A 57,671-nucleotide genomic window follows, 5' to 3' on the forward strand; every position below is an offset into this window, starting at 1 on the left:
CACAGAGGAATCAACCCCACCGGACAGGCCGAGGATAACTTTGTCGTTACCCACTTGCTCACGCAGGCGCTCTACTGCATCGTCAATAATCTTAGCTGGCGTCCACAGGGCTTCACACTCGCAGATATCGCGCACGAAACGCTCAAGCAGTTGCTGTCCTTGACGGGTATGAGTCACTTCTGGGTGGAACTGTACACCGTAGAAACGTTTCTCTTCGTTCGCCATAATCGCAAACGGGCAAGTTTCGGTGCTTGCCACGGTAGTGAAGTCAGCTGGGATTGCCGTGACTTTGTCGCCATGGCTCATCCAGACATCGAGAATAGGGGCACCCTGCTCGGTTAAGGTGTCTTGGATATCACGGACCAATGCACTGTTAGCCACCACTTCGACTTGCGCATAACCGAATTCACGCTCGTTGGAGCCTTGAACCTGGCCACCCAGTTGCATCGCCATGGTTTGCATGCCATAACAGACACCTAACACCGGGACTCCCGCGGTAAACACATATTCTGGTGCGCGTGGGCTGTTGTTTTCCGTCGTACTCTCCGGACCACCCGATAAAATAATACCGTTCGGGTTAAATTCGCGGATCTGCGCTTCGGTAACATCCCAAGCCCATAATTCACAGTACACGCCCAGCTCACGCACGCGACGTGCGACCAGCTGCGTATACTGGGAACCAAAGTCGAGGATCAGAATACGGTGTTTATGAATATTTTCTGTCGTCATTAAAATTTTCCAGGCGATAGCGTTATAAAATGACGCGCCCGGCAATCGCCGGGCGCTAAATCAGTCGGGATTATGACCCCATACGATAATTTGGTGCTTCTTTGGTAATAGTAACATCGTGGACGTGACTTTCCGAGATACCTGCACCACTAATGCGGACGAATTCTGCTTTAGTCCGTAAATCATCAATGGTCGCGCAGCCGGTTAATCCCATGCATGAACGCAGGCCACCCATCTGCTGATGGATAATCTCTTTTAAGTGACCTTTGTACGCGACACGACCTTCAATCCCTTCAGGCACTAATTTGTCTGCAGCATTATCGGTTTGGAAGTAACGGTCAGAAGAGCCTTTAGACATCGCGCCTAAAGACCCCATACCACGGTAAGATTTGTAAGAGCGGCCTTGATAGAGCTCGATCTCGCCTGGCGATTCATCAGTACCCGCTAGCATTGAACCGACCATAACGGCTGCTGCACCCGCTGCGATCGCTTTAGCAATATCGCCCGAGAAACGGATCCCGCCATCGGCAACCACTGGAATACCTGTCCCTTCCAACGCCGCTACGGCATCTGACACCGCGGTGATTTGTGGAACACCTACGCCAGTAACGATACGAGTCGTACAGATAGAGCCAGGGCCAATCCCCACTTTAACCGCGCTGACGCCAGCGTCGGCAAGAGCTTTAGCGCCTGCCGCGGTCGCGACATTGCCGCCGATGATTTCTAAGTCAGGGTATTTTGCACGGGTTTCACGAATACGCTGTAAAACGCCTTCTGAATGGCCATGTGAGGAGTCGATCAGTAATACATCAACGCCTGCTGCCACTAATGCATCAACACGCTCTTCGTTGCCTGCGCCTGCACCGACCGCCGCGCCAACACGTAAACGGCCTTGTGAGTCTTTACACGCGTTAGGTTTACGTTCCGCTTTCTGGAAGTCTTTCACGGTGATCATGCCAAGCAGATGAAATGCATCATCCACCACCAGCGCTTTCTCAACACGGTTTTCATGCATTTTTTGCAGAACGATTTCGCGGGCGTCGCCTTCTTTGACGGTGACTAAACGCTCTTTCGGCGTCATAAAGGTACTGATCGCTTGGTTAAGGTCGGTCACAAAACGCATATCACGACCAGTAATGATTCCCACCAGCTCATTTTGTGCGTTAACGACCGGGTAACCGGCAAAACCATTAATTTCGGTTAACTCTTTTACTTCACGTAGCGTGGTGGTTGGCAATACGGTTTGAGGATCGGTGACGATACCACTCTCGTATTTTTTAACCTTACGGACTTCTTCCGCTTGGCGCTCAATGGTCATATTTTTGTGAATAAAACCTAAACCACCTTCTTGAGCCAGCGCGATTGCTAGACGGGCTTCGGTCACGGTATCCATCGCTGCGGACAGCATTGGGATATTCAGGCGAATATTTTTGGTTAATTGAGTCGTTAGCGTTGCCGTGTTAGGCAGAACGGTAGAGTGGGCAGGAACCAGTAAAACATCGTCGAACGTGAGGGCTTCTTTGGCAATTCGTAGCATGGCAATATCCCAACCTAAGGTGTATGAGAACGGATAAAATATTGCCGATGCATTATACAGGCGCATTGCCCTTCGCTCCAGCTTTATTTATAGAAAAAACTTGATAGTTGTAAGGAGAAGGTTAGTATCACTGCTTAACCCTCTGATTTAAAGTTTGATCTTGATCACATGTTACCGACTGAAAACAGCACAATTTATTCCGTCGCCCAGCTCAACGGTAGCGTGCGACAGCTTCTGGAAAAACAGCTCGGCCGGATCTGGTTAAGTGCCGAAGTCTCGAACTTTAGCCGCCCCGCATCCGGGCATTGGTACTTCACCTTAAAGGACGATGCCGCCCAAGTTCGCTGCGCGATGTTCCGTGGTAATAATCAACGCGTAACTTTTCAGCCGCAAAACGGTATGCAAATCCTGGTCCGTGCCTCGGTGACGCTCTATGATCCGCGAGGCGACTATCAGCTCGTTGTGGAGTCGATGCATCCGGCTGGCGAAGGATTGTTACAGCAACAATTCCAAGCCTTGAAGCTCAAACTCGATAATGAAGGACTGTTCGCCCACTCCCGTAAGCGTCCTCTGCCCATTCCAGCCACCCGCGTGGGGGTGATCACCTCGCCCTCAGGCGCCGCGCTGCACGATATTCTGCATGTCTTACGTCGACGTGATCCCGCGCTGCCAGTCGTCATCTATCCTACGGCAGTACAAGGACGTGAGGCCACTGCCGCTATCGTCAATGCCATTAGCTTAGCCAATCAACGCAAAGAGTGCGACGTACTAATTGTGGGGCGTGGCGGCGGTTCGCTGGAAGACCTCTGGTGTTTTAACGAAGAGAGTGTAGCCCGCGCCATTGCCAACAGCGAACTTCCTATTGTGAGCGCTGTGGGGCACGAAACTGATATCACTATTGCTGATTTTGTCGCCGACTTACGCGCCCCCACCCCTTCTGCTGCCGCGGAGATGGTGAGTCGTAATCAAGTAGAACTCTTACGGCAATTGCAGGGACAGCAGCAACGGTTAGAAATGGCCTTCGATTATTATCATACCGGCCAACAACGCCGTTTAACGGCGCTGACGTATCGCCTGACACAGCAGCATCCACAATTACGGCTCGTGCGCCAACAGTCCCAGCTGCAACAGCAACAGCGTCGTATGCAAGATGCCTTGCAACGTCAATTGCACACTGCACAGCAACGTTATGATGGCTTAACGCGTCGCTTAAATCGCCACTTACCTTCAGCAAACATTGCTCACCATCAGCAATATATTGCTCAACAGCGCTACCGTTTACAGATCGCCTTGCAGCAGCAAGTTGAACAGCGTAAGCAGCGCTTTGGTAATCTTGCGGTGCAGTTGGAAGCGGTAAGTCCACTCGGCACACTGGCGCGAGGCTACAGTGTCACCACCAGCGCACAGGGTGAGGTGGTGCGTAAGACTAAAGATATACGTGTCGGAGATAAGCTTCGTACGCGCTTGGAAGACGGCTGGGCGGAGAGTGAAGTGCTTAACCTAGAGAAAGCCCGTAAACGTGGCCCTAAAAAGCCCTCATCATCGCAATAAAAAAGGACCACTTTCTGTGGCCCTTATTGTTAACGCTTATTCTTCTTCATGTGTGCCATTAAACGTTTACGTTTACGCTGTTGCGTTGGCGTAAGTAGGTTACGTTTTCCGGCAAACGGGTTTTCACCCTCTTTGAATTGTATACGGATTGGGGTACCCATCACATTTAACGTTCGACGATAATAGTTCATCAAATAACGTTTGTAGGAATCTGGTAAATCCTTAACTTGGTTACCATGGATCACCACGATAGGTGGGTTATATCCCCCAGCGTGTGCAAACTTCAGTTTAACGCGACGGCCACGCACGAGAGGCGGTTGGTGATCGTCTTGCGCCATATGCATAATCCGTGTCAGCATCGCCGTGTTAACCCGCTTCGTCGAGCTATCGTAAGCCTCAGTAATGGATTCAAACAAGTTGCCGACACCACTGCCGTGTAACGCAGAAATAAAGTGAACACGGGCGAAATCGATAAAGCCTAAACGGTAATCCAGCGCTTCTTTGATTTCATCTCTGACGTCTTGAGATAAACCATCCCATTTGTTAACAACGATAACTAACGAACGCCCACTATTGAGGATAAAGCCGAGTAACGACAAGTCTTGATCCGAAATTCCTTCGCGAGCATCGATGACTAACATCACTACATTGGCATCTTCGATAGCTTGCAGCGTCTTAATAACCGAGAATTTCTCTACAGCATCATGGATTTTTCCGCGCTTACGCACACCTGCGGTATCAATAAGCACATACTCACGCTCATCACGTTCCATCGGGATATAGATACTATCGCGCGTTGTACCAGGCATGTCATACACGACGACGCGGTCTTCACCTAGAATCCGGTTGGTCAGCGTTGATTTTCCGACATTTGGACGCCCGACAATAGCCAATTTAATGGGTAGGGTCGTTGGGTCAAACTCTTCTTCTTCCTCAAGCTGCTGTAACTCTTCAGCCTCAAGCTCAGCCCAATAAGCCGCGTTCTCTTCTTCTTCAGTGAGCGGAACCTCTTCTTCCTTCTTGTCCATCCACGGGAACAATGCGGTTTCAAGTAGCGAGGTCACGCCACGTCCATGAGACGCCGCGATGGCATGGATATCACCCATACCTAAAGACCAGAAATCGCTAATCGCTGCGTCGGCATCGAGGCCATCGGTCTTGTTGGCGACTAAAAATGTCGCTTTTTCACGCGAACGCAAATGTTGAGCGATCTGCTCATCCGCTGGCATCACTCCTGCACGCGCATCGACCATAAATAACACGACATCCGCTTCTTCGATCGCTAATAGCGATTGCGCAGCCATCCGCGTTTCGACGCCTTCTTCGGTGCCATCAATACCACCCGTATCGATACAGATGAATTCACGACCTTCAATTTCGGCTTTCCCATACTTGCGATCGCGTGTCAGACCGGGGAAGTCCGCAACCAGCGCATCACGTGTGCGAGTTAACCGATTGAATAATGTTGACTTTCCAACATTCGGGCGCCCAACCAGCGCGACCACAGGTACCATAATAAAGCCTCATGACAAAAATAAATCTGCTAACCCAACTTTTATTCGCAACCACGCTTAATCAAATAAAAGTGGCTTACCATAAAAAATAAACGGCTCCTGTAGAACAGGAGCCGTGCAATATAACACACCCAAGCGAAATTGCTGAGGATGTTTAACGCGAGATGGAGTATACCTCGCCACCTTTCGCCTGAATCAGCAATTTACTGCCCGCCACAACCGGGTCAGTCTGGAAGCCTGAGCTGTCCACTTTTTGTTGCGAGACAAAGCGTCCATCAGCGGTATTGATCCAGTGCAGGTAGCCTTCGCTATCACCTACGACCAAGTAGCCATCAAACAGAACGGGTGAAGTGAGGTTACGGTGAAGCAACTCACTTTGACGCCAGATTTCGACACCACCATCAGTGTTCAGGGCAATCACACGATCATTTTGATCGACGACGTAGAGATTACCGCCTTCGACGATAAGGTTTTTTACGCCGCCAACATCACGTTTCCAGATAACTTGTCCAGAACGTAAGTCCATCGCCGTTAAGCTGCCGTTATACGCTAAGGCATAAACTACGTTATTGACGATAATTGGCGTGGTGTCGACGTCACTTAACCGGTCAATTTCCGTCGCACCGCTCGGTTGCGAAATACGTTGCTGCCAGATGATTTGACCTTGGTTCAGGATCACGGCGCTCACACGTCCGTTATCTCCACCAACGATCGCTCCGCCGTAGGCCACTGCCGGTGCAGATTCGCCACGCAGTGACAGCGAAGGAATATCAAGGTTGACTGACCATTTGATGGCACCCGTTTGTTGATCAAGCGCCTGCAAAATCCCGTTGCTTTGGTGGATCAGGACTAGACCATCGCTGACCACAGGACGCGACATCGCTTCACCGGTAACTTGAGTCTTCCACAGCGTCTTACCGTCTGCAGCGTTCAGTGCGTAGACTGCGCCGCGCTCGCTACCGATATATAAGGTTGAACCGTCAACCGTAATCCCACCAGATAGCAATGCTGACAGATTACTGGAGAAGAAGCCTTGTTTTTCAGAAAGATCGATCGACCATTTCTCTTTACCGCTCGCGGCATCCAGCGCTTTAACCGTACCACGACGGTCAGCTGCATAGACGGTTCCGTCTTGCCAAGCTGGGTGCAGATTAGAGTAGAAATTGCCTATACCGTTACCGACTGAAGTACTCCAGGTGGTCGACGGGGTAAATTGATTTTGTACTTTCGGTAGAGGGGCCATTTTCACGACATCCTCTTCACCACTGAACAGCGAACAACCACTTAATAGGGTGGCCGAAATTAATGCCGGCAGCAGGTATTTACGTAATTCCATGCGCTCTCTCACTGGCTTAGCTAAAATTATTCAACTTAGTTTGCATCATCTGCTTCACTGCAGGCGATACCTCTGATTTTATCCCTTGACGCCAGGCAGCGGCTGCGCCCTGCTTATCGCCCTTATTTAATAGGATGTCGCCACGAATATCTGCGGCAAGGCCAGTCCAGTTATCCCCTTTCACCGCATCAAGCGTTTTTAATGCCGCGTCAGGATTTTTAAGCTCAGACTGGACTCGAGCAAGACGTAAACGAATCACCGCTTGCAAGCTTTGGTCTGAGGAGTCTTGCAGGCCTTGCTCTAAGATTTTCGCGGCATTTTGCAGATCGCTCTTATCAACATAGGTTTTAGCCAACGTGAGTGACGCTAAAGCACCATAACTGGTTTTGTCATGGTCGACAAAACTGGCGAGGGCCTGAATTGATGCGGGATTATCAGCCTTCAACGTTGACGTTAGCTGCTGATAGCGATCTGACGACGCCAGAGCATTGTTTTGTTGATGATTGACCCAAAAACGCCAACCCACTAGTGCGGCAATTCCAATCACTGCTCCGACCGCAAGGGCCTTACCATTGTTTGCAAAAAACTGTTTAACTGCTTCAGTTTGATCACGTTGATTGTCGTTGTTGTAAACTTCCACCCGTCCTACTCCTGTATTACTCTCTACCTGCCACACGCTTACTCAGCGAGAAGCGCCGCCTGTAATTCGGCCAGTACGTCCTGAGAACTGACTAACTTCTGTTCGCCACGCGCCAAGTTTTTAATCACAACTTGTCCGTTACTGACTTCATCTTCGCCCAGCACTAATGCCACTTTCGCACCATTTTTATCCGCACGAGCGAATTGCTTCTTGAAGTTACCGCCACCAAAGTTAGTCATAATTTTCAAGCTAGGCGCTTGATCACGGAGCGTTTCAGCAAGTTGCATCGCTGCAGATTGCACACCTTGTCCCGATGATATGACGTAGACATCGACTTTGTTAACTGGTTCAAAGTCTGGCACGACAGATTGTACGAGGAGTACCAAACGCTCAAGGCCCATCGCAAAACCGACGGCTGGTGTAGCGCGTCCACCTAGTTGCTCGACGAGTCCATCGTAACGTCCACCTGCACAGACGGTACCTTGCGCGCCAAGGCTGCTGGTTACCCATTCGAAAACGGTACGGTTGTAGTAGTCTAATCCACGAACTAAGCGTTGATTAATACGGTATCTAATGCCAGCATCGTCTAGGAATTGGCAGACGCCCGCGAAGTGTTCGCGGGAATCCTCATCCAGATAGTCGTGCAGTTTAGGCGCATCGTTGAGTAGCGCTTGAACATCTGGGTTCTTACTGTCCAGCACTCGCAACGGGTTACTGTACATGCGGCGTAAGCAGTCTTCGTCCAAGACGTCTTTATGCTGTTCTAAAAAGGCAACGAGTGCTTCACGGTATGCGGCGCGAGCTTCTAATGAGCCGATGGAATTGAGCTCAAGCTCTACATGTTCTGCGATGCCTAACTCTTTCCACCAGCGTGCAGTCATCATAATCAGTTCTGCATCGATATCTGGGCCTGTTAGTCCAAAGACTTCAGCCCCAAGCTGGAAGAATTGACGATAACGACCTTTTTGTGGTCGCTCGTAACGGAACATCGGCCCCATATACCAAAGGCGTTGCTCTTGGTTATAAAGCAGACCATGTTCAATTCCCGCGCGGACACAACCTGCGGTCCCTTCAGGGCGTAAAGTTAAGCTTTCACCGTTGCGGTCATCGAAGGTATACATCTCTTTTTCGACCACATCGGTGACTTCTCCAATGGCGCGTTTGAACAATGGCGTCTGTTCAACGATTGGCAGACGAATTTCGCTAAAGCCATAGCCTGCCAGGACTTGTTTCAGACTCTGTTCGATGCGCTGCCATACCGCAGTGTCTGCTGGCAGGTAATCGTTCATTCCACGTATCGCTTGAATATTTTTCGCCACGTTACAATCTCTTTATTTCAAATGCTAAAAAACAGGGCATTGCTGCCCAGTTAAAGGATTAATTATCAAGGTGCTGGATCGCGATCCGCGCATTTTCATCAAGCATCGAAGCTTTTGCACGAATACGCGCTTCGAGTTGGTCAATCATATCGTTATTATCTAAACGATCACGTTGACGGACCCCATCTTCATAGAAGCCGCTCTTTTTATTCCCCCCGGTGACACCGAGGGTCGAGACGGTCGCCTCACCGGGACCATTGACTACACAGCCAATAATCGAGATATCCATTGGCGTAATGATATCTTCTAAACGCTGTTCTAAGGCATTGACCGTACCAATAACATCAAATTCTTGACGTGAACAGGTTGGGCAAGCAATGAAGTTAATCCCGCGTGAACGGATACGCAGCGATTTTAAAATATCAAAACCCACTTTAATTTCTTCAAGGGGATCCGCGGCTAATGAGATACGTATTGTATCGCCGATCCCTTCAGAAAGGAGAAGTCCTAATCCAATTGCCGATTTAACCGCCCCGGCACGCGCGCCTCCCGCTTCAGTAATCCCTAGGTGCAGCGGTTGTTTAATCTGTTGTGCCAGGAGACGATAAGATTCGACCGCCAAGAATACGTCAGACGCTTTTACGCTGACTTTGAACTGGTCGAAGTTCAAGCGATCGAGGTGTTCGACGTGGCGTAAAGCGGATTCAACCAATGCCTGTGGCGTCGGTTCACCGTATTTTTCCTGCAGATCTTTTTCTAAGGATCCGGCGTTCACCCCAATACGGATCGGAATGTTATGATCTCGTGCGCAGTCCACCACTTGACGAATACGTTCGTTATTCCCGATATTTCCTGGGTTGATCCGTAAGCAATCGACACCATATTCAGCAACTTTTAAGGCAATACGGTAATCGAAATGGATATCAGCCACCAGTGGCACATTCACTTGTTGCTTAATGAGCTTAAAGGCTTCTGCCGCATCCATGGTTGGCACAGAAACACGTACAATATCCGCACCGACACGCTCTAACGCTCTGATCTGATTGACCGTCGCTTCAACGTCGGTAGTACGGGTATTGGTCATTGATTGTACAGCGATGGGTGCCCCATCGCCGATTGGCACCTTACCGACATAAATACGAGTAGATTTACGACGGTTAATGGGAGCCTCGTTATGCATAGCTTTTCTCCACTTGCCTCAATATTGACGCTTACGCGCCAACATTCAGACGTGCTACCTGATTACGATGAACAAAACGGCTTAAATCAACTGGCTGTCCACGGAACTGGGCCGAGACGGAAGCAGGAGCACCGATTTTTAAATGATAAGGGAGCTTACCAGTGAGATTTAATGCGCCACCACTGTGTTGTAAGCCACTGAAAAGTTTTTTGCCGCTAGCATCACTCACTTCTAACCAGCAGTCGCCGGTAAATTGCAGTGTTAGCGCATCGGGGCTAGACGGAGCCTGTTGTGCATTATCAGCCGTTGGGGTGGCGGGTTGAGCAGGTAGCGAGGTTGATACCGCTGGCGTATTCGTGGTTGACGAGGTTTGTGCCGGAGTCGTCGAGGAGGTTGCTGGCGCTGTTACGCTTGTATCGTTAGCCGGCGCGGTTGACGCTTGAGCGGTCGCCTCGGGTTGCGCGGCCGGTTCTGGCTGCGCATCGTTAGCAGCAGGTTGTGACTCGCTCTGAGTGGCTTGCTGCGACGAAGGGTCGGTAGATAACGGGATAGACTGGCTAGTACCGGTTCCTTCGTTATCTTGTGTCGACACGCTATTGGTTAATTCACTTTGTGCGGCTTTATGATTTTGCCACCACCACGCTACAGTAAGTCCCACCACCACAAAAATAATTAACCAGGTGAAAGTTGTTAGCAGTCCATCACGTTTTTTTCTGCTACGGCGACTATTAAGCGAGTAATTCTGCATTGGCGTAATATTCGCGGGACGAATCGGCGCGTGTTGAATAGCTTCAGGCAGTAACTCGGCTTCAGGGATCTGTACTAAGCGAGCATAGGAGCGGATGTATCCACGTAAAAAGGTCGCGGCAAGTTCGGCAGGCGCTTTATCATCTTCGATATCTCGCACTGTAGAGAGCTTTAGGCAGAGTCTAGCGGCAACATTCTGTTGCGTCATACCTTTTGCTTCACGGGCTTGACGTAAACGCTCACCCGTGGATTTTTTGATAGTGTCTTGATTGGCTTCAGTATTCATTCGCAATATAACGTCAGTACTGTATCGAGGGTGAAAAGTTCGCGCTAACGGTAGTTGGTCTGTGACGCTAGCGACCAAGTACGGCGTTGCACGGCGATAAATTCATGGTTCAAATCAATCTGTTCAGTGGATTCAGTGTAATGATAGTGTGTTTTTTCAATAGCATCGCAAAACTGCGTTAGCTTATTCCGACACGACTCATACACTTATTCCCTCAACAGTTATCATTCTGACGACTGTATTGCTGGCTTTAACACCGCCGCTAACGTGCTGACTTCGGTAAACAAGGATCCCAAGAGCGGTTTTCTTGTCCGCCATTCTGATTACCTATTGTTTTTTTATCACGTTTAACAATACGTCGAGCTTCATCATACTGCCCTAAAGTACAAAGAAAAGCACCGTAATTATCACTTAGCCGGGTATTTTCTGGAGCCATCTGAAAAGCACGCTGATAATACAAAAGAGCCGTTGAGGTGTCACCTTGATGGGCTGCTATCTGTGCCAAGCCCCACCATCCTTGAACATTATTCGGCTGTAAAGCAACCACTTTTCGAAAATTGCGCTCGGCGTGGGTAAGTTGCTGCATCTGGAGATATTGCTCCCCGAGATAGAGTCGCATCGCCACACTCTGTTCCACCGCTGAATAGTGCTGGCAACCAGCAAGTATACTTACCCCCAGCACTGCCCTTTTCCATTTAGCCATTTTCTAGCCCTTATCATCCTTGATGGGGGGCTAGCATGACAGAATCAGTACAACGATGGTTATCCCTTTGACTAAAGGCTAGAGGGCTTTCACAGAAATTTGTTCGCCTGCCATTTTTTTGCGTAAGGTACGTTTAGTCCGATCGATAACATCACCGGCCAACTGCCCACAAGCCGCATCGATATCGTCACCACGGGTCTTACGCACTATGGTCGTAAAACCGTAATCCATTAACACTTTTGAAAAACGGTCGATACGGCTATTAGAACTCCGCCCATAAGGTGCGCCTGGGAAGGGGTTCCACGGGATCAGGTTAATTTTGCACGGCGTATCTTTTAATAATGCCGCTAATTCATGGGCATCATCGGTACTGTCGTTGACATGGTCTAGCATCACGTATTCAATGGTAACACGGCCTTGGTTAGCATTAGACTTACCAATATAGCGTTTCACCGCGGCTAAGAATGCTTCGATGTTATACTTCTTATTAATTGGCACGATCTCATCACGCACTTTGTCATTCGAGGCATGCAGTGAGATGGCTAGCGCCACGTCAATCATATCGCCAAGTTTGTCTAGCGCGGGGACAACACCTGATGTCGACAAGGTGACGCGACGTTTCGATAAGCCAAAGCCGAAATCGTCGAGCATGATCTCCATCGCCGGGACGACGTTAGTGAGGTTAAGTAAGGGTTCACCCATTCCCATCATCACAACGTTGGTGATCGGGCGCTGACCGGTCACTTTCGCCGCGCCGATAATTTTCGCTGCGCGCCATACCTGTCCGATTATTTCTGAAACTTTTAGATTACGGTTAAATCCCTGTTGTGCGGTCGAGCAGAACTTACACTCTAAGGCACAGCCGACTTGTGAGGATACACACAACGTCGCCCGATCTTTTTCTGGAATATAAACGGTTTCGACTAACTGGTCGCCGACTCGTATCGCCCACTTGATGGTACCGTCTGAAGAACGCATCTCTTCTGCGACTTCCGGTGCGCGGATCTCCGCCATGTCACTAAGCTTTTGACGAAATTTTTTATTGATGTCCGTCATTTGCTCGAAATCGTCACAGCAGTAGTGGTAAATCCACTTCATAATCTGATCTGCACGGAAGGGCTTTTCGCCTAAGGACGCGACAAACTTGCGCATTTCTGTGCGATTCAGGTCGAGTAAATTAATCTTTGTGGATTTAACAGGCGAAATCGCTGGCGCGAAAATTTCTGGGGTGGTGATAGAGTCTGACATAGTAATCTCTGGCCTCGTTGTTACACGTTATGGCACGTAAAAGGAATTGAAAATTTAAAAAAACGCACCCCCTCACAAGGTAAGGGGGTGCGTAGTGTACATCCATCTGCTATCAGATGCGAATGTACTGTGTTCGACACGTTAAAATTAACGAGTGCGTGCACACACTTCTTCAGCAGAGAAGAAGTAAGCAATTTCACGTGCTGCAGACTCAGCAGAGTCAGAACCGTGAGTTGCATTTTCAGTGAAGCTGTCAGCGTAATCCGCACGCAGAGTTCCTGCTAATGCGTTGTCTGGGTTAGTTGCGCCCATCAGGTCACGGTGACGCTGGATAGCGTTTTCACCTTCTAATACAGAAACAACAACTGGACCAGAAGTCATGAACTCAACCAGACCATCAAAGAATGGACGGCCTTTATGCTCAGCGTAGAAGCCTTCTGCTTGCTCTTTAGTCAGTTGCAGCATTTTAGCGCCCACGATTTTGAAGCCAGCGCTTTCAAAACGGTTGTAAATTGCACCAATTACATTTTTAGCAACGGCGTTTGGCTTAATGATAGAAAAAGTACGTTCGATTGTCATAGTGACCTCAGTCTGAGCTTGCAAAATACCCTAGCGTCGTTCAATCACTCTGGACGGACGACGATAGTGAGAAACGGCGCCGATTATAGGTGGCAAACGCGTCGTTGCCTAGGTTAATCCATTATTTTTTATCATTTTGCATTGATTTTATTCTTCCTTCGCGCCTGATCACAGTGTTCAGGCGTTAACCCTAAGCAGACTAAAAAGCTCCGTGACAAATTGAGCAAGCTTTGTCACTCTGTTCATCTTGACGTTTTAGGAGTGGAGAGACAATGAGTCAAACTGTTTTCGTGACGCCACGGTGGCTGGCTGACCACCTCAACGATACCGGGATACAGGTATTGGATGCGCGATTGTTACCCCCGGGACAAGAGCGAGTTCGTGACGTTGAGCGTGAATACCGTGCGGGGCATCTCCCTGAGGCAGTCTTCTTTAATATCGAACAACTCTCTGATAGCCAAAGTCCCTATCCTCATATGTTACCTCGTCCCGATCACTTTGCCGTGGCGATGCGAGAACTTGGTGTCGATCATGAAAAGCATCTTATCGTTTACGATGAGGGGAATCTCTTTTCTGCGCCCCGGGCATGGTGGATGTTACGTCACTTCGGTGTTGAAAAGGTCTCGATATTGGCGGGCGGCTTACAAGCCTGGCAACAGAAAAACTTGCCTCTCGCGACCAGTGAAGTCTCCCTTGCTCCGACGCAATTTGAAGCCTACGTAGCAGAAGATAACGTAATCCCCCTAACCAAAATGTTAGTCCTAAGCCATGAAGGTGGCACGCAAATTATTGATGCGCGCTCTGCTCCACGCTTTAACGCCGAGGCTGATGAACCTCGTCCTGGATTACGTCGCGGCCATATTCCCAACAGCCTTAATTTACCTTGGGATCACTTAGTCAGTGAAGGACGCCTAAAAGATAATGACACGTTACAGGCACTGTTCAAGCAGGCGGGCGTCGATACCACTCAGCCTGCCGTCGTCACCTGCGGTTCAGGGGTTACCGCTGTGGTACTGTTACTCGCCTTACATCAACTAGGACAGCAGCAGGTCAGCCTTTATGATGGTTCTTGGGGGGAATGGGGAAGTCGCGATGATTTACCGGTAAGGCCTTAGTGGAGCAATATCGAGCAAGACAAGCGGTTAACATATACTGAAAGTGTCCTTAACGGGTCAAAATCCTCTCTTGTCTCGAGACCAGTAGGTTTTGCTCTGTACCTAAACCGCTACAGTAGTAGAAGAGTGACCTGACTCACCAAAAGTAAGCACGGCCCCAAGCGGGATTGTTGTGAGAGAATGTCCGGTTTGATAGCGACAGGCACGGTGAGGACTTCACCGCGCCTAATCCTTCTTACGACGACTTCCTATAGTCTTTACCCAGCCATTAGGCGTTCGCCCGTTTCGACGGCAATACCCTTAGCTTTAATGAGTTGCAATACTTTATCCGCTCATCGAGACCGGTACTGTTTACCGGTAGGTATAATCGTTGAGGACGAGTCTGCCATATTCACCTCGGTCAAATGGGTATTTACTCATCACGTTAGTGGATATGAACACCCTGATTCAGCAGAGCCTATCAGCAATCAATCCCGCATATCCGAGTGACATACCTCAAAAATTTGATTTTTTTGATTAAAATACAAACAACACTTGTTCCTTGGCACGGAACAGTATAAGTTATTCCCTATCAAGGAAGAGGGGCCTTGCATGATTAAGTCTTTTAAGCACAAAGGATTGAATAAGTTTTTCGAGACAGGTCAGATAGGAGGAATTCAGGCGAATCACGTCTCAAAACTCAGATTGAGGCTTGCCATACTCCACGCCGCCATCGAAATATCAGACGTTACTATACAAGGTTATGATCTTCACGAACTCAAGGGTGACAGAAAAGGAATTTGGTCAATATCGGTAAATGGTAACTGGCGCATAACTTTCGAATTTAAAGATGGCGATGCCTACATCATCAACTATGAGGACTACCACTAATGAGTGAAATGTTTAATCCCCCCCACGTTGGAGAAGTTATTGCAGAGATAATTGAAAGTATCGACATAGGTACTCGTGAATTCTCTAGGGCGATGGATATCTCTCCATCATCCGCACACCGCTTACTTAACGGCCAAACTGTAGTGACGCCTGATATGGCGGTTAAATTGTCTGCAGTATTAGGTAATAATCCTAAGTTTTGGCTTAACCTACAAGCTAACTACAGCCTATATCATGCACAATCGTCGGTTGATACTTCTCACTTACGCAGACTGGTGGCAGATGCCCCCTCTCCTGTCATGGCACAATCCAAACCTTAGAGAGCATTAACTCAGATGGGTAATCCCTCAATGCTTCGGCAGATAATGGGGACAGGAGCATTGTATGATTGACATAGTGGTCTCCAAAAGAAGATACACGTTAAGTCAAGACGAAATATTTTTTAGCCTGCTCATCGAAAGATAAACGCCTGAAAGTTAGTTATCCAACTTTCAGGGTTCTTTTAACAAGCACTGCTTTTAAATTATCCGCTGGCTACCCTTAAAATCTCGCAGGAAACTGCCCCAACGTCGTTCATAGAATGGGGTGATGTGCGCAGTGAAAAAATGACTAATGCCAGAGGGCTGCTCAGTCACTTCACACAGGTCGATTAAGGCATCATCCGGTAAGGTATCGACCGCGACTTGGCCCGCTTGCTGAATAATCTCGTCAATTTCTTCATCCGCTTCAATCCCTACGAGTAAATTAGCCGGTAACCCCTGGCCTTCACGAATTTCGGCCAGAAAAGCACGACGCACCGTCTTAAGCCCGGCAAAGAGTGTAGTAAGCGAGCTGACGAGCTGCGCAGGCGGTTCATCGATCGCCGAGACCAGCAATGTTTCTCCACCTTCAATGACTCGCTGTTCAGAAAGCACATCGCCGCGATTATCTAGTAAGGCTGCAATCTCGCTGGCTGAAAATTCTTTACCTGCGCTCCGTTTAGGATTGAGAAAGAGATTTTCTCCCCGCGTCAATTCAAAGAGCGTTTTGACAGGAAGTTTGACCCAAGGCTCTCCGGACTCGCATACCTCATTAAGGACCTGTTCTGAGGTAAAAAAAGGAATGACGCTTTCGCCATCTGCCTTCTCCCAATGCGTCAATTCGACGCCCGACTCGGCAGTCAATTGTTGTTCAACGCTGCGGCCTAAAACCCAGACATCAGCGTCCAACAATGCCTGAAAAAAAGCAGGTCGATACGCTGGCTCAGTTGCCGCCTGCTCCAACAGTTTTTCCAATTCAACGGACATAATAGGCTCTCGAAATCGGCAGGCTAACCGCCTGCCCCGCAGATTATTTTAATAGCAGATTTGCTAAGGTACGCACACCAATCCCCGTGGCACCCGCTGACCACTGATCGACGCCAGCCTTACGATAAGTTGCTGAACAGTCAATGTGTAACCACCCTTTTTTATACTCGGTCACGAACCATGATAAAAAGGCAGCGGCACTGCTGGCTCCGGCAGTATGTGCTGGGCTAGCAATATTATTCAGATCAGCAAAATTGGAAGGAAGGTGCTGACGGTGGAACTCCGCAAGGGGTAAACGCCAGAAGCTTTCCCCTTCTATGTCCGCACTGTGCAGCAGCGATTGTGCCGCGATGTCATCAAAGCTAAATAACGCATGATAATCATTACCGAGTGCCATCTTCGCCGCACCGGTGAGGGTTGCCGCATCGATTAATAATTCAGGTTGTTGTGCGCTAGCATCGATTAACCCATCCGCTAACACTAAGCGGCCCTCGGCATCGGTGTTCATCACTTCAACCGACTTACCGTTACGATAATGGATAATATCGCCCAGGCGCATCGCATTACCGCTCACCATATTATCTGCACAGCAAAGGATCAGTTTTACGCGCTTAGTCAAACCGCGAGCAATCGCCAAGGCTAACGCTCCGGTTAGGGTGGCTGCACCGCCCATATCTGACTTCATCGAGTCCATCGGTGCACTCGGTTTAAGGCTATAGCCCCCCGTATCAAAGGTAATCCCTTTACCGACTAGGCAAGCGAAAACAGGCGCTGCATCGTCACCGCTCGGGTTATAGTCGAGAGTTAATAATGCCGGGGCACGAGTGGAGGCACGGCCTACGGTATGCAGACCGAGGTAGCCTTGTTCGCGTAGCTCGTCGCCTTTTAGGATACGATAAGTCACCGCATCAGGGGCAACATTATTCAGCAAATCTACCGCGGCACGGGCGAGTTCTTGAGGGCCCAGATCTTCCGCCGGTTTATTGATGGTATCGCGTACCCAATCGATGATCGTCAAGCGATGATCAAGTTCAGTGAGATCCGCTTCAGACAGCGTCGGCCAAGTAACCTGCCGCTGCCCTTTCGGTGAGCGAAAACCTTGCCAGAACGCCCAACAGGCTTCAAGATCCCATCCCTCACCGGTTAACACAACGTGGCGAATACCTTGTTGGTCGAGTTTACGTGCGGCGCGCTGTATAGCACCATTCTTCTCTGCCTCTGCAAGGTGGATCGTCATCCCTTCGGCATGAGGACTCATCAGAGCTTTGGCCCCCCAGCACTCCGCTGCGGGGTGCTGACTTAACTGTAATTGCATGGCTGTGGTCATCACTGACTCCTAAACTTATTCGTATTCGTCGATCCAGACTAACAAAATCGCTTCTAAGATTTTCTCGTTTGATGCGTCAGGATTGTCATCGAAGCCCTCTAGTGCACAGATCCAGGTATGTAGATCAGTAAACCTTACGGTTTTAGGATCGGTGTCTGGATAGAGATCGTACAAGGCTTCACCGATCTCACGACTATCTGTCCATTTTATTGACATACGTATTTTCTCCATAGCAATCGGGCCAGAGGTTAAGTCTGGCCCGATGAGGAATCAATTAGTGTTCCCGTGCGTGGTTCACGGTATAGCGTGGGAATTCGACGGTGAGGTCTTCGTCGGTCACCCGTGCTTGGCAGCTTAACCGGCTTTCTGGCTCAAGCCCCCAAGCCTTATCCAGCATGTCGTCTTCCAGCTCCGAGCTTTCGGCTAAAGAGTCAAAACCTTCGCGCACCACACAGTGACACGTGGTACAAGCACAGGATTTTTCGCAAGCGTGCTCGACATCAATTCCATTACGTAACGCGACATTCAGAATTGTTTCTCCAGGGGTCGCATCATAAACACCGCCATCCGGTAATAAATCGGCGTGGGGTAAAATCACTACTTTTGGCATAATTAAACCTCATCCACAGAATGTCCGGTCAACGCTTGACGAATAGATTTATCCATCCGTTGCGCGGCGAAATTCTGGGTTACTTGATCGAGTTGTTTTATTGCTTCTGCAATGGGTTGCGCTTCAGACCCTGCGAGTGCTTCGCGTAGGACCGCTTGCGCTGACGCAATTGCTTGCTGTTCTTCTTCACTGAGCAGTGCCGCATCTTCTGCTAATGCACCCTCTAAACTTTCTAACACGCGTAAGCCATCGACTTTCTGTTCCGCCACTTTACGGGCCGAAATATCGTCCCGTGCATGGGTCATCGAGTCGGTAAGCATCGTCGCGATCTCATTTTCGGTCAGGCCATAAGAGGGCTTAACTTGGATTGACGCTTCCACTCCGGTGGATTTCTCCATCGCGCTAACACTCAGCAATCCATCGGCGTCGACTTGGAAGGTCACACGGATATGTGCGCCCCCCGCGGGCATTGCCGGGATCCCCCGTAAGGCAAAGCGCGCTAGTGAACGGCAATCTTCGACCAGTTCACGTTCGCCTTGTAATACGTGGATGCTCATGGCTGTTTGACCATCTTTGAAGGTGGTGAACTCTTGCGCACGTGCTACAGGAATGGTGGTATTACGCGGGATCACTTTCTCCGCTAAGCCACCCATGGTTTCTAAGCCAAGAGAAAGCGGTATCACATCCAATAGCAGCATTTCGCTATCCGGTTTGTTACCGGCAAGAATGTCAGCTTGGATCGCCGCCCCTAACGCGACGACTTTATCGGGGTCGATAGAGGTGAGTGGCTCGCGAGAAAAGAACTCACCCACACGCTCGCGGACAGCTGGAACGCGAGTTGATCCACCGACCATGACCACTTGCGCGATCTCATCTTCCTCGATACCCGCATCTTTGACCGTACGGCGGCACGCCATCAAGGTACGTTTGATCAATGGCGCAATCAGCTGCTCGAACTGCTCGCGGGTTAATTCACCTGTCCAGTCGCCGACCGTGATCGTCGTTTCTGATACGTCACTTAACGCTATTTTTGCTTGGGTCGCAGCATCTAATACTGCGCGCAGTAAATGGCGGTCAGAGAGATCCGTAATACCGGCTTGTTGTTGAATCCATTGCGCCACCAGTTGATCGAAGTCATCGCCGCCTAGTGCAGAATCGCCACCTGTGGCCAGCACTTCAAATACACCACGGCTTAAGCGCAGAATAGAGATATCAAAGGTGCCACCGCCTAAATCATAGACGGCGATAACGCCTTCTTGACCAGAATCTAAACCGTATGCCACGGCAGCAGCGGTCGGTTCATTCAACAGACGTAATACCTTCAGACCGGCTAAGCGAGCCGCATCTTTAGTCCCCTGACGTTGTGCATCGTCAAAATAAGCCGGAACCGTGATCACTACGCCTTCCAACTCGCCGCCCAAGGTCTCTTCCGCTCGCTTAGCAAGTGTCGATAGGATCTCTGAAGAAACGGAAATAGGGTTAACCTGGCCGACCGGCGTGGACATCAGCGGTAAACCGTTTTCGCTAGCATGGAAGTGGTAAGGCAGTTGCGGATAACGCTGTTGGACATCCGCCAGCGAGCGGCCGAGCAGACGTTTAACCGAACTGAAGGTGTGAGCCGGATCAGTCACCGCTTGTTCACGGGCCGGCCAACCAACGATAGTCTCATCCGAGGTATAACGCACGACGGACGGCAGCAGATCACGCCCTTGTGCATCGGCCAAGGTCGTCGTTTCGCCACTCCTTACGGTAGCAACCAGTGAGTGAGTGGTCCCTAAGTCGATACCCGCCGCCAGACGACGCTGGTGCGGAACTGAACTTAGGCCAGGTTCGCTGATTTGAAGTAACGCCATCGTTTATCCTTAAAAATCGAGCCATTTCTCTTCCAGTGCCTCGGCATGCTCGGCAAGTCTGGTAAAGAAACGGAGTTTACGGACTGTATCGGCGGCTTGCGGCCACTGTTGATCGGCAAGTTGCTGCGCGACAACACTCATTAACGATTTATGCTGCTGTTTGATGTCGCCTAAAAAACGCGTTAATGCCTCGCCATCCTGTTGCTGTTCAATCGTTTCCAGGGTTTCTCTGAGCGTCAGTTGCGCCATCAGAAACTCGGTATCGTGCATAGTATGTTGTTCGTTATTAATATCGAAACCATGCAGCGAGAGAATATATTCAGCACGAGGTAACGGTTTACGTAAGGCTTGGTACCCTTGATTGATATTTGCCGCAGTGGTGAGAGCCTGTAAGCGTTCCGCTTCCGGCTGAGTGGCAAAGTTATCAGGGTGATAACGGCGTTGCAAAGCTTGATACCGCTCGGCGAGTGACGAAGTGTCGAGCGTGAAGCTTTCTGGCAGGTCAAACAGCGTAAAAAAGTTCATAAGCTATCAGTTCGCGTAAGACAAACTCATCGCCCCAGCGAGCTGGGGCGATGAGTTAAATCAGTGTATGACATCAAAGTTATACGTTAAAGCTCTCGCCACAACCGCATTCATCTTTGACATTAGGATTATTGAATTTAAAGCCTTCATTAAGCCCTTCTTTAACGAAATCCAATTCCGTCCCGTCGAGGTAAACTAAGCTTTTGCCATCAACAATCACTTTAACGCCTTTGTCTTCGAAGACAAGATCGTCAGGCTGTAATTCATCGACAAACTCTAGAACGTAAGCCATGCCTGAGCACCCTGAGGTGCGTACCGCAAGGCGTAGGCCAACGCCTTGCCCGCGGTGAGTTAAGAAGGCGCTGACACGATCTGCCGCTGAATCACTCAGGGAAATTGACATGTTAACTCCCTAACTTACTTAGCGGTTTTCTTGCTCTTATAGTCATCGATAGCCGCTTTGATAGCATCTTCCGCAAGGATCGAACAGTGGATCTTCACCGGTGGAAGCTCCAGTTCTTCAGCGATTTGCATGTTAGAGATGCTTTGCGCTTCGTCTAGCGATTTGCCTTTTACCCACTCGGTAATCAGCGAACTTGAGGCAATCGCTGAGCCGCAGCCATAAGTTTTGAAGCGAGCATCTTCAATGATGCCGGTATCGCTGACTTTGATCTGTAGCTTCATCACGTCACCACAAGCCGGTGCGCCCACCATGCCGCTGCCCACAGTTGGATCGGCGTTATCAAAAGAGCCCACGTTACGTGGATTTTCGTAGTGATCGATTACTTTTTCGCTGTAAGCCATGATATTTTCTCCAAAATCTAAAAATTAGTGGTGCGCCCATTCGATGCTATTTAAATCTACGCCGGCCTTAAACATCTCCCATAATGGAGATAAGTCACGGAGGCGACCGATAGATTTGTGGCATAAATCAATCGCATAATCGACTTCTTCTTCAGTGGTAAAGCGCCCTAAAGAGAAACGAATCGAGCTGTGTGCCAGTTCATCATTCATCCCTAATGCGCGTAGCACATAGGAAGGTTCCAAGCTCGCAGAAGTACAGGCTGAACCGGATGATACGGCTAAATCTTTCAGCGCCATAATTAATGACTCACCTTCAACATAGTTAAAGCTGACATTAAGAATGTTTGGGGCACCATTTTCTAGATCACCGTTCAGATAGACTTCTTCCATATCCTTCAGGCCATCCCATAGACGAGTGCGCAGTTTGCTGAGGCGAGCCATTTCGGTGCTCATCTCTTCTTTAGCAATGCGGTACGCTTCGCCCATGCCGACAATTTGGTGAACAGGCAATGTACCTGAACGCATACCACGCTCGTGACCACCACCATGGATCTGGGCTTCTAGTCGGATACGCGGTTTACGACGTACGTATAAACCACCGATCCCCTTAGGACCATAGATCTTGTGAGCAGAGAAAGACATTAAATCAACTTTTAGCGTCGACAGGTCAATCGGTAATTTACCGACGCTTTGCGTGGCATCGACGTGGAAGATAATGCCTTTTGCACGGCAAATCTCACCGAGCCCAGCGATATCTTGTACAACACCAATTTCGTTGTTAACGTGCATCACAGAAGCCAGTACTGTGTCGTCGCGTAAAGCGGCGGTGAACTGCTCTAATGTGATCAGGCCATTAGCTTGTGGGGAAAGGTAAGTGATTTCAAACCCTTCACGCTCTAGCTGACGGCAAGTATCCAGTACGGCTTTGTGCTCGGTTTTAACCGTCACAACGTGCTTACCTTTTTTCTGGTAAAAGGTTGCCGCGCCTTTGATCGCTAAGTTATCAGATTCGGTTGCGCCAGAGGTGAAAACAATCTCACGCGGATCCGCACCAATCAGTTCAGCAACTTGGTTACGAGCGATATCCACCACCTCTTCCGCCTGCCAACCGAAACGGTGTGAACGTGATGCGGGGTTACCAAAATTGCCATCTTGGGTCATACATTGCATCATTTTTTCAGCAACGCGAGCGTCAACAGGTGTCGTCGCTGAGTAGTCGAGATAAATCGGTAATTTCATTGCGCTTAAGCTCCGTACATCACTTCATTGCATGTTATATTTTATAAAAATTGACAGTCGATAAAGAGTCAATTATTACGAGCCTACTGCGCGCAATTTGACATCGATTTTCTCGGCCATACGGCCAGATTGCTGAAATCGACGATTATCGACAGTCGCTTGACGTCCAGCAACATCCAAGATTTCTTGATTGTTAACCAACTCCGCCAGCGAAATATTATTTAAGAAGTCACTAATTCTGTCGCTCAGGTCGCGCCATAATGCGTGCGTCAAACAACGCTCGCCCCCTTGGCACCCTTCTTTACCTTGGCATTTGGTCGCGTCAACCGACTCATCAACTGCCATGATCACCGTACCGACCGAGATATTAGCGGCTTGTTGACCAAGAAGATAGCCACCACCCGGTCCACGCACGCTGGACACTAACTCATGTTTTCTCAGACGCGAAAACAACTGCTCTAGGTACGAGAGCGAGATCCCTTGGCGTTCAGAAATATCCGCCAGCGGTACCGGCCCTTCATGCGAGTGTAACGCAACGTCTAACATAGCGGTGACGGCGTAACGACCTTTGGATGTCAGTCTCATTGTGATACGACCTCGGTTTTCACAGTTGTCGGAATGTTAAATAATTGATGCTCACAGTCTGACATTCCCGAGTGATTTGGTCAACTATTTACCTGACTAAATTACTCAGGTATTTAACCGAAAGTGCGTATCATTGTGCCTTAACTTTTAGGCTTTTCACCCTTTTGAAAGGACGAGAGCATGCCACGTAAAATATTCAATTCATCGCGCTCAGGCCGTGCACGCGTAAAGAGACGGCGAAGTTTGCTCATCACTTGGCTTGGGTTGCCCTGACGTATAAACCCACTTTCAAGCATCATGCCTTCCATATGGTGATAGAAGCGCTCTAAATCATCTACTAATGGGTAAGGCGACTCTTCAGTTTGCGGCGCTACCGGGGATTGCTCACTCGCCAACCATGCCATGCGAACTTCATACGCGATAATTTGTACGGCCATGGCAAGATTTAATGAGCTGTAATCTGGGTTCGCAGGGATGGCGACATGGTAGTGGCATTTTTGCAGCTCATCGTTGGTTAAGCCTACCCGCTCGCGACCAAAGACTAACGCAACCGGCGCTTGCTGCCCTTCTTCCACGCTTTTAGTCCCGCACTCGCGTGCATCCAACATCGGCCACGGCAGTGAACGAGAGCGTGCGCTAGTCCCGACCACTAAACTACAGCCCGAGATCGCTTCATCAAGCGTGTCAACAATGGTGGCATTGCCGATAAGATCGCTCGCGCCGGCGGCGAGTGAGATGGCTTGCGAGTCAGGTTTGAGTAATGGATTTACCAGATAAAGATTAGAAAGGCCCATGGTTTTCATGGCACGGGCGACTGAGCCCATATTCCCGGTGTGAGACGTTTCAACCAAGACAATTCGTATATTCTGTAACATAAGCAGGATTCATGTCGCCAAGAGAAATGATGAAAGGATTCTAACATAATCTGAGACTTTTATTTAACCTTCTGCTATACTGCCCGCGATTTTTCGTTCTTTAACATCCAGTGGGAATAACCGATGCATCCGATGCTGAACATCGCCGTGCGCGCAGCGCGCAAGGCCGGCAATCTTATCGCCAAAAATTATGAAACGCCTGACGCAGTAGAAACAAATCAAAAAGGCACCAACGATTTTGTCACCAACGTTGACCGTGACGCCGAGCGTTTAATTATCGAAGTTATCCGCAAATCCTATCCGCAACACAGCATTGTGACGGAAGAGAGCGGAGATTTAGGTGGTGAAGATAAGGATATACAATGGGTTATTGATCCCCTGGATGGCACCAGCAACTTCATTAAACGTTTCCCACACTTCTCCGTTTCTATCGCCGTACGTATCAAAGGTCGTACTGAAGTGGCGGTTGTCTACGATCCAATGCGTAATGAACTCTTTACCGCAGTACGTGGCCAAGGCGCACAGCTCAATGGTTACCGTTTACGTGGCAGCACTGCACGCGATTTAGACGGTACAATCATCGCCACAGGATTCCCATTCAAAGCAAAACAGCACTCAGCGAGTTATCTGAATGTGGTAACGGCCCTGTTTACCAAATGTGCAGACTTCCGTCGTACCGGGTCAGCGGCATTGGATTTAGCCTATGTCGCCGCCGGCCGTACCGATGGTTATTTTGAAATTGGCTTAAAACCTTGGGATTTCGCGGCAGGTGAACTGTTAGTGCGCGAAGCCGGTAGCTTAGTGACTGATTTCACTGGCGGTCATGGTTACCTGCAATCAGGTAACATCGTGGCAGGTAACTCTCGTGTTGTGCGTGAGATGTTAGCGGTAATGCGCGATCAACTTAGCGATGCGCTAAAACGCTAAGTTCTTTTGATAAAGAAAAGCCGCGATAGGTCACTATCGCGGCTTTTTTATTGCGGTAATGTTTATGCGTAAACTGGGAAACGCGCACAAAGTGCCAACACTTGGCCCTTCACACGCTCGAGGGTTGCCGCGTCGTTGACGTTATCTAACACGTCGGCAATCCACCCAGCTAATTCACGAACTTCGGCTTCTTTGAAGCCGCGACGCGTTACCGCAGGCGTTCCGATACGAATACCCGAGGTAACGAACGGACTTTTCGGGTCGTTCGGGACGCTGTTTTTGTTCACGGTAATATTCGCGCTGCCCAGGGCGGCATCAGCTTCTTTACCGGTTAGGTTCTTCTCAACCAAGTCTAACAAAAAGAGGTGGTTGTGAGTCCCGCCAGAGACGATGTTATAACCGCGCTCAAGTAAAACCTCTACCATGGCTTTAGCGTTCTTCGCTACTTGTTGCTGGTAAGTTTTGAACTCTGGCTCCATCGCTTCTTTAAAGGCTACCGCTTTACCGGCGATAACATGCATCAATGGACCGCCCTGACCGCCTGGGAATACGGCAGAGTTCAATTTCTTGTAAAGATCTTCGTCACCACCTTGAGCCAGAATCAGGCCACCGCGTGGACCGGCTAAGGTTTTGTGGGTCGTTGTGGTGACCACGTGGGCATGCGGTAATGGGTTAGGATAAACCTCTGCAGCAACTAAGCCTGCGACGTGTGCCATATCGACGAATAACCATGCGCCGATGCTATCCGCGATTTCACGCATTTTTGCCCAGTCACAGACACCGGAATAGGCAGAGAATCCGCCAATGATCATCTTAGGCTTGTGTTGCTGAGCAAGCGCCGCCAATTCGTCGTAATCAATCTTACCGCTTTCATCGATGCCGTAAGGGATGACGTTATAGAGTTTACCGGACAGGTTAACCGGAGATCCGTGAGTGAGGTGGCCGCCGTGAGCCAAGTTCATACCAAGGATAGTATCGCCTGGGGTTAACAGAGCGGTAAATACACCAAAGTTAGCTTGAGAGCCTGAGTGAGGTTGGACGTTCGCGTAATCTGCACCAAATAACGCTTTTGCACGATCAATCGCCAGTTGCTCGACGATATCAACGTATTCGCAACCGCCGTAATAACGTTTGCCTGGGTAACCTTCGGCATACTTATTGGTCAGTTGGGATCCTTGCGCTTCCATTACACGTGGACTGGTGTAGTTTTCAGAGGCGATAAGTTCGATATGCTCTTCCTGACGCACTTTCTCTTGCTCCATCGCCTGCCATAATGCCGCATCGTAATCGGCTATGTTCATTTCTCGCTTTAACATTCCCATCTCCACTCAGCTTGCTTTTAACATCAAAATTCCCCCACAACGGGTATGCCGGTTAGTGTAAACTCTTTTCAAGCTGGGTGGTAGAGAGAAGCCTGTCTTTTTACGCAAACGTTTGGCTTTTCACTCTAGGCGATTATATTGCAGCCAGGTACGCCGTGTAGCGGTGATATAATGGGTAGAATTTCAAAGCATGAAAGCATAAAAAGGATGGCGATAAGCATCAATGGATGCAGATTATGCCTAGAAATGTTAGGGGGATAAAGCAAAGCAGCACGGACAAAAATTAATTATGCTTAATCGCACTGCTAAGCGAGTTGTCAGGATTAAATAGCGTCTTCGTCTTCTTCACCGGTACGGATCCGTACCACTCGCGCCACATCCACCACAAAGATTTTACCGTCACCGATTTTACCCGTTTGCGCGGTCTTCATGATGGTCTCTAAGCAAGTATCCACCATATCATCGGCAATCACGATTTCAATTTTTACTTTCGGTAGAAAGTCGACCATATACTCAGCGCCACGGTACAGTTCCGTATGCCCCTTCTGGCGTCCAAAACCTTTAACCTCAGTGACGGTCATGCCAGTGATCCCGACTTCGGCAAGAGATTCACGGACATCATCCAATTTGAACGGTTTAATGATCGCTTCTATTTTCTTCATGACAAAACCTTATTATCCGTTGCGTCGCCACACAAGAGCACTTCACAGGGTGAATGCGTTATGCGGGTAAGAGACGAGTATTATTGCTGAATTGCTCTGGGAAGTCACTGGACAAGAGAATAAGGTGCCCCACTAATGTGATGTCCAGATCAGATAACACGTTATCAACTCTAGGACAGAAGGCACCTTAAAGGCATCATTTTTATTTATGAAGCACAAGGTCATCATAACAGTAAATGAATTCAGCGAATCATAACAACAAAGCCTTGCAGGGCGAATAGCCCCACAACGCTTTAGGAGTTTTCCAGAATCAACTTAACCTAATTGTTTACGTGCATTTCTAAACAGACGCATCCATGGGCTATCCTCACCCCAATTCTCTGGATGCCATGAGTTGCTGACAGTCCGGAAGACACGTTCTGGGTGCGGCATCATAATGGTGACACGCCCTGAGGTATTCGTCACCGCCGTAATACCGTTCGGCGAGCCATTCGGGTTAGCCGGATATTGTTCGGTCACTTGGCCATGGTGGTTCACAAAGCGTAACGCGGCGAGTTTGCTGTTTTCAAGCTGCTGCAAATGATCGCTATCACGAACTTCCACAAAACCTTCGCCATGGGAAACCGCAATTGGCATCCGTGAACCGACCATCCCCTCTAACACGAGTGAAGGACTATCGACCACTTCGACCAAACTGAAACGCGCTTCAAAGCGCTCAGACTGGTTGCGGACGAAACGAGGCCACAATTCACTGCCCGGGATAATTTCACGTAGATTAGATACCATCTGACAACCATTACATACGCCAAGCGCTAGGGTTTGGTCACGGTTAAAGAATTCCGCAAAGGTATCACGCACGCGAGGGTTGAACAGAATAGACTTCGCCCAGCCCTCACCCGCCCCAAGCACATCCCCATAGGAGAAGCCACCACACGCCGCGAGCATATGGAATCCGTCAAGGGTCGTGCGTCCTGCTAGCAAATCACTCATATGTACGTCACGCGTATCAAACCCTGCACGGTGGAAAGCGGCAGCCATTTCTACATGTGAGTTAACGCCTTGCTCACGCAGCACCGCTAGCACCGGTCGAGCACCAGTAGCAATCATTGGTGCCGCGATGTCGTCGCTTGGGTCGAAGCTAAGCGAGACATTCAGTCCAGGATCGCGCTCTGCCAATTTTGCCTGATGTTCTTCATCTGCACAGGCTGGGTTATCACGCAGACGTTGCATTTGCCAGGTCGTTTCCGCCCACCATTCACGCAGTTGTGAACGTTGTTCTGAATAGACCGTTTGCCCCTCGGCAACCAGCGTAAAGTGATTACCTGGACAAGCTGAGCCGATCACACTCAGTTCTTGATCCACCCCATGCTCCGCGAACACCGCTTCAACGGCATGGAGATCGTCCCGAGCAATTTGTATCACTGCACCCAGCTCTTCATTAAACAATGTGGCAACCGGTTCAGATCCCAGCCCACTAATATCCGCATCGATGGCACAATGGCCCGCAAAGGCCATCTCTGCAAGCGTCACCAACAGTCCGCCGTCGGAACGGTCGTGATAGGCCAGTAGTTTCCGCTCACTGACTAATTGCTGAATGGCGTTGAAGAAACCACGCAGTTTCTCGGTATCGCGGACATCGGCAGGGTGTTGTCCCAGCTTACGATAGACTTGTGCCAGCGCTGTCGCGCCAAGGGCTTGCTGCCCCTGACCGAGATCAACCAGTAACAGCAGGTTGTCGCGATCAGCTTTTAATTCTGGCGTAACGGTCAAACGCACATCATCGACGCGCGCAAAGGCTGTGATCGTTAACGACATCGGAGAGATCACCTCACGGTCTTCCCCCTGCTCCTGCCAGCGCGTTTTCATCGACATGGAGTCTTTACCCACTGGGATAGTTAAGCCCAGTGCTGGGCAAAGCTCTTCACCAACCGCTTTTACCGCATCATATAAGCCGGCATCCTCACCTGGGTGACCCGCTGCGGCCATCCAGTTTGCGGAGAGCTTGATTTGCTTTAAATCGCCAATCGCGGTGGCGGCTAAGTTGGTTAACGCTTCGCCTACGGCTAAACGTGCCGAGGCAGCATAGTCAAGTAACGCCACCGGTGCGCGCTCACCCATAGCAAACGCCTCACCGGTATAACTATCTAAGCTGCTAGTGGTCACCGCGCAGTTCGCAACAGGGATCTGCCACGGTCCCACCATCTGGTCGCGAGCCACCATTCCTGTCACCGTCCGGTCACCAATGGTGATCAGGAAGGTTTTTTCTGCTACTGCGGGTAGGTGAAGGACTCGTTTAACGGCTTCGGCTATATCAATATCTTGGGCGCTAAAGGTATCGCCCTTCGCCTGCTGACGGCGCACGTCACGGGTCATTTTCGGGGTTTTACCCAACAACACATCCAATGGCATATCGATAGGTTGGTTAGCAAAGTGCGGGTCCTCAAGCGTGAGGTGCTGTTGCTCGGTCGCTTCACCGATGACTGCGTACGGTGCACGTTCGCGCCGACAAATCGCATCAAACTCCGCTAATTTATCGGTATCGATCGCTAAGACATAACGCTCTTGAGATTCATTACACCAGATCTCTAACGGCGTCATACCGGGTTCATCATTCAGAATTTTACGAAGATCGAAGCGTCCACCGCGTCCACCGTCCGAAACCAGCTCTGGCATAGCATTGGATAACCCTCCTGCTCCGACGTCATGGATAAACAGAATAGGGTTCTGTTCACCACGCTGCCAGCAGCGGTCGATAACTTCTTGGCAACGACGCTCCATTTCAGGGTTGTCACGCTGCACTGAGGCAAAATCGAGGTCCGCATCAGATTGGCCGGAATCCATCGATGAAGCCGCCCCGCCGCCCAGACCGATATTCATGGATGGGCCGCCGAGGACAATCAGTTTTGCACCAACGGTGATTTCACCCTTTTGCACATGGTCATCACGGATATTACCGATACCGCCTGCCAACATAATAGGTTTATGGTAGCCACGGATCTCATCACCATTATGGCTGCTGACCTTCTCTTCATAGGTCCGGAAGTAACCGTTAAGTGCCGGTCGACCGAATTCATTGTTAAACGCAGCACCGCCTAACGGGCCGTCTAGCATAATATCTAACGCGGTAACAATACGTTCCGGTTTACCAAAATCCTCTTCCCAAGGCTGCTCGAAACCGGGAATACGTAGGTTCGATACCGAAAACCCGGTAAGACCCGCCTTAGGTTTCGCCCCACGTCCGGTTGCCCCTTCGTCGCGGATTTCGCCACCCGAGCCGGTTGCTGCCCCCGGCCATGGGGAGATCGCCGTTGGGTGGTTGTGTGTCTCAACCTTCATTAAAATATGAATAGGTTGTTGATGAAAATCGTACTGCCCCGTTTCGGCTTCTGCGTAGAAACGCCCCGCTACGGAACCCTCCATCACCGCCGCATTATCTTTATAGGCGGAAAGCACATGCTCTGGCGTGGTTTCGAAAGTGTTTTTGATCATTTTAAACAGCGACTTGGGTTGCGCTACGCCATCAATAACCCAATCCGCATTAAAAATCTTGTGGCGACAGTGCTCAGAGTTAGCTTGAGCGAACATATACAGTTCAACATCGTTTGGGTTTCTTCCCAGCTGTGTGAAGGCGTCGAGTAGATAATCAATTTCATCTTCCGCTAACGCGAGACCAAGACGAACATTCGCCTCGGATAGCGCTTGGCGACCACCTTGTTGAATATCAATGGTCATCAGTGGGTGTGGCGTATGTTGAGTAAAAAGCTGTGCTGCGTCAGCAAGATCGGTAAAGACGGTTTCCATCATCCGATCGTGAAGTAAGGCTGCGACCTGCTCAAACTGGGTTTTATTTAACTCAGGAGCATCGAGATAGAAAGCTAATCCACGTTCTAAGCGCTTCACTATCGGTAGTTCACAGTTATGAGCAATGTCAGTAGCTTTCGATGACCATGGAGAGATGGTGCCTGGACGTGGGGTGACTAACAGGAGTTGCCCGTGCGGCGTATGCTCGGCCAATGAAGGGCCATAGCGTAATAATTTTTCTAATCGCGTTGTTTGCTCATCAGTTAACGGTTGCGTCACCTCAGCAAAGTGCACATATTCGGCATAGAGTGAACGGATAGGCAACTTAAGTTCTTGAAAGGTGGTGACTAGCTTGTTAATTCGAAAGGCAGACAGGGCAGGCGAACCACGCAAAATTTCCATCATTAATCATCTCTCGTCGTCGGTATGTCTGGCTGACATACACTGGCGCTACAGTGGGAAAACGGCGCTAGTATAATGAATCTCGTCGAATTACGAAACCGTTTGCGCGGAATTTCTCGCATAAGTCCTCCTCCGATTTGATGAACATTTATTGCTTAAAAAGTTGCTCTCTGGCGTTAAATTGCTCAGAATACACTCCGTCTTGCGCTAAGAAATCATAAGATTCACTCTCTATTACCAAGAGAAGCGCGAGCAGAACCGAGAGATAACTATTTGAAATACTTAAAATTTAATTATTTCTTTATCGGTCTTGTCACCTTACTATTAGCATCAGCTTTATGGCCAGCAATACCTTGGCACACTGGGAAACAAGATTCTCTAGCGCAGATCCAATCGCGCGGAGTGTTGCGTATCAGCACCCTAAATTCGGCGCTGACCTACCAACAGGTTAAAGATCAATCGCAGGGAATGGACTACGAACTCGCTAAGCGCTTTGCCGATTACTTAGGCGTTAAGTTAGAAGTCACGGTTCGTCCCACTATCAAGAGTTTGTTCAACGACCTCTCTGAGCAACATTCAGACCTGTTAGCCGCTGGCTTGAACTGGGATGAACAACGCGCACAGGAATATGTCGCAGGACCAGCTTATTACAGCACCTCGCAGCAACTGGTTTATCGCGTCGATAAACCACGGCCGAAGAGCTTAAATGACTTACAGGGGACCTTGAGTATTCTTGATGGGTCAACTTCCGCAAGTATACTTGAGGCGGAAAAGGCCAATCGCTATCCCCAGCTGAACTGGGTAACCGAAAGGCATCTTGGCCCTCAGCAAATTTTACGTGAGGTAGTAGAAGGTAAAATTGATTACACCATCGCGGACTCAGCGACGGTAGAAATGATGCAACGAATTTACCCTAAACTTGCTGTCGCCTTTACCGTGACGCAAGAACGGCCGGTAAATTGGTATATCGCAGGCAATAAGAGTGACAGTCTGCATGCCGCCATGTTGGATTTTTTCAGTGAACTGAACGAGCAAGGGACATTAGCGCGTTTAGAAGAAAAATATTTAGGGCATTCAGGAAATTTCGACTACGTCGATACACGGAGTTTCTTGCAAGCCGTAGATAGACGATTACCGACCCTCAAGCCGGTTTTCGAGAAATATGCCCAGAACTTTGATTGGCAGTTGTTAGCCGCGATGGCTTGGCAGGAGTCGCATTGGGATCCTCACGCAACGTCCCCAACTGGGGTGCGAGGGATCATGATGCTAACCAAGACCACAGCGAGTAGCTTGGACGTGAGCAATCGCCTCGATACCGAAGAGAGTATTCGAGGGGGTAGCGAATATCTACAGCGACTAATCCAGCGATTACCGTCTGATATTCCAAAAGATGAGCGCGTATGGTTTGCGCTAGCCGCTTATAATATCGGCTTAGCCCATCTGATGGATGCGCGGCAATTGACGGTTAATCAAGGGGCCGATCCGAATAGCTGGAGCGATGTAAAAGTACGCTTGCCGTTACTTAGCAAAAAACGCTACTACTCGCAAACCACTTACGGCTATGCACGTGGGCAAGAAGCTTACGACTATGTTGAAAAAGTACGTAAATACAATTTGAGTTTAGTGGGCTATTTACAAGAGATGGAACAACTACCTCTTGACCCGCCTCATACACCTAGTGGTATTACCACCACCCCGGTGGAACCACAATTAGTGATGAATTAACTCTCTTGAGCCCGCGCCGCAAGGCGCGCGGCTTTTTTTTCGGCCCGCCGTTGCCTAAAAAAATCACTGAGCAACGTGCCACACTCTTCTGCCAACACTCCTCCACTGATGATCGGCTGATGGTTCATCCCTGGATGGCGTAATATGTCGATCAACGATCCCGCTGCGCCTGTTTTCGCATCACTTGCTCCATAGACGATACGACCAATACGTCCATGAATCATAGCCCCTGCGCACATCACACAAGGTTCTAAAGTGACATAGAGCGTCGTCTCGAGCAGACGATAATTTTCTAATGTCTGTCCACCTTGACGGATTGCCATAATTTCCGCATGTGCGGTCGGGTCGTGGTCGTTGATTGGCAGATTCCATCCTTCGCCGATGACCTGATCTTGATGGACCAATACCGCACCGACGGGGACTTCACCCAATGTGTAAGCGCGTTGAGCGAGTTGTATCGCATGGCGCATCCATTTCTCGTCATCGTTAGGGGGAGTAGTATTCACCACAGTAGGGATCCTCAAAGCAGTAATTAACGAGGTATTATACGCATTGCTTACTATTTTAGGGGGAGATTATTAAGGGTGATAACAGGGAGTTAATTCTCAACCGGACAAATTAACACCCCTAGGCTTACTCATAGTGACGTCAATCGGGGGGTAGCACTCCGCCCCATTCAGCGATTGTTTCATCGGTATTCTATTACTTTACTACTTCCGTGAGAGCAGGTTGTAATGTGCTATAGCGAAACTGATAGCCCGCATCAATAAGTCGCTGAGGAACAGCCTGCTGCCCGCCTAAGACCAATACCGCAGACTCGCCCATCAGACAGCGAACTAGAGCGGCAGGCACACGCATAAAGCACGGACGATGTAACACCTTAGCCAGCTGAATGCTGAATTGTTCATTACGTACTGGCGTCGGTGCCACCATATTGAAAGGCCCCTTTAACGAAGGCTGGTTCAGAAGGAATTGAATCGCATTGAGCATATCCTCAATATGTATCCACGGCATGTATTGCTGACCATCACCAAAAGGCCCCCCTACACAAGCACGAAACGGCATCACCATTTTCGCGAGCGCCCCACCCTCACTCGACAGGACGACACCGGTACGTAGCAAACATACCCGCGTTTTTTCGCTTTGCGCCGCTAGCGCCAATGTCTCCCAGCGCGAACAGAGTTGACAGGTAAACTCTTGGTGTGGAGAGCTTTCTTCGGTGACTAACGCCTGCCCTTGATCACCGTAATAGCCTACCGCCGATCCCGAAATCAATACTGATGGCGGATAGGTACTGGCTTTAATTAACTCTGCGATTTTTTCCGTTAATTGCCAACGGCTCTCACAGAGAATTTGTTTTTGAGAGGTCGTCCAGCGCTTATCTGCAATAGGCTCCCCAGCAAGATTAATCACTGCCTCGAAACCGTCTAATGATGACAAACCTGCGAGTGAACTCCACAGCTCTACGTTGGGACCCAAAAGCTTGGCTGCCCGCTCAGGGGAACGGGTCAAAGCAGTGATATGATGAGATTGACTTAACAATGTCTGCGAGAGACGTTGCCCTATCAATCCAGTCGCACCAGTAATCAGAATTTTCATGGCCTGCCTCTCCGTCGTTTACCGTTATTGAGTTCTTTATTCTGCTATTCAGCATAGTCTATGTTAGTTGAAGAGTGCGGACTTTGATGCTGTTGGCTCGATAGATTATAGGGTCGGAAATGACCGGACTTAGCCCGAATTGGACGAGGCTATTTAATTATCTTTTTTTCGAACAGGCTAACCACAACGTGATAACCGATTATCGTATTAAAGCTATAGACGACAAGCAGCGGTAATTTTTAACCTCTACCGATTTCCCTCATAATCGACAAGATCTTTGCACCAATAATCATCCATTTTTATTCTTTTTATTTGTAGCCCCTTAAATCCATGATTACGTACAAAGCTGAAATTCACTAATAAAAATTATTCGAAAAAAAATAACAATTTGAGAAAATAGTCTATACGTTCTAAATTTTCTTTCGAAAAAATCACGAGATAAGTAATATCATGAGTCCTAATTGTGGACAACATATAGGATTACATCAAAAAAAATTACTTTTATTATGATAAAATTTATAAAAACCCGTCCTATATTCACTAAATTTTAAAGAGTGATGACGAGTGGGAACAGACCTATTGGGTAATATTTGGTTATCCGCTAAAGAATAGACGTGAGGAAAAAACATGGCATTACTGATCACCGACCGCTGCATCAATTGTGATATGTGCGAGCCAGAATGTCCCAATCAGGCCATCGCGCTCGGTACAGAAATCTATGAAATCGACCCGACCCGTTGTACCGAATGCATCGGACACTATGACGCGCCGACCTGCCAGAGTGTCTGCCCTATCACGCATACTGTTATTAAAGATACTGCGTGGCAGGAGACACCCGAGCAATTATGGGAAAAATTCGTTCAGCTTTATCCTAATGTTAAGGGTTAACTCTCGAAGATCACCGTTGCACTGGTATAGCGGCGAGCATCGCGTGTCAACATTTCGTTCTGTTGTATTACTTCCCCTCTCGTTAATCCTAAATTGGGAAGCCGATTTGTTGTATCTATCATCTACTTTATAGCGGCTGAACGATTCACTTTTCTGTTCCAATAGAGGTATAATTTTATCACTTAGCGTAAGTCTTTGTTACGTTACTGTGTGCATCGGTGATAAATTCGAATCGATACTTTTTACCCTTCATCTCGTAAATCAATTCATAATGACTATTTTCACGCAATAAAAACGGAATACAGGTGTCGGGATATTTCTTGCTTGCATTATCTTCCCCCGATAGAGAAACTTGGTGATTTTCTTTAGAAGAAGTGAGTGAGTGAGTGAGTGAGTGAGTAATAGTCCAAACTATCCCCTATAGAAGACGCAATGCAAATCCGATCCTGATTAACAGTAGCCTCTCCCCTGAGATTAAAGGCTAATTTATCCCCTGCACATCCCGCTAGAGACAGCAATAAAATGGAAGGTAGATATTTTTTCTCACCCGGGGAATCCTTGCAAGATACTTTGATAATGTTCGAGTAATTCTTTTTTTGTCCGAGTCGAATTATAATAGTAATAATTAAACTGCTATTCTTTCAAAACCATATTTCATCAGCAACCAATAATCGGTTACTATCGAAGCCTGTTGCTCCATTGCGTATGCGGATAAATGGGTATTTTTCAGATCATAGTGATAATTTTCAGCCCAGGACAATAATCCCCGTACCCGTACATTCATTCCATGCTGATATTGCCGTACATGCATCATTTCATGCATAAAGAGATGCTGATAATCGATTGAAGAAAAACTATAATCATCACGGTAAATATTCGTTTCAAACCAGATTTCACCATTCGGCGTCATCGCCGTATTATTCCCTTGCATTCCAAAGGGCAGATAACTTCCATGGTGAATCCAAACCCGAGCATATTGGATGCTGTGACTAAATAATTCAATTGCTAAACGAATTTCGCCTAGCGTTAATAATCGTAAACCACCTCTAAGAAGCATAGGAAATCCTTTTACATTTCTTAATGTTTACTTTAATACTGAAAAATCATTATGGAAATTAGTTTATTCGCAATGAATAATTATATCTCGTAGGATTCTGTTCCATCGAAGTTGGGGGGGTTAAGGGAGGTCATTACTGCGCCGACTGAGCAATATATAAACGAATTTGCATCGGACACTATGACGCGCCGACCTGCCAGAGTGCCTGCCCTATCACGCATACTATTGTTAAAGATACTGTGTGGCAGGAGACATCCGAGCAATTATGGGAAAAATTCGTTCAGCTTTATCCTGATGTTAAGGGTTAACTCTCGAAGATCACCGTTGCACAAGCATAGCGACGCTCATCGGCGAGCGTTACGTGATGATGCTGGATCCCCAGCTGCTCAGCAAGCACCTGTGCTTGCCCAAGTAATCGTAAACAAGGCTTACCGAGAGAGTTATTAAACACTTCGAATTGATTAAAGGCCAATCCATTGCGGATGCCAGTCCCAAAGGCTTTGGCAGCGGCTTCTTTCACCGCGAAACGCTTCGCTAAAAACCGCACGGGTTGATGGTGTTGCTGATACTGTCGCCATTCGCTGTCCGTTAACACACGTTTTGCTAACCGGTCACCTGAACGTTCTATCACCTGTTCAATGCGCGAGATCTCGACAATATCCGTCCCCAGCCCCACGATAGCCATTAACGTCGTGCATCCTGTATACACTGTTTCATCTCGCGCACGGCATCCGCCAGTCCACTAAATAGCGCTCGGCCGATGATCGCGTGTCCAATATTAAGCTCGTAAATCTCAGGTAAGGCGGCAATAGCTTGAACGTTGTGGTAAGTCAGGCCGTGGCCAGCATTCACTCTTAACCCTTTCGACGCCGCGTAACTCACTGCTGTGCTAATGCGTTCTAGCTCTTTTTCGACTTCTTGAGGATCTTGCGCTTCCGCGTAAGCACCAGTATGAATCTCGATAAAAGGCGCTTTAGTAGTCACCGCCGCATCAATCTGCCGAAAGTCGGGATCGATAAAGAGCGACACCACAATATTCGCTTGCTGCAAACGCGCCACCGCTTCATTCATTTTCGCTTGTTGACCCGCAACGTCTAAGCCGCCTTCAGTCGTCACTTCCTCGCGTTTCTCTGGCACGAGGCAGCAGAAATGCGGGCGTGTCTGACAAGCAATACTAATCATCTCTTCGGTGACCGCCATTTCCAGATTCATACGGGTCTGAATGGTTTGTCGCAGTAAGGCAATATCTCGGTCAGTAATATGGCGACGATCTTCGCGTAAGTGCACGGTAATGCCATCAGCACCCGCTTGTTCTGCTACAAAAGCGGCCTGAACGGGATCCGGATAGTGGGTACCCCGAGCGTTACGCACGGTAGCAATATGGTCAATATTTACGCCTAAATAAACTTCCGCCATGCTAAACCTCATAGATAATCGCGAAAAAAAGGGACAATGTAATCACTCCTCCGGTTTATTAACGGGAAGCTGGAACTGCCGGAAGAGTGCTTGACTTTTTAAAGGACGCCCACCTAAATAGGGCTTCAGCGCCATACGCGTAAAACGTTTTGCCGCCCGCAGTGTATCAATTTCTGGAAATTCGCGCTGATAAAATGCACGTAACTGACGACCGGTGAAGGTATGCGCGGTCGGCATCACACTTGCAATAAAGCCGCGCTCTTGCCGGTAGTTATAGGTCATCTCATCACTGACTTCTTCGCCGCTACCGGCGCAATGTAAGAAATCCACGCCGTAACCCAGATGCGTCAATAGCGCAAATTCGAAACGTCGTAATACCGGCTCAGGAGAGCTATCGAGCGCGGCAAGCGATTGCAAACAATGGAGATAGTCGAAGAAGAGCGCTGAGTAACCAATTTCTTGGCCGAGGACTCTCATCAACAGTTCATTGACATAAAGTCCACAGTAAAGATAAGTCCCGCTCAGCGGCAGCCCCATGGAGACAGGTTCAGCGCTACGCAACGTTTTGACTTCACCTTTACCGCCCCACCGCATCAGTAGAGGTGTGAAAGGCTGTAACGCACCTTTAAGGTTGGAACGGCGTGAACGAGCCCCTTTCGCCAGAACAGTGACGCGTCCATCGCTTTCACTGAAAATGTCGAGTAGTAAGCTCGTTTCGCTGTAAGGGCGAGCATGCAAAACGAAAACGCGCTGCCAGCCCTCCATCAATCAGAGATCGTCGGTATAGCCTAGGCTACGCAGTGCACGTTCGTCATCTGCCCAGCCTGACTTCACTTTTACCCATAGTTCGAGGTGAACACGGGATTCGAACATCTCTTCCATATCGCGGCGTGCTTCAATACCAATGGTTTTGATCTTAGTCCCTTTATTACCAATCACCATCTTTTTCTGGCCTTCGCGTTCGACCAAAATCAGACCATTGATATCGTAACCGCCTCGTTCATTGGTTACAAAACGCTCGATTTCAACGGTAACTGAATACGGCAGTTCAGCCCCTAAGAAACGCATTAACTTTTCGCGAATGATCTCAGACGCCATAAAGCGTTGTGAACGGTCAGTCACATAATCTTCCGGGAAGTGATGGTCCGCTTCAGGAAGAGTGTTATGAACGATACGCGCGATAGCATCGACGTTCTGTCCGGTTTCTGCACATAACGGTACCACATCAGCAAAATTCATCTTTTGACTGATCTGTTGAATATGTGGCAATAAAATCGTTTTATCTTGGATATTGTCGATTTTATTGATGGCTAAGATAACCGGTACCTTGACCGATTTTAACTTATTAAGCACCATCTCGTCGTCTTCAGTCCAACGAGTGCCCTCTACCACAAAGACAATAAGCTCAACATCACCAATCGAGCTGCTCGCTGCGCGGTTCATCAAGCGGTTAATCGCACGCTTTTCTTCGATATGCAGACCCGGAGTATCTACATAAATAGCTTGGTAAGCACCTTGAGTATCAATACCCATGATGCGGTGGCGTGTCGTTTGCGGTTTGCGTGAAGTAATCGAGACTTTTTGCCCCAATAACTGGTTCAATAGTGTCGATTTTCCAACGTTCGGGCGGCCGACAATTGCGATAAAACCGCAATGCGTTACTTGTTCGCTCATTCAATTCCTAACTTAGTCAGTGCTTGCTCTGCAGCAGCCTGTTCTGCTTTGCGACGGCTAGAACCAATGCCAACCACCGCTTCATTCATACCACTCACTTGGCAGTGAATCGTAAATTCTTGATCATGGGCCTCTCCCCTTACCTGTACGACTAAATAAGCAGGTAATGGCAAGTGACGCCCTTGAAGATACTCTTGTAAACGGGTTTTCGGATCTTTTTGCTTATCACCCGGGCTGATGGCTTCGAGCCGTGACTGATACCAGTTGAGTATTAATTTTTCTGTTTTTTGGATATCACTGTCCAGAAAAATTCCGCCAATCAGCGCTTCAACGGTATCGGCTAAAATGGATTCACGACGAAATCCACCACTCTTAAGTTCACCAGGTCCTAAGCGCAAGCACTCACCTAGTTCGAACTCACGTGCCATCTCAGCAAGGGTATTTCCCCTTACTAAGGTCGCTCGCATCCGGCTCATATCCCCTTCATCAACACGCGGGAATTGACAGTAAAGCGCGTTCGCGATGACATAACTTAAAATTGAATCCCCAAGAAATTCTAATCTTTCATTATGTTTACTACTGGCGCTGCGATGCGTCAAGGCTTGTTGCAGAAGTTCCGGATGAGTAAAAGTGTAGCCTAGTTTACGCTGCAGCTTATTTATAAGAATGGGGTTCATGCTGTTCCAGTTATTCTTTGCGTCTGTTAATTGCACATGAAACAGGGCTGTATCAACTCACGGTTTCATGTGCAGTAGTGAAAATTATGGGTTGAGTTCGTCCCTGAACTCAATCCCTATCAATGGATACCACCAATCCGGCTTAATCTTACGCCTGTTGGCCATTGACCTTCTTGTTTATCGAAGCTCATCCAGATAGCGACGGCTTTCCCAACGAGATTCTTCTCTGGAACAAATCCCCAATAACGGCTATCTGCACTGTTATCGCGGTTGTCACCCATCATAAAATATTCTCCAGCCGGGACCACCCATGTTGATTGCGGTTGGCCATCTTGCTGGTAGTAAGCATCCACTTGGCTCTGGGCTTGATTAACCAATAGAATGTTGTGGGTGACATTACCCAGAGTCTCTTGACGCTCACCCAGCTGTAATCCGCCGGGTAACATACCTGCTTTAGAGATTTGATAAAAGCCATTACCCACTTCATTTCCATCAAAACCGCTAAAGGTTTGTAGAAAATCACTCTTTTCCATCGACGAGTAAGTTATCGCGACTGGATTTTCGCAATGCCCTTCGCCACAGCCAGGGGTAACCGTTACGGTCTTGCTATCCGGATCGAAAACAATCTTGTCTCCCGGCAAACCAATCACTCGTTTGATGTAATCGACAGAAGGATCTTTCGGATATTTAAACACCACCACATCACCACGCTTAGGATGCCCAGTAGGGATCAGCGTAGTCTGGGTAATTGGGTCTTTTAATCCGTAAGCAAACTTTTCGACCAAGATAAAATCACCGATCAATAAAGTTGGCATCATCGATCCGGAAGGGATCTGGAAAGGTTCATAAATAAATGAACGCACGATAAAGACCACAGCCAGTACCGGAAATACCGATACTGACGTCTCCACCCAGCTTGGCTGACGCGCAACGCTGTCTAGAGTCGCTTTATCTAACGTGGTGTTAGCGTGATCTTGCGCCTGTTGACACTTAGCACGGCGCGCCGGGGCCCATTTAAATTTATCCAGACACCACACGATACCGGTGAGTAACGTTGCAACTGCCAAAATCAGTGCAAACATATTTGCCATGACCAATCCTTAATTAATTAATCTTTACCAACATGCAGAATTGCTAAGAACGCCTCTTGCGGTAACTCTACGTTGCCGACTTGCTTCATGCGTTTCTTACCATCTTTCTGTTTCTGTAATAATTTCTTCTTACGGCTCACGTCACCACCATAACACTTCGCCAATACGTTTTTACGTAATTGTTTGACCGTGGAACGGGCAATAATGTGGTTACCAATGGCAGCTTGGATAGCAATATCAAACTGTTGACGAGGAATGAGCTCACGCATTTTTTCGACTAATTCACGACCTCGAGATTGTGAATTATCGCGGTGAGTGATTAGCGCGAGCGCATCAACACGTTCGGAGTTGATCATGACATCAACACGAACCATGTCTGACGTTTGGAAACGCTTAAAGTTATAATCAAGCGATGCATAACCACGGGATGTCGATTTAATCCGGTCAAAGAAGTCTAAGACGACTTCGGCCATCGGAATATCGTAGGTTAACGCGACTTGATTACCGTGGTAAACCATGTTGGTTTGTACGCCACGTTTCTCAACACACAGAGTGATCACGTTACCGAGGAATTCTTGCGGCAACAGCATATGACATTCGGCAATCGGCTCGCGTAGCTCTTCAATGTTGTTAAGCGGCGGTAGTTTAGCTGGGCTATCAACATACAGTGTTTCACCACTGGTCGTCACTACTTCATAGACTACCGTTGGCGCCGTGGTAATCAGGTCCAAGTCGTACTCGCGCTCTAAGCGCTCTTGGATGATTTCCATGTGCAATAATCCAAGGAAGCCACAACGGAAACCAAAGCCCAAGGCAGTCGAGCTCTCTGGCTCGTAGAATAACGAGGCGTCATTCAGACTCAGTTTGCCCAGAGCATCACGGAAGTTTTCATAATCGTCAGAGCTTACAGGAAATAATCCAGCATAGACTTGTGGTTTAACCTTTTTAAACCCTGGTAGCGGCTTATCAGCCGAATACTTCGCCGCAGTCAGAGTATCCCCGACGGGCGCACCTAGGATGTCTTTGATGGCACACACTAACCAGCCAACTTCCCCACTGCGTAATTCATCACGGTCAACGCGTTTCGGCGTAAAGATACCCAGACGATCAGCATTATAGACTTGACCGGTACTCATCACTTTGATTTTGTCGCCTTTACGCAACACACCATTTTTAACACGGACTAGAGAGACAACCCCTAAGTAGTTATCGAACCATGAGTCGATAATCAGCGCTTGTAACGGTGCATCAATATCGCCTTCCGGTGGTGGAATATCGCGTACTAGACGTTCTAATACTTCAGGAACACCTAATCCTGTTTTAGCCGAACATCTTACCGCATCCGTCGCATCAATCCCGACAATATCTTCAATCTCTTGGGAAACGCGATCAGGGTCCGCCGCAGGGAGGTCAATTTTGTTTAATACCGGTACAACTTCCAGATCCATTTCAATCGCGGTGTAGCAGTTAGCCAAGGTTTGCGCTTCGACACCCTGCCCTGCATCCACGACAAGTAGCGCACCTTCACAGGCGGCAAGAGAACGAGAGACTTCATAGGAGAAGTCTACGTGCCCCGGCGTATCAATGAAGTTAAGTTGATAAATTTCACCATTTTGTGCGTGATAATCGAGGGTCACGCTTTGCGCTTTGATAGTGATCCCACGCTCACGTTCAAGATCCATGGAGTCCAAAACTTGGGCCGCCATTTCACGATCACTCAAGCCGCCACAGGTTTGAATTAAGCGATCAGATAACGTGGATTTTCCATGGTCGATATGCGCAATGATGGAGAAATTTCTTATATTCTTCATATCCGGGGATTTTTTCATAGTTTCCTGCAAAATTTATTCAGGTGGACACATAAATGGACCCATGATGCATGTACCCACTTTTTTACTGCGGAGCATATTACACGACAGCGGCAAAGACGTCAGCATATCAACAGCCTTGGACAGCTTTTTTTTAAGACAATTTATGGGAAGAAGTATGAAGGGGGACTGCAAGCAAACCGTAAATCGCTGAATACAGCTCGCTCGCTAACATAAATCGACTCGTTACGAAGAGTGAGAAGGATGAACCGAGTCAACGCGCAATTGGTCTGGGCCTAAGGCAACCGTTAGTATTACGGGTTGGAACGAATGTTTTTCACCTAAAGTTTTCGATAAAAGCTTAGCGATGAAGAAACCGCCAACGCCACCCAGCAAGGCCCCCCCTGCGCTGGCCATATCGGTATTAAACCAATACTGTAATAGGCCTGCACCGATGAAGAGTCCCACTAATGGCGTGATATACACCATCAACGCTGAGCTGAGTAAACTGCTTTCCCTAATACCTAACTCAATACGTTGACCGGGCTGCAAGGGCTTATCGCTATTCACTTGCATGACATGCGCGTTTTTAGGGCCGAGTTTGTTTAACATCTGACTCCCGCATCCTTTACGTGCAGAACAACTATTACAGGTTGTTTTCGCTTCAGTATGCAGTGTCGCAACACCTTGGTCCCATGACACGACTGTCGCCCATTCTCTCATCATTGTTAAGTCCCCGTATTGACCGTATCTGCAATGCGCTTCGCCGTCTCACGAGGAAGTTCACCGACAACGCTAATTTCCTTATTATTACGTATTTCAACGTAAAGCGTGCGACGCCCAGTGCTATAAGATTGCGGAGGCGTTGAACCGTTCGCCGCAGAGACATTTACCGTGAAGGTAAAAAGACCATCGGAATAGAGGCGTGATTCGATTTTTTTCGCTAAGGCCGGTACTTGGCGTTGGCTTTGTGATAATACCTGAACCCCGGCAGGTAGCCAGCCAGGAGTCCAACTTAATTCTGTGTGCGAATTTTTCGGCAATGAGGTCATTTCAGGAGGCAGCTTAGCATCCACCAGCGGCGCCATTACCTGCTGTAGCTGATCATCGGCAGCGAAATCAACGACTTGGAATTGCTCGATCGTTTCCCCTTCTTGCGACAGCAGATCGGCACGTAAAGGGAGTGAGCTCGCGCTATCTAACCAGACCGCGTAACTGAAACGAGAACCGTCTTTCGAAACGATACGTACAACATCGCATAACCGGTCAGCCACCCGAGAACGTCCGACACTAATAAAGTCGTAGTAATCTTTTAGCCGATCGAAATTCGCAAATAAAATCGATGGGAGTCCATCGATAATATGGTCGCCCGGAAGCGTAAAGGGATCAACGCCTGAACTCGCATCGAAATAACTGATCGAACGATTGCGTTGGATCACTTCTCGACGCGGGCCGTCCATCTGCAGCAGTTGTGCAAACACTTGATTGTTGACTAGCGCATGGCGATAGCGCAACGACTCAATACCTTGTTCGCTAATAGTAATATAGGAAAGCTGGTAGTTAAGCGTATTGGTTGCTTTATCCATCTGCTTTAGCATCACAAAGGGTTGGTTCGGCTTTGTTTCCGTCGATACAGCGCTGTTATCGGCAAAACTAGAGAAGGGATAAAGTAAACTGCCGCATAATGCGGCAGAGAGAAGAAGTTTTTCTTTCATTATTGATGGACAGTGTCCGAATACTGTTGTTTATCAAGAACGGAGGACGTCGGCGGTAGGCTGTCACCATCATTTAGACGACGTTGTAACTCGTAATCTTGAAGCATTGCGTTAATGCGCGCGCGCTGTTCTTGAACCTGTCCGGCAGAGGACGAGCCTTCAAACATGTCGCCAGGAACGCCTAAACTGACTGGAGACGCTTTACCCATCATTGGCAAGGTATTGAAAGCGGGTGTGTCTTGGCTATCGGAGATCGCTGCATCACCACCCTGGTTGTAATGCTGCACACCGACGATGACGGCCATAGAGACACAAGCTGCAACGCCTACTTGGGCCAATTGCGCGCCCCAACTACCCGTTTTCGAGAAAAAGCCCATTTTACGCCAGCGTGACGGTTTAGGTTGCTCTTCAACGATAAGAGGCGTGACAGGGGTACCGAAAGCGGGCTCTTGTGCTATCGCTTCAGCCACTTTGGCAGAGATATCAAAATGTATGACCTGACCCAGATCACCACGAAGCGTGTCACGAACCAGATGGAAACGTTCCCAACTAGCTTGCAACTCAGCGTCTTTAGAAAGTTCAGTGAGTAAAGACTGATCTAAGGCCTCGCCATCCATTAAAGCGGAAAGTTGCTTTTTCTGCATACCTTAATACCCTTTAGGTAGTCACTCTACTGCGCGATTAGCGCTGCAGCAGTGGTTGAACTTTATTATCAATCGCTTCTCGTGCACGGAATATACGTGAACGAACAGTGCCGACTGGGCACTCCATGATTTCAGCGATTTCCTCATAACTCAACCCATCTAATTCACGAAGCGTAATCGCCATACGTAAATCTTCAGGAAGAGTTTCAATTGTCCTAAAAACTATCTGCTTCAGTTCATCTGACAACATTAAGTTCTCAGGGTTCGAAATTTCTTTTAAAGCGCTAGCTGCTTCAAAGTTTTCGGCATCGCTTGCATCGACATCGCTCGATGGCGGACGGCGACCTTGCGCCACTAAATAATTTTTAGCCGTGTTAACCGCAATGCGATAAAGCCAAGTATAGAAGGCGCTCTCACCACGGAAAGACTCTATAGCACGATAAGCCTTGATAAATGACTCTTGTACGACATCGGGTACGTCCCCTGGCGGAACGTAGCGCGTCACTAAACTGGCCACTTTATGTTGATAACGTAGCACCAGTAAGTTAAACGATTTTTGATCGCCCTTCTGGACCCGTTCTACCAGAACTTGATCCGTTAACTGCTCGCTCATCTGAGGTTCTGTCCTCATAAAATATTCAATGTAAAACCACCCAGTGCCATAACGTTATTGCCATTGGCGAGCCCAAGGTTGGAACTGAATAATGATCAAAAGTTCACTGAAATTTAGGTAAATTGCTATTTAAAGTTTTAGCAATGAATTATCCCTAATCACAATCGCGTTATCTGCAGGCTAATTTACCTGATAAACCAAGAAGTTTCATGTTTTATCAGTATAGATGATGCACTAAAACGCTAAATAAAATTCTTTTGTTAAGCGTTGAAAATCAGTGCTGTATTGCCCTTGTTCATCGCGGATCACCAAATGTTCTGTTCCACTTTGTGTCGGACAGCGACGCCAGGTCATCATACGGCGTTTTGCTGGCCTATCTGTTCGCTCAGAAACGTCACACTGTTGACTCAATATCCATCCCGTAGTGCGAGCATAGTGGGTAAACTGCTCGGCTTCTTGGATGGGTAATACTACCGAAAAAAAACCCTCCTCGCTAAGCAAGGTGGTGACCTGCTTGAGCAGTGCGGGATGATCCAACGTGCTGCTATCTCGAGCTTTTTCGCGCTGTGCATCCCTATAGGACTTTCCATTCTGAAAGTAAGGGGGATTACAAATCACCAACCCATAACGTTCAAGAGATAAATCATTCCATGCCAAGATATCCTGCTGCCAGACGGTAAAGTGCGCTTGCCACGGTGAAGCCGCGCAATTCTCCCGAGCTTGTTCTACCGCTGCGAGGTCAATATCAATCGCATCGATGAAGAAAGGGGTTTGTTCGGCGTCTAAACGCTGTGCCAGCATCAAGGATAATAACCCACTTCCGGTTCCGATATCCAAGACGCGACGCGTGGTGGGAAGTGGCGCCCATGCTCCTAACAATACTCCATCCGTGCTCACTTTCATGCCGCAACGGTCATGGCCCACGAAAAATTGTTTAAAGGTAAAGCCCCCACGGCGAGGTGGCGATGGTATGCTGGCTATCATATCGCTCTCCAAAACGTCTCTATTCGTCCAATGGTCACCCTTTTTGCGCGAACTTTATCAGTATTCATGCCCTTTTACCTGCATAACGCAGAATTAATCGGCAGGAAAAGGTGAACAATTGCGGTGAAATGTCTATAATCGGCGCCCCAACCAGAGGTAGAACATGACTGTAACCACATTTTCCGAATTAGAACTTGATGAAAGCCTGCTAGAAGCCCTACAGGATAAAAATTACCAGCGCCCGACGGCAATCCAAGCAGCTGCGATCCCACCCGCCCTCGAAGGCCGTGACATCCTCGGTTCAGCCCCTACCGGCACTGGAAAAACTGCGGCTTACTTATTGCCTGCCTTACAACACTTACTCGATTTCCCGCGTAAAAAATCAGGGCCTCCGCGCATCCTGATCCTTACCCCTACGCGTGAATTAGCGATGCAGGTCGCTGACCAAGCCAAAGAGTTGGCTAAACACACGCATTTAGATATCTCTACCATTACTGGTGGGGTCGCGTATATGAACCACGCTGAAGTGTTCAGTACCAACCAAGATGTCGTCGTCGCGACCACGGGCCGTCTTTTACAATATATCAAAGAAGAGAATTTTGACTGCCGCGCAGTTGAGACCCTTATCCTTGACGAAGCAGACCGTATGCTCGATATGGGGTTTGCTAACGATATTGAAACTATCGCCGCTGAGACTCGCTGGCGTAAACAAACCATGCTGTTCTCTGCGACGCTGGAAGGCGACGATATCGAAGATTTCGCACAGCGAATTCTTAATGAACCGGTGACCTTAGATGCCGACCCGAGCCGCCGCGAACGTAAAAAAATTCTGCAATGGTACTATCGCGCCGATGATTTAGCGCACAAACGTAAATTATTGATTCACTTGCTTCAGCAAGAAGATGTCACACGTTCTGTGGTCTTTATCAGAAAAAGAGACCGTGTACATGAAGTGGCGGCATGGTTGCGTGAAGCCGGTATCCGCTGTACCTATCTTGAAGGCGAAATGGTACAGATCAAACGTAATGAAGCCATCAAGCGCCTTGCTGAAGGCACTGTGAACGTTCTCGTTGCAACCGATATTGCCGCCCGTGGGATCGACATCGATGATGTGAGTCATGTGTTTAACTTCGATATGCCACGCACCGCTGATATCTACCTGCATCGTATTGGTCGAACCGGGCGCGCTGGACGTAAAGGGACTGCATTATCACTCGTTGAAGCCCATGATAATGCGCTGCTCCTTAAAATTAGCCGCTATATCAACGAGCCACTGAAAGCGCGAACCATCGATGAGCTTCGCCCGACGACGCGAGCCCCTTCAGATAAAGGGCCGAAGAAAGCGTCGAAGAAAGAGATGGAACGCCGTAAACAAAAACGTGACGCGTTGAAAGATGACAATAAGCCACGGGTTAAAAATCGTCATCGTGATGCGAAAAACGTCGGCAAGCGCCGTAAACCTTCCGAGAAAGTCGCGGTTCAGGACGTGAAAGAGACGTCTGGACGTAGCGAGTAGAAAGCAGAGGCGCATCGCGCCTCTTTTTTTATATCCGATGACAGGAGTCAGTGATGAAAATACACCTGACCTGGCACGACGTGCTGGGTGATGAAAAACAAAAGCCCTATTTCACCGACACCTTGCGACAGGTACAGCAAGAGCGGAGCGAGGGGACGATTATTTATCCTCCCGCAGCTGAAGTCTTCAGTGCATTTAAACTCACCGATTTCGCCGATATTCGTGTAGTGATTTTGGGGCAAGATCCTTACCACGGTCCGAACCAAGCGCATGGCTTAGCGTTTTCGGTGCAGCCTGGCATTGCTCCACCGCCCTCGCTGGTGAATATTTATAAAGAGTTAGTAACAGATATCCCAGGATTTACCCGCCCTAATCATGGTTACCTTGCGCCGTGGGCCTCGCAGGGCGTTTTGCTACTTAATACCGTGCTAACGGTCAGAGCGGGCCAAGCCCATTCTCATGCTGGGCTTGGCTGGGAGACCTTCACTTCTCATGTGATTAGTATGATTAATCAGCATCACGATGGTGTGGTGTTTTTACTGTGGGGCGCGCATGCTCAGAAAAAAGGGCAAATAATCGATACGACGCGTCACCACGTACTCAAGGCACCGCACCCTTCCCCGCTCTCTGCACACCGCGGATTCCTCGGTTGTCAGCATTTCTCCCAAACGAACGCTATTCTGACTTCGCAAGGTTTAGCAGAGATCGACTGGACAGTGTAAAAACAAAAAAAGCTGCCTAAGGCAGCTTTTCTATCTATCCAAAACATTACGCTTTAGAAACGGCAACCATTGCTGGACGTAATAGACGACCGTTTAAGGTGTAACCGCGTTGCATAACCATAATGACATGATTAGGTGCAACATCCGCCGATTCAATCATCGACATCGCTTGGTGAACGTCTGGGTTGAAAGGCACATGAATATCGCCCACCACCTCCACACCAAACTTACGTACCGCGTCTAACAGAGATTTAAGCGTCAGCTCGATCCCTTCAACCATAGAAGCCAGCTCTGGGTTCTCTTTATTCGAGACTTCTAGGGCACGCTCAAGGCTATCGATAACCGGTAATAATTCGTTGGCGAATTTTTCTAGCGCAAATTTATGCGCCTTCTCAATATCGATTTCAGTGCGTCGACGAATGTTTTCGATTTCAGCCTGCGCACGCACTTGTGCTTCACGCACGCCACCTTGCGACTCCGCCAGCGCTTTTTCTAATTCGGCGATACGCTCATCACGAGGATCGATGCTTTCAGATGCATCCTGTTGATTTTGCTGCTCAGCTTGCTCGGCATTCAGCACTTCAGGATCTTGTTGATTCGGGGTATTCTGTTCTTTACTACTCATGAAAATCTCCGCATTTCATAGTCATCTCGGCAATAAGGCTATTATGGGGATGAAATTTTGGGATTCAAGAGACTCTGACAGATTGTCGAGAGTTTTGCGCACAGAGGATGCTTTACCTGATGAATAAGTTGTTTAATTGTATCGGAATTGTTGGCCACCCGCGAAATCTGAGCGCACTCTCTACGCATGAACAATTATGTTGTTGGCTAAGCGAACAAGGGCACGAGGTTATCGTCGAGGAGCAAATTGCTTGCGAGATGCAATTACCCAACGTACGGACCGCTACCCTCTCTGAAATTGGCCAACAGGCTGATCTTGCGGTCGTTATCGGGGGTGATGGCAATATGCTTGGCGCCGCCCGTGTCTTGGCGCGTTACGATATAAAGGTGATTGGCATTAACCGAGGAAACCTAGGTTTTCTGACCGATCTCAATCCGGATAATGCGATTGAAGAGCTGGGTAAAGTGCTGGCAGGCGAATATACCACTGATTCCCGAGCCCTATTGGAAGCCTCAGTGCGCGGTGACCCACCGCAACCTCGGGTCGCTACGGCGTTAAATGAGATCGTCCTGCACCCTGGTAAGGTCGCTCATATGATCGAGTTTGAAGTGTATATCGATAACCAGTTTGCCTTCTCACAGCGCTCTGATGGCCTGATTATTTCAACGACTACCGGCTCTACCGCCTATTCACTCTCTGCCGGTGGCCCGATTTTAATGCCCTCATTAGAAGCCATTGCCATCGTGCCGATGTTTCCTCATACCCTTTCAGCCCGCCCGTTAGTCATCGATAGCCGTAGTACGATTAGCTTACGTTTTGCCAGTCTACGCAGTGAATTAGAAGTGAGTTGTGACAGTCAGCTTGCTCTACCGATTCAAGAAGGTGAAGAAGTCATTATTCGTCGCAGCCCTGATGAATTATTCCTGCTACACCCAAAAGACTATAACTACTTCACGACCCTGACTGGGAAATTGGGATGGTCGGAAAAATTATTCTGAAAATCTTTCTGCGGGTCTTTACTCAGTAAAAAAGATGCTTATACTGTATAAAAAAACAGTCATGTTTTTCTATACAGGTGATTATATGCTGGCACAACTTACTATCAGTAATTTTGCTATTGTTCGCGAACTGGATATCGATTTCCAACAAGGCATGACCGCCATCACCGGCGAAACCGGGGCGGGTAAGTCTATCGCTATCGATGCCTTAGGGTTATGTTTGGGTAACCGAGCTGACGCCGACACTGTGCGTCCCGGCGCGCAACGTGCCGATATTTGTGCCAGATTCCAGCTAAAAAAATCACCGTCAGCCCAACAGTGGCTAGTTGATAATCATCTTGATGACCAATGCGAATGTTTACTGCGTCGTGTGATCAGTGCCGATGGCCGCTCTAGGGGCTTTATTAATGGTACTGCCGTCCCCCTTTCGCAACTACGCGAACTGGGGCAGCTGCTTATCCAAATCCATGGTCAACACGCCCATCAGTTACTCTTGAAAGCCGATCATCAACGGACATTGCTTGATGCGTATAGCCATCATCCGGCGCTCATTGACACAATGCGCGACGCCTATAACTCCTGGCACAAAAGCTGTCGCGAGCTTGCCGCACTTACCCAACAAAAAAATGACCGCGCGGCACGTCGTGAACTCCTCGATTATCAGTTACAAGAGCTTAATAAATTTTCCCCAGCCGAAGATGAATATCAGCAAATCGACGAAGAGTATAAGCAGCTTGCGAGCAGTGGACAGCGTATCAGCTTAAGCCAACAAATTGTGCACTGGGTCTCTGAAAGTGAAGAGGCCTCATTACAGTCTCTTGTTTATCAGTCTCAACAGTTGTTACAAGAACTGGTTTCGTTAGATGACCGTTTGGCTCCCGTGCAGGGCATGATGGATAACGCGGCCATTTTACTGAGCGAGATGAGCGATGAACTGCGCCACTATCATGAAGCGATCGATTTAGACCCTAATCGCTTGCAAGGCCTAGAACAGCGTCTCTCTCGTTATGTTTCGCTGGCACGTAAGCACCACGTGACGCCCGAAACATTACACAGTACGCACCAACAATTGTTGGAGGAATATTCGCAACTAGAGAACGTTGAGTCGGATATTGAACACCTTACGGCTGAAGTGGCACACTATCATCAACGCGCACTAGAGGTTGCCGGTCAACTTTCTACGCAACGGCAGCACTTTGCCACTGAGTTAGCAGGATTGATCACAGAGTCCATTCAGCAGCTTGCGATGCCACATGGCCAATTTAATATTGTGATTACGCATACTCCGGAGAAGCTCACCGCTGAGGGTGCTGACAATATTGAGTTCCAAGTCTCGGCAAACCCTGGGCAGTCGCTTCAACCTCTGGGTAAAGTGGTTTCAGGTGGTGAACTATCCCGTATTGCTCTAGCCGTTCAGGTCATTACCGCTAAGAAAATGGAAACCCCAGCAATGATTTTCGATGAAGTCGATGTAGGGATCAGCGGCCCGACTGCGGCGATTGTCGGCAAAATGCTGCGTAAACTCGGTGAATCGACCCAAGTATTATGCGTCACACACTTACCACAAGTCGCTGGATGTGGTCATGGTCACTTCTATATCAGTAAACTCACCGACGGGGCAATGACGGAAACCCGCATGGTGAATTTAGATAAAGCGGCGCGTTTAAAAGAATTAGCTCGCCTTCTTGGCGGCAGTGAAGTCACTCGCAACACCTTAGCCAACGCTAAAGAACTTTTAGCCGCCTAATCGGGCACTTTTTCTCTGTATAACAGTCATATCTTGCGCCAGAGGTTTTCATCTGGCGTAAGGTCTATTATTATCGACATCTAGCTTCCCTGCGATCAGGGTGAACTTATTGTGATGGCAAGTTATGCCTGTCGGCAACTGGTCAAGAAAAAGGAAACGATTCATGCGCAGTAAAATACTGACTGCTGCGACCGCGGCGCTATTATTAACCACCGCCGGTTGCTCAACGTTGGAACGTGTAGTTTATCGCCCGGATATCAACCAAGGTAATTACTTGGTCGCGACCGATGTCAGTAAAATTCATACTGGTATGACACAGCAGCAGGTTGCTTACACACTAGGCACGCCGATGATGAGCGATCCTTTTGGTAGCAATGTGTGGTATTACGTCTTCCGTCAAGAGCCAGGTCATCAAAAAGTCACGCAACAAACTCTGACGTTGACCTTCAACAGCAGTGGTATTCTGACTAATATCGATAACAAGCCAGCCTTAAGCAAGACCAAATAAGTAGATTCGCTACTCGACACATGTTCGGGTAGCGATATTATTATTTTTTATTCGCTGCTGAGCGCTCTGCGCGTTGCCGACGCATCTCTTTTGGATCCGCTAATAATGGACGATAGATTTCAATTCTATCCCCTTCTTCAATCTGATCGCTGAGCTTAACGGGTCGGCTGTATACGCCCACTTTATTCTCCGTTAATTGGATATCTTTGCGCAGTTCTAACAATCCCGAAGCAATGATCGCCTGTTCAACAGTACTGCCCTCAGGCACAGTCACCGGACGAAGGTATTGTTTTTCAGGTAATGCGTAAACCACCTCAACGCGAATATCAGCCACGATAAACCTCGTGAGCTCGCTCGCTGAAGGCCTTAACCATATTATTCGCTAACTCTTTGAAGATACGCCCGAAAGCCATTTCCACTAACATATTGGAAAATTCGAAATCAAGATTCAGTTCGACTTTACAGGCATCCTCACCGAGTGGTGTAAAGGTCCACCCACCACCGAGTTTGCGAAAAGGTCCGTCCACTAGCTGCATGGCAATACGCTGGTTTTCTGTCAGGGCATTACGCGTCGTAAAGGTCTTACTGATGCCTGCTTTGGAGACATCTACCGATGCGGTCATCTGCTGCTCGGATTGCTCTAAAATTTTGCTACCGGTGCAGCCAGGGAGAAATTGTGGATAGCTATCAACATCGTTGACAAGTTGATACATTTTAGCCGCGCTGAAAGGGACCAACGCTGAACGACTGATCTGGGCCATAAGAGTTCCTGGTCTGAAAAAAACACCTTGATCATAGCAGTTTCAGTAAATAAACAGAAATGTCTAATCGGAATCAGCGTGCTAGAATAGCACCAATACTTAACTTTCTTACATAAGGAAGTCGGCGACGCTTTCAAAAAGTGGTGTAGAATAGGGATACTATGACAAAGAAAAAATCTAACAAACCTGGTTCCGCGACCATTGCAATGAACAAACGTGCCCGCCACGAATATTTCATTGAAGAAGAGTTCGAAGCAGGCCTCTCATTACAGGGATGGGAAGTAAAATCCCTCCGTGCCGGCAAAGCAAATATCAGCGAAAGCTATATCTTATTACGTGATGGCGAAGCCTACCTGTTCGGGTCGACCTTTCAGCCGTTAACGGTCGCCTCTTCGCACGTGGTCTGCGACCCAACGCGTAACCGCAAACTTCTGCTTAAACAGCGTGAACTCGATTCACTGTATGGTCGTGTCAATCGCGAAGGCTATACCGTCGTTGCTCTTTCACTTTATTGGAAGAATGCATGGGCTAAGCTTAAAATTGGCGTGGCAAAAGGTAAAAAAGAACACGATAAACGCGACGATATTAAAAATCGCGAGTGGCAGTTAGACAAAGCGCGTATTATGAAGAACGCAAATCGTTAAATTACTGGTGCAGCAGCATATTTATCTGCTACACTGTGTAACAGTACTTGGGGCTGATTCTGGATTCGACAGGATTCGCGAAGCCCTAGGAGCATGCCGAGGGGCGGTTGGCCTCGTAAAAAGCCGCAAAAAAATAGTCGCAAACGACGAAAACTACGCACTAGCAGCTTAATAACCTGCTCAGAGCCCTCTCTCCCTAGCCTCCGCTCTTAGGACGGGGATCAAGAGAGGTCAAACCTAAAAGAGATCGTGTGGATGCCCTGCCTGGGGTTGAAGCATTAAACTTAATCAGGCTAGTTCGTTAGTGGCGTGTCCATCCGCAGCTAATTGGCGAATGTAAAGACTGGACTAAGCATGTAGTGCCGACGGTGTAGTAATTCTGGACGCGGGTTCAACTCCCGCCAGCTCCACCAAATAATCTTCCGAAGACGTCCGAGGAAGTCTAAAAAGCCCGCTAACTCAATAGGTTGCGGGCTTTTTTATGTCCGGTAGTGTCCGAGGAGTTCCGCCTAAATCCAGTGATTATTGGTATACGCATTGGTATACGTTAAGATACACCTAAAAAACGTATACCAATGATGAAGGATATACCTTGTCTAGAACTACGCGCCCCCTAACCAATACCGAAGTTTCACGCAGTAAAGCCCTCGAAAAAGAAATCACGCTCCATGACGGTGAAGGCTTATTTTTGGTGGTTAAAGTCTCCGGTAGAAAATTATGGCGCTTTCGTTATCTGCGTCCCGCTACAAAAAAACGTACGATGATAAGCCTTGGCTCCTATCCTTCTTTGTCACTTGCGGACGCTCGAGCATTACGTTCGGAATACTTGAGTCTGCTTGCTAGAGGACTCGACCCCCAAACTGAGGCAGAGCTCGTTGTAGAGCAAAAGCAGATTGCTGTAGAGAGTATTTTTAGTACAGTTGCCGCTAATTGGTTCTCGATTAAAAGTAAAATCGTCACTGAGGACTATGCCAAAGACATATGGCGGTCTTTAGAAAGGGATGTTTTCCCGATCATTGGCAGCACACCAGTTCAGGACTTGAAAGCTAGAGTACTAATCAGTGCCTTAGAGCCAGTTAAAGCTAGAGGAGCGTTAGAAACCGTAAGGCGGTTGATTCAACGTATAAGCGAAATACTCACTTATGCAGTGAATACAGGATTAATCGATACTAACCCTGCTTTGGGAATAAATATGGCGTTTGAGCGCCCAAAAAAACAGCACATGCCAACGCTGCGCCCCGAAGAACTCCCTAAGCTGATGCGTTCACTTGTCATGTCTAATCTTTCTATTCCTACTAGATGCCTCATTGAATGGCAGTTACTCACCTTGGTTCGTCCTTCTGAAGCGGCTGGCACGCGATGGCAAGAGATCGATCTCAACGCTAAACTTTGGGCGATACCTGCCGAACGCATGAAGGCCAAGCGTGAACATATCGTTCCCCTGTCTCCTCAAGCGCTCGAAATTTTAGAAATAATGCTCCCCATTAGCGGAAACCGTGAACACTTATTCCCTAGCAGGAATGACCCGAATCAACCAATGAATAGTCAAACTGCTAACGCCGCATTAAAGCGCATTGGCTATGGTGGTAAGTTAGTTGCTCACGGTTTAAGGTCAATCGCTAGCACCGCTCTTAATGAGGCAGAATTTAATGCAGACGTCATTGAGGCAGCATTGGCACATAGTGATAAGAATGAGGTTAGACGGGCTTACAATCGCTCTACGTATCTTGAGTCACGAAAAGAATTGATGAATTGGTGGGGGGATTTTGTAAGATCAAACTTGGATAGTTTAAAAATTAATCTTTAAAGATCTTGCAGAAAACTTACCATGCCAATTTTTTGAAACAATTTTCAATAAATTTATGGGAAGAATAGTCAAAGTGTTAAATACTTAGCTGCTATAAACTTTGTAATTCAATGAAATAAATGTATAGTGTATTACTATAAAGTAGAAGTAAGATAGCATTTATTCAATGATCTAATCGATTAATACTATCTATCAATCCATGGAAATTTTATATATGCCAGAAAGAATTATAATTAAATCCTTATACATAGAAGGTTTTCAAGACAAAAGAACGATTCGCCTACCCTTAAAAGATGTTAGTGTCTTCGTTGGAAAAAATGGCGTAGGAAAAACAACGATACTCAGGATCATTGAGAACATACTTTTGAATAAGCCCAAGTTAATCTCAGCTATCAGTTGTAAAAAGGCTATATTAAATTTATCAAATAATCAAAGCATCACTCTTTCAAAAATATCAGAAAAGGATATTTTCACCGCAATCAATAAAAGTTTTAGCTCAGATTTCAAAAAAATCATAAAAGAAGTTTATGAACATGATTCAGTAAGAACTATTCCTATAGATGAAGAAAGCTTAAAGAAGATGATCTTTGATAAAGTTCAGTTGCATACTACAGAACTAATTAAAAGCAAGATTTACGAAAAGGGCAACAAGTTCATTACATTTAGTGAAGAAAAAACCAAACAATACATAAGTGAAATTCAAGTTAGATACATATCAACTGTGATGATTTCAGCCAACTCAGAGAAGGAAATGTCGTTTGGGAATAGTAAGACAAAAAACATTTTAGATATTTCCATGGAACTTGAACTCGCTTCTCTAAAAGATAAAGGCAAACAGGCTTTAACGGTATTCCTTAAAGTTATAAATAGTTTATTTTCA

The 57,671-nt window shown here is 48.1% G+C and carries 58 protein-coding genes, 1 other RNA gene and 1 pseudogene (2 of these 60 running past the window's edge); 17 read left to right on the forward strand and 43 right to left on the reverse strand.

All coding sequences use genetic code 11. The features are described 5' to 3' along the window. On the reverse strand, window positions 1-729 hold the start of the coding sequence (guaA, locus tag BMX14_RS09930) for a glutamine-hydrolyzing GMP synthase (RefSeq protein WP_092676268.1). 852 nt of this gene lie to the left of the window's left edge; only the first 729 of its 1,581 coding nucleotides appear in the window; its start codon is at window positions 727-729; its stop codon lies beyond the left edge, outside the window. A 70-nt stretch (window positions 730-799) separates the two neighbouring features. Continuing rightward, window positions 800-2,266, reverse strand: coding sequence for an IMP dehydrogenase (guaB, locus tag BMX14_RS09935; RefSeq protein ID WP_092676451.1), 1,467 nt, complete (start codon window positions 2,264-2,266; stop codon window positions 800-802). Window positions 2,267-2,434: 168 nt separating this feature from the next. Between guaB and xseA the strand changes: the two genes are divergently transcribed. Continuing rightward, complete coding sequence (gene xseA, locus BMX14_RS09940; protein ID WP_092676271.1) at window positions 2,435-3,817, forward strand: exodeoxyribonuclease VII large subunit; 1,383 nt, start codon at window positions 2,435-2,437, stop codon at window positions 3,815-3,817. A gap of 29 nt (window positions 3,818-3,846) precedes the next feature. On the opposite strand, the gene der is transcribed toward xseA, so the two are convergent. The 9 genes from der to ndk form a co-directional block, all read right to left on the reverse strand. Continuing rightward, complete coding sequence (der, locus tag BMX14_RS09945; RefSeq protein ID WP_092676274.1) at window positions 3,847-5,331, reverse strand: ribosome biogenesis GTPase Der; 1,485 nt, start codon at window positions 5,329-5,331, stop codon at window positions 3,847-3,849. 154 nt (window positions 5,332-5,485) lie between these two features. Then, a complete protein-coding gene (gene bamB / locus BMX14_RS09950) occupies window positions 5,486-6,667 on the reverse strand; it encodes an outer membrane protein assembly factor BamB (protein ID WP_092676277.1) in 1,182 nt (393 codons plus the stop codon). A 16-nt stretch (window positions 6,668-6,683) separates the two neighbouring features. Further along, window positions 6,684-7,307, reverse strand: a complete 624-nt coding sequence (locus tag BMX14_RS09955) for a YfgM family protein (protein ID WP_092676279.1) — start codon at window positions 7,305-7,307, stop codon at window positions 6,684-6,686. 38 nt (window positions 7,308-7,345) lie between these two features. Next, window positions 7,346-8,626: a histidine--tRNA ligase gene (gene hisS / locus BMX14_RS09960; protein WP_092676282.1), complete on the reverse strand. Its 1,281-nt coding sequence runs from the start codon at window positions 8,624-8,626 to the stop codon at window positions 7,346-7,348. A gap of 58 nt (window positions 8,627-8,684) precedes the next feature. Continuing rightward, entirely contained in the window at window positions 8,685-9,806 is a 1,122-nt protein-coding gene (ispG, locus tag BMX14_RS09965) for a flavodoxin-dependent (E)-4-hydroxy-3-methylbut-2-enyl-diphosphate synthase (RefSeq protein WP_092676285.1), read from the reverse strand. 31 nt (window positions 9,807-9,837) lie between these two features. After that, window positions 9,838-10,839, reverse strand: coding sequence for a cytoskeleton protein RodZ (gene rodZ / locus BMX14_RS09970; RefSeq protein ID WP_092676288.1), 1,002 nt, complete (start codon window positions 10,837-10,839; stop codon window positions 9,838-9,840). A 262-nt stretch (window positions 10,840-11,101) separates the two neighbouring features. Further along, entirely contained in the window at window positions 11,102-11,542 is a 441-nt protein-coding gene (locus BMX14_RS09975; RefSeq protein ID WP_092676290.1) for a tetratricopeptide repeat protein, read from the reverse strand. Between the two features lie 78 nt (window positions 11,543-11,620). Next, window positions 11,621-12,790 carry a bifunctional tRNA (adenosine(37)-C2)-methyltransferase TrmG/ribosomal RNA large subunit methyltransferase RlmN gene (locus BMX14_RS09980; RefSeq protein ID WP_092676293.1) on the reverse strand — a complete coding sequence of 390 codons (1,170 nt, stop codon included), beginning with the start codon at window positions 12,788-12,790 and terminating at the stop codon, window positions 11,621-11,623. Window positions 12,791-12,937: 147 nt separating this feature from the next. Next, window positions 12,938-13,369: a nucleoside-diphosphate kinase gene (gene ndk / locus BMX14_RS09985; protein ID WP_048912436.1), complete on the reverse strand. Its 432-nt coding sequence runs from the start codon at window positions 13,367-13,369 to the stop codon at window positions 12,938-12,940. A 272-nt stretch (window positions 13,370-13,641) separates the two neighbouring features. Between ndk and sseA the strand changes: the two genes are divergently transcribed. From sseA to BMX14_RS10000, 3 genes are all read left to right on the forward strand, one after another. Next, window positions 13,642-14,484 carry a 3-mercaptopyruvate sulfurtransferase gene (sseA, locus tag BMX14_RS09990; protein ID WP_092676296.1) on the forward strand — a complete coding sequence of 281 codons (843 nt, stop codon included), beginning with the start codon at window positions 13,642-13,644 and terminating at the stop codon, window positions 14,482-14,484. A 591-nt stretch (window positions 14,485-15,075) separates the two neighbouring features. Next, the gene (locus tag BMX14_RS09995; protein ID WP_092676299.1) at window positions 15,076-15,354 is read left to right on the forward strand and encodes a type II toxin-antitoxin system RelE/ParE family toxin; all 279 of its coding nucleotides are present in this window, start codon (window positions 15,076-15,078) and stop codon (window positions 15,352-15,354) included. Further along, window positions 15,354-15,674 carry a HigA family addiction module antitoxin gene (locus tag BMX14_RS10000; RefSeq protein WP_092676302.1) on the forward strand — a complete coding sequence of 107 codons (321 nt, stop codon included), beginning with the start codon at window positions 15,354-15,356 and terminating at the stop codon, window positions 15,672-15,674. The genes BMX14_RS09995 and BMX14_RS10000 overlap by 1 nt, the downstream gene beginning before the upstream one ends. Before the next feature lie 198 nt (window positions 15,675-15,872). Here BMX14_RS10000 and sseB read toward each other — a convergent pair whose 3' ends face one another. The 11 genes from sseB to trmJ all read right to left on the reverse strand — a co-directional run bounded on the left by sseB (window position 15,873) and on the right by trmJ (window position 24,458). Next, window positions 15,873-16,640, reverse strand: coding sequence for an enhanced serine sensitivity protein SseB (gene sseB, locus BMX14_RS10005; RefSeq protein WP_092676304.1), 768 nt, complete (start codon window positions 16,638-16,640; stop codon window positions 15,873-15,875). Between the two features lie 43 nt (window positions 16,641-16,683). Beyond that, window positions 16,684-17,970, reverse strand: coding sequence for an aminopeptidase PepB (pepB, locus tag BMX14_RS10010; protein WP_408011870.1), 1,287 nt, complete (start codon window positions 17,968-17,970; stop codon window positions 16,684-16,686). Window positions 17,971-17,982: 12 nt separating this feature from the next. Next, a complete protein-coding gene (gene iscX / locus BMX14_RS10015; protein ID WP_092676309.1) occupies window positions 17,983-18,183 on the reverse strand; it encodes a Fe-S cluster assembly protein IscX in 201 nt (66 codons plus the stop codon). A gap of 58 nt (window positions 18,184-18,241) precedes the next feature. Beyond that, window positions 18,242-18,577 carry an ISC system 2Fe-2S type ferredoxin gene (gene fdx / locus BMX14_RS10020; RefSeq protein WP_048912443.1) on the reverse strand — a complete coding sequence of 112 codons (336 nt, stop codon included), beginning with the start codon at window positions 18,575-18,577 and terminating at the stop codon, window positions 18,242-18,244. Between the two features lie 2 nt (window positions 18,578-18,579). Then, the gene (hscA, locus tag BMX14_RS10025; protein ID WP_092676312.1) at window positions 18,580-20,430 is read right to left on the reverse strand and encodes a Fe-S protein assembly chaperone HscA; all 1,851 of its coding nucleotides are present in this window, start codon (window positions 20,428-20,430) and stop codon (window positions 18,580-18,582) included. 9 nt (window positions 20,431-20,439) lie between these two features. Next, window positions 20,440-20,955: a co-chaperone HscB gene (gene hscB / locus BMX14_RS10030; RefSeq protein ID WP_092676315.1), complete on the reverse strand. Its 516-nt coding sequence runs from the start codon at window positions 20,953-20,955 to the stop codon at window positions 20,440-20,442. 79 nt (window positions 20,956-21,034) lie between these two features. Continuing rightward, window positions 21,035-21,358 (reverse strand): iron-sulfur cluster assembly protein IscA, encoded by a 324-nt coding sequence (iscA, locus tag BMX14_RS10035; RefSeq protein WP_092676318.1) that lies wholly within the window; start codon window positions 21,356-21,358, stop codon window positions 21,035-21,037. Window positions 21,359-21,372: 14 nt separating this feature from the next. After that, window positions 21,373-21,759, reverse strand: coding sequence for a Fe-S cluster assembly scaffold IscU (gene iscU, locus BMX14_RS10040; protein ID WP_092676321.1), 387 nt, complete (start codon window positions 21,757-21,759; stop codon window positions 21,373-21,375). A gap of 24 nt (window positions 21,760-21,783) precedes the next feature. Then, window positions 21,784-22,998, reverse strand: a complete 1,215-nt coding sequence (locus BMX14_RS10045) for an IscS subfamily cysteine desulfurase (RefSeq protein WP_092676323.1) — start codon at window positions 22,996-22,998, stop codon at window positions 21,784-21,786. 75 nt (window positions 22,999-23,073) lie between these two features. After that, window positions 23,074-23,583, reverse strand: coding sequence for a Fe-S cluster assembly transcriptional regulator IscR (gene iscR, locus BMX14_RS10050; RefSeq protein WP_092676326.1), 510 nt, complete (start codon window positions 23,581-23,583; stop codon window positions 23,074-23,076). A gap of 140 nt (window positions 23,584-23,723) precedes the next feature. Further along, on the reverse strand, window positions 23,724-24,458 hold the full coding sequence (gene trmJ / locus BMX14_RS10055) for a tRNA (cytosine(32)/uridine(32)-2'-O)-methyltransferase TrmJ (RefSeq protein WP_092676329.1): 735 nt from the start codon (window positions 24,456-24,458) through the stop codon (window positions 23,724-23,726). 123 nt (window positions 24,459-24,581) lie between these two features. Between trmJ and suhB the strand changes: the two genes are divergently transcribed. Further along, entirely contained in the window at window positions 24,582-25,385 is an 804-nt protein-coding gene (gene suhB, locus BMX14_RS10060; protein WP_048912460.1) for an inositol-1-monophosphatase, read from the forward strand. 62 nt (window positions 25,386-25,447) lie between these two features. On the opposite strand, the gene glyA is transcribed toward suhB, so the two are convergent. The 3 genes from glyA to purL all read right to left on the reverse strand — a co-directional run bounded on the left by glyA (window position 25,448) and on the right by purL (window position 31,575). Further along, window positions 25,448-26,701, reverse strand: a complete 1,254-nt coding sequence (glyA, locus tag BMX14_RS10065) for a serine hydroxymethyltransferase (protein WP_092676331.1) — start codon at window positions 26,699-26,701, stop codon at window positions 25,448-25,450. A gap of 329 nt (window positions 26,702-27,030) precedes the next feature. Next, a complete protein-coding gene (gene glnB / locus BMX14_RS10070) occupies window positions 27,031-27,369 on the reverse strand; it encodes a nitrogen regulatory protein P-II (protein ID WP_048912462.1) in 339 nt (112 codons plus the stop codon). A gap of 315 nt (window positions 27,370-27,684) precedes the next feature. Next, window positions 27,685-31,575: a phosphoribosylformylglycinamidine synthase gene (gene purL / locus BMX14_RS10075; protein ID WP_092676334.1), complete on the reverse strand. Its 3,891-nt coding sequence runs from the start codon at window positions 31,573-31,575 to the stop codon at window positions 27,685-27,687. Between the two features lie 270 nt (window positions 31,576-31,845). On the opposite strand from purL, the gene mltF reads away from it, so the two are divergent. After that, the gene (mltF, locus tag BMX14_RS10080; protein WP_092676336.1) at window positions 31,846-33,297 is read left to right on the forward strand and encodes a membrane-bound lytic murein transglycosylase MltF; all 1,452 of its coding nucleotides are present in this window, start codon (window positions 31,846-31,848) and stop codon (window positions 33,295-33,297) included. Here mltF and tadA read toward each other — a convergent pair. Together tadA and BMX14_RS10090 are read right to left on the reverse strand one after the other, a co-directional pair. Continuing rightward, window positions 33,294-33,803, reverse strand: a complete 510-nt coding sequence (gene tadA / locus BMX14_RS10085) for a tRNA adenosine(34) deaminase TadA (protein WP_268993455.1) — start codon at window positions 33,801-33,803, stop codon at window positions 33,294-33,296. The two genes, mltF and tadA, sit on opposite strands and share 4 nt — an antisense overlap. 196 nt (window positions 33,804-33,999) lie before the next feature. Continuing rightward, on the reverse strand, window positions 34,000-34,896 hold the full coding sequence (locus tag BMX14_RS10090; RefSeq protein WP_092676339.1) for a TIGR01777 family oxidoreductase: 897 nt from the start codon (window positions 34,894-34,896) through the stop codon (window positions 34,000-34,002). Window positions 34,897-35,523: 627 nt separating this feature from the next. On the opposite strand from BMX14_RS10090, the gene BMX14_RS10095 reads away from it, so the two are divergent. Then, the gene (locus tag BMX14_RS10095; protein ID WP_092676341.1) at window positions 35,524-35,784 is read left to right on the forward strand and encodes a YfhL family 4Fe-4S dicluster ferredoxin; all 261 of its coding nucleotides are present in this window, start codon (window positions 35,524-35,526) and stop codon (window positions 35,782-35,784) included. A 625-nt stretch (window positions 35,785-36,409) separates the two neighbouring features. On the opposite strand, the gene BMX14_RS10100 is transcribed toward BMX14_RS10095, so the two are convergent. Then, window positions 36,410-36,841, reverse strand: coding sequence for a type IV secretion protein Rhs (locus tag BMX14_RS10100; RefSeq protein WP_092676343.1), 432 nt, complete (start codon window positions 36,839-36,841; stop codon window positions 36,410-36,412). Window positions 36,842-37,008: 167 nt separating this feature from the next. Between BMX14_RS10100 and BMX14_RS16920 the strand changes: the two are divergent. Then, a pseudogene (locus BMX14_RS16920) lies at window positions 37,009-37,149 on the forward strand (ferredoxin); the annotation flags it as partial. Here BMX14_RS16920 and acpS read toward each other — a convergent pair. From acpS to BMX14_RS10160, 12 genes are all read right to left on the reverse strand, one after another. After that, window positions 37,146-37,526, reverse strand: coding sequence for a holo-ACP synthase (gene acpS, locus BMX14_RS10105; protein ID WP_092676346.1), 381 nt, complete (start codon window positions 37,524-37,526; stop codon window positions 37,146-37,148). The pseudogene BMX14_RS16920 and the gene acpS overlap by 4 nt on opposite strands. Beyond that, window positions 37,526-38,257: a pyridoxine 5'-phosphate synthase gene (gene pdxJ / locus BMX14_RS10110; RefSeq protein ID WP_092676348.1), complete on the reverse strand. Its 732-nt coding sequence runs from the start codon at window positions 38,255-38,257 to the stop codon at window positions 37,526-37,528. The genes acpS and pdxJ overlap by 1 nt, the downstream gene beginning before the upstream one ends. Before the next feature lie 42 nt (window positions 38,258-38,299). Continuing rightward, window positions 38,300-39,022 (reverse strand): DNA repair protein RecO, encoded by a 723-nt coding sequence (gene recO, locus BMX14_RS10115; protein WP_092676351.1) that lies wholly within the window; start codon window positions 39,020-39,022, stop codon window positions 38,300-38,302. A gap of 3 nt (window positions 39,023-39,025) precedes the next feature. Next, entirely contained in the window at window positions 39,026-39,931 is a 906-nt protein-coding gene (gene era / locus BMX14_RS10120) for a GTPase Era (protein WP_092676354.1), read from the reverse strand. Then, entirely contained in the window at window positions 39,928-40,608 is a 681-nt protein-coding gene (rnc, locus tag BMX14_RS10125) for a ribonuclease III (protein WP_092676356.1), read from the reverse strand. The genes era and rnc overlap by 4 nt, the downstream gene beginning before the upstream one ends. A gap of 119 nt (window positions 40,609-40,727) precedes the next feature. Next, the gene (gene lepB / locus BMX14_RS10130; protein ID WP_092676358.1) at window positions 40,728-41,699 is read right to left on the reverse strand and encodes a signal peptidase I; all 972 of its coding nucleotides are present in this window, start codon (window positions 41,697-41,699) and stop codon (window positions 40,728-40,730) included. Window positions 41,700-41,716: 17 nt separating this feature from the next. Continuing rightward, complete coding sequence (lepA, locus tag BMX14_RS10135; protein ID WP_092676457.1) at window positions 41,717-43,510, reverse strand: translation elongation factor 4; 1,794 nt, start codon at window positions 43,508-43,510, stop codon at window positions 41,717-41,719. A 243-nt stretch (window positions 43,511-43,753) separates the two neighbouring features. Further along, window positions 43,754-44,233: a SoxR-reducing system protein RseC gene (rseC, locus tag BMX14_RS10140; RefSeq protein ID WP_092676361.1), complete on the reverse strand. Its 480-nt coding sequence runs from the start codon at window positions 44,231-44,233 to the stop codon at window positions 43,754-43,756. Between the two features lie 2 nt (window positions 44,234-44,235). Next, complete coding sequence (gene rseB / locus BMX14_RS10145) at window positions 44,236-45,222, reverse strand: sigma-E factor regulatory protein RseB (RefSeq protein WP_092676364.1); 987 nt, start codon at window positions 45,220-45,222, stop codon at window positions 44,236-44,238. Then, window positions 45,222-45,866 (reverse strand): anti-sigma-E factor RseA, encoded by a 645-nt coding sequence (gene rseA, locus BMX14_RS10150; RefSeq protein ID WP_092676367.1) that lies wholly within the window; start codon window positions 45,864-45,866, stop codon window positions 45,222-45,224. Before rseA ends, rseB begins: the two co-directional genes overlap by 1 nt. A gap of 37 nt (window positions 45,867-45,903) precedes the next feature. Next, entirely contained in the window at window positions 45,904-46,479 is a 576-nt protein-coding gene (gene rpoE / locus BMX14_RS10155) for an RNA polymerase sigma factor RpoE (RefSeq protein ID WP_092676369.1), read from the reverse strand. A 234-nt stretch (window positions 46,480-46,713) separates the two neighbouring features. After that, window positions 46,714-47,463: a tRNA1(Val) (adenine(37)-N6)-methyltransferase gene (locus tag BMX14_RS10160; RefSeq protein ID WP_092676371.1), complete on the reverse strand. Its 750-nt coding sequence runs from the start codon at window positions 47,461-47,463 to the stop codon at window positions 46,714-46,716. A gap of 163 nt (window positions 47,464-47,626) precedes the next feature. Here BMX14_RS10160 and srmB point away from each other — a divergent pair, with 163 nt between their 5' ends. After that, a complete protein-coding gene (gene srmB / locus BMX14_RS10165; protein WP_092676373.1) occupies window positions 47,627-48,979 on the forward strand; it encodes an ATP-dependent RNA helicase SrmB in 1,353 nt (450 codons plus the stop codon). Window positions 48,980-49,032: 53 nt separating this feature from the next. Then, window positions 49,033-49,701 carry a uracil-DNA glycosylase gene (ung, locus tag BMX14_RS10170; protein WP_092676376.1) on the forward strand — a complete coding sequence of 223 codons (669 nt, stop codon included), beginning with the start codon at window positions 49,033-49,035 and terminating at the stop codon, window positions 49,699-49,701. Window positions 49,702-49,747: 46 nt separating this feature from the next. On the opposite strand, the gene grpE is transcribed toward ung, so the two are convergent. Continuing rightward, entirely contained in the window at window positions 49,748-50,326 is a 579-nt protein-coding gene (gene grpE, locus BMX14_RS10175; RefSeq protein ID WP_092676379.1) for a nucleotide exchange factor GrpE, read from the reverse strand. A gap of 119 nt (window positions 50,327-50,445) precedes the next feature. On the opposite strand from grpE, the gene nadK reads away from it, so the two are divergent. The 3 genes from nadK to bamE all read left to right on the forward strand — a co-directional run bounded on the left by nadK (window position 50,446) and on the right by bamE (window position 53,579). Continuing rightward, a complete protein-coding gene (gene nadK / locus BMX14_RS10180) occupies window positions 50,446-51,324 on the forward strand; it encodes an NAD(+) kinase (protein ID WP_092676381.1) in 879 nt (292 codons plus the stop codon). 85 nt (window positions 51,325-51,409) lie between these two features. Then, window positions 51,410-53,071: a DNA repair protein RecN gene (recN, locus tag BMX14_RS10185; RefSeq protein WP_092676382.1), complete on the forward strand. Its 1,662-nt coding sequence runs from the start codon at window positions 51,410-51,412 to the stop codon at window positions 53,069-53,071. A gap of 163 nt (window positions 53,072-53,234) precedes the next feature. Next, a complete protein-coding gene (gene bamE, locus BMX14_RS10190) occupies window positions 53,235-53,579 on the forward strand; it encodes an outer membrane protein assembly factor BamE (RefSeq protein WP_092676385.1) in 345 nt (114 codons plus the stop codon). A gap of 40 nt (window positions 53,580-53,619) precedes the next feature. Here the strand turns inward: bamE and BMX14_RS10195 are convergent, their stop codons facing one another. Continuing rightward, a complete protein-coding gene (locus BMX14_RS10195; RefSeq protein WP_092676387.1) occupies window positions 53,620-53,916 on the reverse strand; it encodes an RnfH family protein in 297 nt (98 codons plus the stop codon). Beyond that, on the reverse strand, window positions 53,906-54,340 hold the full coding sequence (locus BMX14_RS10200) for a type II toxin-antitoxin system RatA family toxin (RefSeq protein ID WP_092676390.1): 435 nt from the start codon (window positions 54,338-54,340) through the stop codon (window positions 53,906-53,908). The genes BMX14_RS10195 and BMX14_RS10200 overlap by 11 nt, the downstream gene beginning before the upstream one ends. 161 nt (window positions 54,341-54,501) lie before the next feature. Here BMX14_RS10200 and smpB point away from each other — a divergent pair, with 161 nt between their 5' ends. The 4 genes from smpB to BMX14_RS10220 form a co-directional block, all read left to right on the forward strand. Then, complete coding sequence (gene smpB, locus BMX14_RS10205) at window positions 54,502-54,984, forward strand: SsrA-binding protein SmpB (protein WP_092676392.1); 483 nt, start codon at window positions 54,502-54,504, stop codon at window positions 54,982-54,984. 49 nt (window positions 54,985-55,033) lie between these two features. Further along, window positions 55,034-55,397: a transfer-messenger RNA gene (gene ssrA / locus BMX14_RS10210) on the forward strand. Between the two features lie 179 nt (window positions 55,398-55,576). Further along, on the forward strand, window positions 55,577-56,791 hold the full coding sequence (locus BMX14_RS10215) for an integrase domain-containing protein (protein WP_092676395.1): 1,215 nt from the start codon (window positions 55,577-55,579) through the stop codon (window positions 56,789-56,791). A 214-nt stretch (window positions 56,792-57,005) separates the two neighbouring features. Then, on the forward strand, window positions 57,006-57,671 hold the 5' portion of the coding sequence (locus tag BMX14_RS10220) for an AAA family ATPase (protein ID WP_177173129.1). The gene runs 342 nt beyond the window's last position; the window shows 666 of its 1,008 coding nt (coding positions 1-666); the start codon lies at window positions 57,006-57,008; its stop codon lies off the right edge, out of view.

The organism is Rosenbergiella nectarea, assembly GCF_900111105.1.
In the GTDB taxonomy this organism is placed as follows: Bacteria; Pseudomonadota; Gammaproteobacteria; order Enterobacterales; family Enterobacteriaceae; genus Rosenbergiella; species Rosenbergiella nectarea.

Bases quoted from the DNA above. Each gene is read 5' to 3' on its own strand.
- pdxJ (WP_092676348.1), bottom strand. From the start codon at position 38,257: ATGGCGGAAGTTTATTTAGGCGTAAATATTGACCATATTGCTACCGTG.
- rseC (WP_092676361.1), bottom strand. From the start codon at position 44,233: ATGATGAGAGAATGGGCGACAGTCGTGTCATGGGACCAAGGTGTTGCG.
- BMX14_RS10000 (WP_092676302.1), top strand. From the start codon at position 15,354: ATGAGTGAAATGTTTAATCCCCCCCACGTTGGAGAAGTTATTGCAGAG.
- der (WP_092676274.1), bottom strand. From the start codon at position 5,331: ATGGTACCTGTGGTCGCGCTGGTTGGGCGCCCGAATGTTGGAAAGTCA.
- rnc (WP_092676356.1), bottom strand. From the start codon at position 40,608: ATGAACCCCATTCTTATAAATAAGCTGCAGCGTAAACTAGGCTACACT.
- acpS (WP_092676346.1), bottom strand. From the start codon at position 37,526: ATGGCTATCGTGGGGCTGGGGACGGATATTGTCGAGATCTCGCGCATT.
- BMX14_RS10090 (WP_092676339.1), bottom strand. From the start codon at position 34,896: ATGAAAATTCTGATTACTGGTGCGACTGGATTGATAGGGCAACGTCTC.
- smpB (WP_092676392.1), top strand. From the start codon at position 54,502: ATGACAAAGAAAAAATCTAACAAACCTGGTTCCGCGACCATTGCAATG.
- BMX14_RS09995 (WP_092676299.1), top strand. From the start codon at position 15,076: ATGATTAAGTCTTTTAAGCACAAAGGATTGAATAAGTTTTTCGAGACA.
- rpoE (WP_092676369.1), bottom strand. From the start codon at position 46,479: ATGAGCGAGCAGTTAACGGATCAAGTTCTGGTAGAACGGGTCCAGAAG.
- suhB (WP_048912460.1), top strand. From the start codon at position 24,582: ATGCATCCGATGCTGAACATCGCCGTGCGCGCAGCGCGCAAGGCCGGC.
- guaB (WP_092676451.1), bottom strand. From the start codon at position 2,266: ATGCTACGAATTGCCAAAGAAGCCCTCACGTTCGACGATGTTTTACTG.
- BMX14_RS10100 (WP_092676343.1), bottom strand. From the start codon at position 36,841: ATGCTTCTTAGAGGTGGTTTACGATTATTAACGCTAGGCGAAATTCGT.
- BMX14_RS09980 (WP_092676293.1), bottom strand. From the start codon at position 12,790: ATGTCAGACTCTATCACCACCCCAGAAATTTTCGCGCCAGCGATTTCG.
- BMX14_RS10160 (WP_092676371.1), bottom strand. From the start codon at position 47,463: ATGATAGCCAGCATACCATCGCCACCTCGCCGTGGGGGCTTTACCTTT.
- BMX14_RS10200 (WP_092676390.1), bottom strand. From the start codon at position 54,340: ATGGCCCAGATCAGTCGTTCAGCGTTGGTCCCTTTCAGCGCGGCTAAA.
- lepB (WP_092676358.1), bottom strand. From the start codon at position 41,699: ATGGCAAATATGTTTGCACTGATTTTGGCAGTTGCAACGTTACTCACC.
- iscA (WP_092676318.1), bottom strand. From the start codon at position 21,358: ATGTCAATTTCCCTGAGTGATTCAGCGGCAGATCGTGTCAGCGCCTTC.
- era (WP_092676354.1), bottom strand. From the start codon at position 39,931: ATGAGCGAACAAGTAACGCATTGCGGTTTTATCGCAATTGTCGGCCGC.
- iscR (WP_092676326.1), bottom strand. From the start codon at position 23,583: ATGAGACTGACATCCAAAGGTCGTTACGCCGTCACCGCTATGTTAGAC.
- BMX14_RS10045 (WP_092676323.1), bottom strand. From the start codon at position 22,998: ATGAAATTACCGATTTATCTCGACTACTCAGCGACGACACCTGTTGAC.
- glnB (WP_048912462.1), bottom strand. From the start codon at position 27,369: ATGAAGAAAATAGAAGCGATCATTAAACCGTTCAAATTGGATGATGTC.
- lepA (WP_092676457.1), bottom strand. From the start codon at position 43,510: ATGAAGAATATAAGAAATTTCTCCATCATTGCGCATATCGACCATGGA.
- ung (WP_092676376.1), top strand. From the start codon at position 49,033: ATGAAAATACACCTGACCTGGCACGACGTGCTGGGTGATGAAAAACAA.
- bamB (WP_092676277.1), bottom strand. From the start codon at position 6,667: ATGGAATTACGTAAATACCTGCTGCCGGCATTAATTTCGGCCACCCTA.
- srmB (WP_092676373.1), top strand. From the start codon at position 47,627: ATGACTGTAACCACATTTTCCGAATTAGAACTTGATGAAAGCCTGCTA.
- trmJ (WP_092676329.1), bottom strand. From the start codon at position 24,458: ATGTTACAGAATATACGAATTGTCTTGGTTGAAACGTCTCACACCGGG.
- recO (WP_092676351.1), bottom strand. From the start codon at position 39,022: ATGGAGGGCTGGCAGCGCGTTTTCGTTTTGCATGCTCGCCCTTACAGC.
- BMX14_RS10095 (WP_092676341.1), top strand. From the start codon at position 35,524: ATGGCATTACTGATCACCGACCGCTGCATCAATTGTGATATGTGCGAG.
- fdx (WP_048912443.1), bottom strand. From the start codon at position 18,577: ATGCCAAAAGTAGTGATTTTACCCCACGCCGATTTATTACCGGATGGC.
- sseA (WP_092676296.1), top strand. From the start codon at position 13,642: ATGAGTCAAACTGTTTTCGTGACGCCACGGTGGCTGGCTGACCACCTC.
- grpE (WP_092676379.1), bottom strand. From the start codon at position 50,326: ATGAGTAGTAAAGAACAGAATACCCCGAATCAACAAGATCCTGAAGTG.
- recN (WP_092676382.1), top strand. From the start codon at position 51,410: ATGCTGGCACAACTTACTATCAGTAATTTTGCTATTGTTCGCGAACTG.
- rseB (WP_092676364.1), bottom strand. From the start codon at position 45,222: ATGAAAGAAAAACTTCTTCTCTCTGCCGCATTATGCGGCAGTTTACTT.
- rseA (WP_092676367.1), bottom strand. From the start codon at position 45,866: ATGCAGAAAAAGCAACTTTCCGCTTTAATGGATGGCGAGGCCTTAGAT.
- hscB (WP_092676315.1), bottom strand. From the start codon at position 20,955: ATGAACTTTTTTACGCTGTTTGACCTGCCAGAAAGCTTCACGCTCGAC.
- ndk (WP_048912436.1), bottom strand. From the start codon at position 13,369: ATGACAATCGAACGTACTTTTTCTATCATTAAGCCAAACGCCGTTGCT.
- iscU (WP_092676321.1), bottom strand. From the start codon at position 21,759: ATGGCTTACAGCGAAAAAGTAATCGATCACTACGAAAATCCACGTAAC.
- bamE (WP_092676385.1), top strand. From the start codon at position 53,235: ATGCGCAGTAAAATACTGACTGCTGCGACCGCGGCGCTATTATTAACC.
- glyA (WP_092676331.1), bottom strand. From the start codon at position 26,701: ATGTTAAAGCGAGAAATGAACATAGCCGATTACGATGCGGCATTATGG.
- sseB (WP_092676304.1), bottom strand. From the start codon at position 16,640: ATGTCCGTTGAATTGGAAAAACTGTTGGAGCAGGCGGCAACTGAGCCA.
- ispG (WP_092676285.1), bottom strand. From the start codon at position 9,806: ATGCATAACGAGGCTCCCATTAACCGTCGTAAATCTACTCGTATTTAT.
- iscX (WP_092676309.1), bottom strand. From the start codon at position 18,183: ATGTCAATAAAATGGACAGATAGTCGTGAGATCGGTGAAGCCTTGTAC.
- xseA (WP_092676271.1), top strand. From the start codon at position 2,435: ATGTTACCGACTGAAAACAGCACAATTTATTCCGTCGCCCAGCTCAAC.
- nadK (WP_092676381.1), top strand. From the start codon at position 50,446: ATGAATAAGTTGTTTAATTGTATCGGAATTGTTGGCCACCCGCGAAAT.
- rodZ (WP_092676288.1), bottom strand. From the start codon at position 10,839: ATGAATACTGAAGCCAATCAAGACACTATCAAAAAATCCACGGGTGAG.
- hscA (WP_092676312.1), bottom strand. From the start codon at position 20,430: ATGGCGTTACTTCAAATCAGCGAACCTGGCCTAAGTTCAGTTCCGCAC.
- purL (WP_092676334.1), bottom strand. From the start codon at position 31,575: ATGATGGAAATTTTGCGTGGTTCGCCTGCCCTGTCTGCCTTTCGAATT.
- BMX14_RS09975 (WP_092676290.1), bottom strand. From the start codon at position 11,542: ATGGCTAAATGGAAAAGGGCAGTGCTGGGGGTAAGTATACTTGCTGGT.